Below are 50,643 nucleotides of genomic sequence, written 5' to 3' on the forward strand. Positions count from 1 at the left end.
GAGGAACTTCGGGCCCGCCATCACAGCCCTGCCATCGTGCGCAGCTCGGCGAGCATCTCGTCGTACAGCTCGGCGCCCTCGGCAATGGTGACCCGTGGTCCGAGGACGTAGAGCCGGGCGCGGAACGCCTGTCGGTGGGTGACGGTGTAGGTGAGGTCGACTGCGCCATCGCGCTCGACCTGGGAGTCGGGCGCGTCGAGCCAACGGACGACGTCGGGGACGAAGTCAGCCGTCGTGCGGAGTGTGATGTGCGTGGGCGCGTCGACCTGCCACCTGAGCGGATGCAGGGGGATGCGTCTGACCGAGGGCACCTCGGCGGCAGTCCCCGGCCGGTCCAGCGCGATGTGGCTCATCTCGCTGACGACGAAGTGCTTGACGAGGTCGGCCCCGTCCTCGACGCCGCTGAGATACCACTTGTAGTTCTGGAAGCGGACCGTCCCGGGGTGCACCAGTCGCGGAGTCCCCTTGTAGGTGAACCGGATCCGGCTGCGCAGCTGCACCGACTGCAGCGCCAGGGACAGCTTGTCGCCCTTCGGCTTGCGGATCTGGATGCTGCCGATCCCCTCGGAGAGGGTGGCAGGACTGACGCCGAGGCGCTTGGCGAGGTCGTCCCGCTCCGCAAGAAGGACCGCACGCTGGAGGGCGGCCAGTTGGGTCGGTGACAGTTTCACGTGGAGGCGGTTGTCGCCGCTAACCATCCGGTAGCGGCCTGACTCGCCCTTGGGATTCAGGTTCTCGATCTGCCAGCCCTGTGTCTTCAGGTTGCGGAGGTCCAGGCTCAGCTGGTCCTGCGGTGCGGCCTGTCCGCCGTACCCGGCAACCTCGAGCAGTCGGTCCGTGGTCGCGCCGACGACACCAGCATCGTCGAGGACCGCCAGGATGCGAGCCAGTCGCTGCATCGCCTTGACCGGACTCGGTCCTGGTGGCATGGCGTCTCCCCCGCTCGGCTGCCTGTACGCCGACCATCGTGCCCCGAATCGGTCGGGCGCGGGTGAATTCGGTCGGGTACGCCGTCAGCGGCCGTCCTGATCGGGGTCGACTCTCCGGCCGCGCTTGCGGTTCATCCGGTGGTAGGAGTCGCGGGACATCTTGGACATCATCGGGGCGCCCGTCGGGCCGCTGTCGAGGCCGATCCGCTCCATGCGGGACACCTCGTCGAGCTCGACCCGGATCTCGGGCTTGAGGCTCTCCGGGGCGACCTCGAAGGAGCGCGCCAGCCGCTCCTTGGTCTCGCCGATCAGCCGTTGGCCCACGTCGAACATGCCGTGCTCGAACGCCTCGGACGCCCGGCGCTTGACGTCCTGCGCCTCCTGGAAGAGCACCTCGGAGTGCACGCTGGGGTGGGGCACCCGGCCGGCGGCCTCGTCGCCGGGCACCACGTTGACTGTGATGGGCAGGGACACGACCTGCTCGACCAGGCCGGGCAGCTCGACGTACGCCAGCTCCAGGGTGGCTACCCGGGCCAGGCCGAGCTGGCTGAGCGCGGGAACCTTCAGCTTGAGCAGGACCTTGCGGGTCTCCTCGCTGAAGAGGTCGCCGAGCTCGATCATCACCTGGCCGTCGCCGATCTGCTGGGCGGGCAAATCGTTGTAGAGCCGCAGGAACTCCACGGCCGGCTCGAAACGCACCGTCAACGACAGCGCCTGCACGACCTTGTTGAGCAGACCGTCGACCTCGCCGGCGATGGCGGCACCGGCCGCATCGGGGTCGTCGGCGAAGACGTGGTTGCCGCAGCCGGACCGTGCGAGCGCGGTGAGCAGGGTCTCGTCATACCCGCGTCCGTAGCCCAGGGTCGAGGTGACGATGTTGTCGGCGTAGGCCTTGGAGGTCACGGAGGCGAACTCGTCGACGTCCTTGATGCCTGCGTTGACGTGGCCGTCGGAGATGACGAGGACAGTGCCGCTGCTCCGCTTGCCGCCCGCGACGGGCATCACGCGCCGGATCTCGCGCAGGCCCCGGAGGAAGCCGGCCGAGAGGTCGGTCGAGCCACCGGCGCGCACGCCCTGGATCTGCGCGATCACGGCCTCCTTGTCCGTGAGTGGACCTGCGGGGACGACTACCTGGGCGGAGTCGTCGAAGGTGACCAGCCCGAAGTTGTCGGTCGGCTCGAGCCGACGGACCAGTGCGACGAGGGCCTTCTTGGCGCCCTCGAGAGGCGCTCCGTGCATCGACCCGGAGCGGTCGAGGACCACCTGCAGCGAGGCCTGCGGGCGAGTGGCGTCGGCGAGCGCCGCCGGGGCCTCGAGCTCGAGGAGCACGGCGACCTCGTCCTCGGCCTCGTGGGCCACGACGTTGACGTCGAGCAGTGCGTTGATCTTCATGGGATCCTCCAGGGATCGTCAGGGAGCTCAGGCCGCGGTGGGGGACTGAGTGGTCTGGTGTGCGGTGGTGAAGGCGCCGGCGATCTCGCGGGCCCGTTGGGGTACGTCGGCGGCGGTGAACCCCCAGGTGCCCTCGGCGGCGCGGCGGGCGAGCTTGGCCAGGGAGTCGGCTCCCTCGTTGAGCGGGTCGCCGGCGTGGCCGCGCACCCAGCCGATGTCGAGTCGGGGCGCCTGCGTGCGGACCTGCTCCTGCATCCACAGCAGCCCGCCGCGCTTGACCGCGGTGTGGTGGGTCGCGACGTAGCCGTCGGGCACTCGGTCACCGCCGCCCATCCACTCCTCGACCAGTGAGATCGCCGGCCGGCAGTCGGTGCGGATCACGAGGTCCCGGTGGGGCAGCGCTGTGATGGCCTCGGAGATGGCGCGGAGCTCGGCGAGCACCGGGTGCTTGCGCCGGACGCACAGCCTGGTCGACGGTGCCTCGGTGCCGTGGCCGTGCCGTCCGTCCTCGGCCAGCCAGCCCCAGCCGATGCGGCCACGGGTCGCCGAGCCGTCGGTGGCAACGGTGAGAGCGTCCGCCGGCGGGGCCACGAAGGGCGGCGACGGGTTGAGTGCCCGCATGGCGGCGGAGCGCAGCGTCGAGTCCGTCTCGGTGTAGGGCATCAGCGTCACGCCGGCGAAGAGCGCCGAGACCTCGGCGGCGCACGACCACAGCTGTGCGGTCGGCGGCAAGGAGACGACGACCTCGACCGGGACTGCCCGCTGCAGGGCGGGGTAGGCAGCCGCCAGGGCGCACACGACGGCGTCCTCCCGGCCGTGCGCCCGGACCGACCCGGTGGACCCGAAGCTCTCCCCCATGAGGCTCCAGGCCCACCGGCCCGACGCGAAGTCGGGATTGAGTGACAGTGCGATCCGCTCGGCCATCTCTCCTCCTTCGTCGGCGTCGGGTATCCGTACTGTGCGACGGGGGTCCGAATCAATCGCTAGAGAGAAGAGCCGATAGATGATCGACTCGACTGCACACGGACCTAGGTGGTGACCATGGCTACTCCATACTTCGCCTCGCTCGTCGAGCCCTTCACAGCTGGGCTACTGCACAAGTGCCACGCATTGCACGATCTAGACCTGAATGGCCACCAGCGAAGCAGGCTGCGGGAGTCGACCAGCATCGAGCTCCGCAAGCTGTGCGACATCTTGGTGCCCGCTGCGCGCCTGCCACGCATCAGCGAGGCTGCCTCCGAGATCGCAAGATCGATGGACGTCGACCTATTGGCTGCGACCTGGCACTCCCAGAAGAAGATCGACGCTTACAAGATCTTCACCTACGAGCACATGACGCCGATCTCGTGGTTCGTCCACAGGCTCGGTTCAGCGCAATCGACTGCCGAGGTGCTCGAAGTGATCGACGACCACATGTGGATCGCGTGGGTCACGAAGGAGGAGGATGCGGAGCTGAGGGTGAAGGGGTATGCACACAAGCGACCCGACCCCGCCGCGGCATACGAGGACGCGGGTATCGCCCTGCTTCCCGCCCAGTCAGACCCTGATCTTCCGTCAGCCCTGCTCACGGCGACCGACGACACTGTCGTATCCAGTCGTCATCTCGATAGGAGGCAGCCATGATCGAGCCACTTCTCTTCGACGCGAGGCATCACCGTCCCGGAACGGTTGCGCAGTCCGGGCGATGCTCCTGGCACGGTCTCTCCACCTGCGGCGAAACGCCGACAGTCTCGTTCCAGGACGGGCAAGGTCACTGGCAATCCGGCTGCCAGCGAGCGGTCGAGGAGTTGACCAGCCGAGGTGAGATGACACCTCCCTGAGGGACACGCGGGGTCGACAACTGCCACGGAGATCTACTGAACTTGCCGCCCGGTCTAAACACTCACGCTCCTCAACATGGAGGCGAAGGTGGAAAGCCCCACGGTGGCGTGTTCGCCCAGTTCGAACCACACGACCACGTCCGGGCTGTCGACGTCTTCCGGGGCACCTGTGGGCGCAAAGACATGAACGTACTGGTCGTCGATACCGACCACGAGCCGGGCGTCCCATAGGAGATACCGGTCCGGCTTGCTCTCTGACCCCATCCCCTCGGAACGAACCGCCTGCCAGTCATCCCCGAGTTCAGACACGACCTCATTCGCGGTAGACCCGAACAAGAGCGCCAGAATCTCGACGGGCGGTTGCGGCGGCTCGTCAATGCAAGGTTCGGTCGCCTCCTCTGGGGGCGGCAGTTCGAGGATGAGTCGCTTGCGAGCGACCCGGAGGTCCAGCTCGTCGAGGTACTTGTGGAACTCATGGACGGAAACAGGCGTCTCGAGGACCCACATGTCCACAGTATCTTCGGTGTAGAAGGACAGCTTGGCCCGTAGTGACAGCTCATCCCAGCCATCGCCTTCGGTGAGGTTCACAAACAAGCCCATGCCCAGGTCTTCCTCGAGGTAACCGAGCACGTAGTCCTCGATGATGTCGGCGACATCTTCTTCGTCGTTGACTGTGTATCCGAGAGCTCTCATCACTTCTCGAAACGATGCCAAGCCCTCATCGGCGGTCACGACTGGGCCTGGCCCTCTGCGAGCGCAAGAACCTTGTCCCGGTCGTTTGTCAGGTTTGCGCTCGCCCAGTCGATGACCTCCTGCTCCTGGGTGAAGACCACGACCTGACAGTCAGCACTCAGTTCGCGCAGCATCTCCATGATCGCAACGGTGCGTTCCTGGTCCGACTGCACAGTGACGTCATCGAGGATCAGCGGCGCAGTCTCATGGCCACTGGCGAGGACTTGTGCCAAAGCGATGCGGAGCAGCAGGAAGATCTGTTCCATCGTCCCTTGCGACAGCAGTCGCGCCTCACGCACGGCTCCGGAGGCTTCGGTGACCTTCACAGTGAGGTCAGAAGGGTCAACCATGACGTCGAGGTAGCGACCCTGTGTAACGCGGGGCAAAAGCGGACGAACCTTCGCTTCGAGAGCAGGAGCGATGTTCGCGTGGGCCCGGTCCTTGGCCAGATTGAGCTGCGCCGCTGCAGCATCGATGCATGTCCGAAGCGTCCGCACTTCGGCCAGGGCACGCTCGGCCGCCGCCTCTTCCTCGACAGCCTCGGCCACAGAGCCCAAACTGCGGCTCAGTTGCTCCTGCTGGCCGGCCAGGGCCCCGGCCCGACTGAGCACGAGCTCGTGTCGCGCCGCGACCTGGGACCGGAGCCCTTCAACGTCGGCGGGAATGTCGTCGGGTTCAGGACCGGCGCCTTCGATGAGCGTGTCTAGCTCTCGTTGCCAGTCCCCAAGGTCTCGCCCGTCCAACAACTGGTCGAGTCGCGCGATGATTTCGGCACGAGCCGCATGCTCAGTGCGACCCACCTGCTGCTGCGCGAGCCACTCCCGAAGTCGCAGCGCTGCTTGGTCCACAGGGAGCTCCTCGGCTCCCTCTCCGAGGCTCCTCACGAACTCCACGACCGCCCGGACCTGACGCGACCGCTCCGCGGCGGCTGCGGCTCGGTCGTGCTCCAGCTGTTTGCGCTGTTCCAGCGCAGCGGCCAGGTCGGCGCGACGATGGGCCCTCTGGGCGGTGACCGCCCGCCCGCGGCATGCCTGCACGTAGTCGTCGACAGCCCGGTGCAGCCGTTGGACGTCTTCGTCAGTGATCTCCTCACCCACGTCGTGCCCCATCGAGTGAGCGAGCTCACGCGCGGCACCGTCGCGCTGGGATCGCATCGACTGTCCCAGCTGTTCGTGATGGCGTCGACGGGCCAGCGCTGCAGCAGCGTCGTCCATCAACCGGGCGAGCCGACGCAGTTGACCTGGATCTGCCGCCAGCGATCGTTCGCGTAGTTGGGATCGCGCTCGCTCGACCTGCTCTTCGTGCTGGCGCAAGGCGTTCTCCTGCGCCCTCAGCGCCACCTGCAGTTCCATGACGCGAGGGTTGGTCACTGGCGCCACCGGTGGGCTGATCTGCTCGAGCTGGGGGAGCTCAGGCTGACGTGGCGGCACCGGTAAATGTTCTTCCGGACTGCCCGAGGTGTCATCAGGCGTTGTACGTCGACCGGCCAGCAGACCTACGACCAGCACCGCGCCGCCGAGCAGTGCCACGACACCACCGACGCCAAGCTGGCCGGACACGACGAGCACGATGCCGGCGAGGAGGAGCACGACCCCGCCGCCAGCGATGAGCATGCCCCGCCTCTTGACAGCCCCGGTTTGACTTGCGGCGGCTTCCCTCGCAGCTGCCTGTCGCTGCGCGTTCTCACTCTGGGCCCGCTCGAACTCCGCAACCAATGCCGCGTGTTGCTCGACCGCTTGGGTGTGGGCGAGGCGGAGCTGCTCGTTTCGCTGGATGCCTGCCTCGTACTCCGCTTGGGCGTCCCGATAGAGCGCCGCCGCGCTCTCGTCCTGAGCGCGAAGCGCCGCCAGCTCATCCGTCAACTCGGGCTCGACAACAGGGGACGGCAACTCAAGAACATCAGCCATGGAGCGGAGCTCGTCGGCACTGAGATCGAGATCGGGAGCAGTAGTGTCGGTCTCCTGAGCCGCGCCAGCGTGGGTCTGGAGCGCAGTTGTTGCTCGGGCTAGTGCGTCGCGTGCATCGAGCACCTCCCTGCGGGGCTCGAGATCTCCCTCAGGGTGATCCGGCAGCGCAGCGATCTCTGCTTCCAGGTCCGTCGCGCTCGGCCCCTCGGGGAGCGGCTGCGCGTCCACGCCGGAGTCGAAGGCGCCCAGGATCATCGTCGCAGCGCGGATCCGGTCCTCGTCGATGTCTGAGGCCGAGCTCCCCGACAGGTCGAGCTGGGCAGAGAGCTGCTCCGCCTGGGCGAGTCGTTGCTTGAGCGAATGGATGTCGGTCCAACGTTTCATTCGGTCGGCGCGATCGACATCGTCCTTCGCCTGCTTGAGTACCTCACCGATCGCCTGACGCTCGCCGATGATCCCGAGGAGCCGGATCAGCTGGTCGCGATGCTCGCCGCTGAGCGCGCGCGCCTGCTCGAGTCTCTCGGCGCGGCTGCGCAACGGCTTCTTGCCGACGTGTTCGGAGCCCACGAGCTCGCTACGCAACTCGCTCAGCCAGGTCAACGCTCCTTCGGCAGTCGCATCAGCGACTTCGCTAGTTGCTGCTCGCTCGAGAAACTCCTGGAGCTGACCGGCGTCCTCCAGGACCCGCAACACGTCTGCCTGACCGGTGAAGATGGTGGCGCGGGCGGAGTCGCGGTTGAGGCCCAGGAGTCGAGTGCCGTCGAGGGTCGACTCGGTCGTCAGGTCGACGCCTAGGCGCTTGGCCAGTTCGCTCACGGGGACTACCCGTCCGGTCTGGGAGTCGACGATGCGGGACTCCCCCTTGTTGAGATCGTGCTCGAGTGCCAGGACCAGCCCGTCGTCGAGTGTCACCGTCACCCCCGCACTCCACTGCGACCCGGACCACGGCTTGTGCCTGTTGCGGAACTCCGCCTGGCCCAGCGTGCCTCGTCCCCTGGCCTTGCGGCGTCCCGCCAGGCCGGCGTACGTCGCTGCGAACCAGCTGGACTTTCCGGCCTCATTCGGCCCGTGTACGACGTTCAACCCTGGGCCGAGCCTCAGCGAAGCTCCGCGGAACGGACCGAAAGCGGCCCCCCGCACTTCATCGATACGCATGTCAGGACCCTGTCGCCGAGGCACTCAAGGCCACCAGGCCCAGCGCCGTGGTCTGGTGACGTTCTCGCTCATCTCCGCGCGTCAGCGCCATCGCGCGGAGGAACTCGGCACGCGTGCTGCGGTCGGCTGCTTCTGGCACCTCGACGGCGTAGCGCAATCCGCTCAGGTCGACGCTCACGTCGGGTGGGACGTCGGGCCCTCCGAAACCCGGCAGCAGTATCGGCGCGGCCAACTCACCCGCCAGACGAAGAAGCACCGGTCCCTCGCCGACGCATGCGGCCTTGAAATCCGCCTCGAACTCCTCCTGCGTCACCCGGCCCGAGACGTCGAGCTCCACGAGCGCGCCGGGCTGCCCCGGCAGCCCGATGGTGTCGACGTCGACCAAGCCCTCCTCCACGTCGATGAGGAGCACCGCACCTCCTGCCTCGCCGGGCTGGTGCACCAGGTCCGGCACAACCACCAGCCGATCACGACCAGGAACGCCGCTCGAGACGATCCGGTCCTGGTCCCGCCCCAGGAGGTCGCCCTCAGGCAGCGATGCGCGCACCCAGATGCGGAGCTCTCCGTCCCGCTCGTCATCAGCGGGTCGGGGCGCGCGGCTGGCAGGCCCGGTCCATGCGCTGCCCCACACGTTGGGCAGCGAGGGCGCAGGGTCGAAGGCGGCCTTGGTCCAGATGTGGACATTGGGCGGCCAGCCCCCGAGCTCGTAGGGCCCGCCGTCTCCGATCCAATCGGTTGGTCCCGGCGCCACGACGACGGGGCCAGGAAAGGATCCCAACACGGTGGCGGCGAACTCCACGGTGTCCGGGAGCACCGTCGAGCGGTCCATCAAGCCGCCCACTACGACGAGGGCGCTCGCCTGATGCTCTCGCGCCTGCTCGACGGATCTGACGAGAGCCTCTCGCGACCAGTCACGCAGGACTCGGCCAAATTCGCTGCCCAGGTCCGGCCAGGCTCGGTCCAGGTGCACCCCCGACAGGAGCATGATCCGACTCATTCGACCCCCTACTCTCCTCACCGTTTATATCCTCTTGAGCAGACAGCCGCGGATGAACGGAGCAGGCTCAGGTGAGCAACCTCTTCTCGCGACTTCCTGTGGGGTCCCGCGTTCAAGGTCTGACGCCGGGAGAAGCCGTCGAGATCCTCGACATCACTCCGGTGGGATCCGGGGCCTACCTGCGCTTCCGCGGAGACCTCGGTTTCGTGGAGACGCGGATGCTGTCGGAGGAGGACCTGAGTCGGCTGGTGCCGGTGACGAGTTCCGTCACCCTCGACGCTGACGTCGACCAGTTCAACCTGGCGATCGAAGCCCTACGGATCAGGCACGCACACGCGCTTAACCCCCTCCTCGCGGTTTCGACCTCGAACGTCGAACCCCTGCCTCACCAGGTTCAGGCCGTTTACGACCACCTACTGCGTGCGCATCCGCAGAGGTTCCTTCTTGCGGACGACCCTGGCGCTGGAAAAACCGTGATGGCGGGGCTCTACATCAAGGAGGCGATGGCCCGCGGATGGGTAAGACGTTGCCTGGTCGTCGTGCCGGGGAGCCTGGCCGACCAGTGGCAGGACGAGCTGAGCCAAAAGTTCGGACTGCACTTCGAGGTCTTCGACGCCTCACTGCTTAACAACCGCTCCCAAGATGAGGATCCCCTGCTCCAGCTCCCGTTCCTGATCGTGAGGCTGGACCAGTTCGCCCGCAATCCGCGGCTCACGGACCTCGTCGCCGGCTCGACGTATGACCTGGCGGTGGTCGACGAGGCCCACAAGCTCACGGCTCGTTCGTGGGGCAGCAAGCTGATCAAGTCCAAGCGCTTCGAGTTCGGCGAGTTGCTGCGCGATGCCTGTCCCAACCTGCTGCTGATGACGGCCACGCCACACAACGGTAAGGAGGAGGAGTTCCAGCTGTTCCTTTCCCTCCTTCGTGACGCCAATCGCGAGGAGGACGTCGCAGACGCGACCCAAGCCGGTCTGATGCGACGGCTTGTGAAGGAGCAGCTGGTCCACCTCGACGGGTCGCGGCTCTTTCCCGAACGCCGCGCGAGCACCGTCGCGTACCGCCTCTCGGGCCTCGAGCACGACCTCTACGAGGACGTCAGCGAGTACGTGCGAGAGGAGATGAACAAGGTCTCGGGCGACGACACGAAGCGAACGGTGGGTTTCGCGCTGCTCGTCCTCCAGCGCCGCCTGGCCTCCTCGCCTGAGGCAATCCTGCGATCTCTGACCCGGCGGCGCGAACGGTTGCACGCGGAGGCCCAACGAGTGCGGGACTCGGATGAGCGGCTCGCAGGAGCGTTGGCGGCGAGTCTCGGATTGCAGGTCCCCGACGTCGACGAGCTGAGTCCCGCCGATGCCGAGTCCTATGAGGACAACACCGCGTCCGTGGCGACAGCAGCGCGGACCATCGAGGAGCTCGAGACCGAGATCGCGATCCTCGAGCGTCTGGTGCACAAGGCCGAGGCCGTGCGGGCTGCACGCGTGGACGCCAAGTGGGAAGCTCTCGCTGGGCTGCTGACCAGTGCCGAGATGTACGACGAGACCGGCGCGCGGCGCAAGATCATTATCTTCACCGAACACCGCGACACCCTCGAATACCTCGAACAACGGCTGTTCGAGCTGTTGCCTCCATCGACGGGCGTCGAGGTCATTCACGGAGCGATCAGCAGGGGCGATCGGCGGCTCGCCCAAGTCAACTTCACGCAAGATCCCCACAGCTCGATCCTGCTGGCCACGGATGCGGCAGGTGAGGGTGTGAACCTGCAGGTTGCTCACCTCATGGTCAACTACGACATCCCCTGGAATCCCAATCGCCTCGAGCAGCGTTTCGGTCGCATCCACCGCATCGGCCAGCGGCACGTTTGCCACCTCTGGAACCTCGTGGCGGTAGACACTCGCGAAGGCAACGTCTTCCAAACGCTCCTCACCAAGCTCGAGGTGCAGCGCGATGCATTGGGCGACCAGGTCTTCGACGTCCTCGGCCAGGTGCTGACAGACGCGAGCCTCGGACAACTCCTCGCGCGGGCACTGGAAGGGGCGCCGGACGCCGAGATCGACTCCGCCCTGGGAAGGGTCTCCACCGACTTGGAGTCAGCCGTCCGAGAGCGCGCTGCTTCCGTCAGCACGCTGACCGCCGAGGAACTCACGGCTCTCCGCCGCGAAATGGAGCTGGCTCGCGCTGCAAGCTTTCAGCCGGACGTGGTCCGCGACTTCACGCTCACCGCGCTCTCGCGAATGCACGGAGACATCGTTCCTCGCGGCGACATGTGGCAGGTCCGTCATGTGCCCGAACGCGTGCGCGCCTCATCGGGCAGCGGCGTACGTCACCGCTACGACGTGATCACCTTCGAGCCCCTGACCGGTCCAGCGGCTTCCTTCGTGCCGCCAGAGCTGCTGGCGCCAGGCCACCCGCTCTTGGCTGCCCTCGTCGAGACCGTCGAAGCCGAGTACGGCGGCGCGCTCGCCCAAGGCGTGCTCCTCGAGGACGACCGTGAGAGCGAGGACTACACGCTCGTCACGCTCGAGGTGGCGCCCGACGATAACCAGCCCGCATCTCTGGTGACGGTACGAATGCGGCCTGGGCGGGAGCCGGAAGCAGTCGACCCTGCCCTTTACACCAGTCTGGCGGAGAACGACACCGGTGGCACGCCGGCCGATGTCTTGATCGCAGGCCAAGCTGCGAGTCTTGCCATGGAATGGATATCGCCACGGTCAGGGGAGGTCATCGCTGTTGCTCAGGTTCGAGGGACCGTTTCACCCGAGGAAGCCATGAAGTGGCACGCCGCGCGCGAAGCCCTTCGCGACGAGCTGACGGCTGATGGATCCGCCGCGAGCGCGCTGATGGAGGCCCTGCCCGGAGCGGGTTGGGACTTCATCGTGGGGACCGACGACGTGGCCTTCGTGTCGGTGCTGCCCGCCGGCTCTCCTCATGCGCGACGCCGCGCGGAGCTGCATGCCGCGCGGACCGTCGGCACGCAGTATCAAGTCCGCTCGATGCCGTCGCCGTGAGGTCCGCTACGCCACAGTCACTGCCTCGAACCGTGCGCCGCGCAAGCCGGCGAAAGCCGCCCTCATGCGTTCAGCGGAGGTTCCACACCCAGGATCAAGTCGTGGATCTGCTGCTCACGACGCGCCCTGTAGCCCTCAGCGATCGAACCGATGTCCGCCCCAGAGGCGAACTTGATGGCAGCACCAAGTGCTTCGATCGCCTCCTGGACGTCCAATGTCAGGTCGGCACCCACCAAGCGGAGCGCTTGTGCCATTTTGTCGGCCGGCGGCTCAGGCAGCCGCTCAACATCGAACGACCCGTCACTCTTGAACACGCAGAAAATCTCGTCGCCGATGCCAAGATCCATGTCTTCCAGGAACCGTCTGATGCTGCCGTAGGACGGCTGGTGAGTCTTGTAGGAGAACGCTTGTGGCCCCAGCCGCGACGGGGCTTCCACCTTCTCTCCGTGCGACATGCCCAAAATGGTGGCCAACGCAGTCGAGGCCGGCCATCCACTTCCCCGGAGGTGGTCGAACGTGACAGTCGTGCGGTAGAGCCAGTCATCTCCTCGGCGGTAGTAACCCTGCACCTTTGCTGGGTTCTTCCCACTGCCGGCCAGTTGCCCGCTGTAGTTCCTGACCGTGCCGTTCACCAGTTGGTACGGCGGACCCGCAGCGTAGGCCGCGACCGAGTTGGGCGACACCGCAAACCTGTCGACTAAGGAATCGACCACTGAAGCGAGGGGGAGTTCACCGCCCGCCTGATCAAGCAGCTTGCCAATCTCACCGCGGATGTTGGTGTAGCCATCCAGTCCCCACTCCGCGAGCGCTACGTGTTCACGGTCTACCTTCGTGAAGGTCGGATCTGTGCTGATCTGGTTTCGTAGGCTGCCTGGTGCACCTCGTCCCACTCTCTGGTGGAGGTCGTCGAAGGTCAAAGGGGAGCCCTCCATCGAGAGGATCGCCGCGGCCAGGTCGTTCAGGGACGCCGACCTCAGAAGAACAAACTCGTCTCGCACCTCATAACCCAGATAGGACAACCAGTCCTTCAGCCACGGCAGGCTGCCGGCCTCATCGTCCGCGAGTGTGACCTCACCGAGCCGCACCACACCATGGTTGTCTGCGATCTCGTCGAGGAAGACCGCCGTGTCTCGGCGTGCAGCATCGAAGCCTGGCTCGGCACACCAACCGTCAGCAATCTCATAAGCGTCGTCCAAGACGTCGATGACCCTCCACGTTGGCTGACCCACGGTGACCACTTCGTGGGCCAGCGCGGGTGCCTGATCGAGCAGCTCTTGGAGCGGGCGGACGCCGCGAATCTGCGTGCGAACGAAGTCCGCGGCACACCCGACGGAGTTGGCCTCGGTGACGAGATCGTTGAGCTTGGCGCGAGCCTTTACCTCGAGTTGTCTCACACGCTCGCGAGTCACCCCGAATTCCTGACCAAGCTCCTCGAGGGTCAGGGGATCCCAGGCAAACACACGATCCCGCAGGATCTTCTGGTACCGCTGATCCAACCCGTAGATCGCGGCTTCAAGCGCGTCGGCCACGTTGACCTCATGCGATGGGAGGACATCGCCGGCGCTCAGTGCGAGCAGTCTCTTGCGCGCGGCGATCGCATCCGCCGGAGCTCCTAGTGGGAGCTCCCCCAGGATGCCACTGTCAGCGCGTCCGAGGCTGAGGTTCCACTCTGCGAGGGTCTCGAGGTCCCGGATGAGATCGCCCAGCCACGCGTTCGAAGGAGCTGCGGTCTCGATCTCACCGGAAGACTGCAGCGGAGCGGAGGCCTGCGGAAGAGAGGTGGACAGCTCAGCGAGCTGTCGCAGAATCGACCTGACGGTCCCGATGCCAGCATTGCGGAAGGCGAGCAGCTCTTCGACCGACAGATCAGCCAGATCCGCCGTGAGCAGCAGCTGCTCTCGATGGAGAACGTTCTTGGCGCGCACCGGGAGCTCGAGCATCGCAAGAACGATGTCCGGTGCGAGTCCAGGAAATACTTCGCCGATCGTCCACTTTCCAAGGTGGTCGATGGCGAGTTCGACGACCTTGCCTATGAGTGTTCCGCGCGCCGCCGCATCAACATCGTCGATGGAACCGTTCCACCACGCATCTTGGGTGGCCCCCTCACTCGACGCCTTCCCCGCGATCCAAGGAAAGGCATCGCCCCAAACGCGGGGGCGCAACTCCAGGAAGTCGATATTCGCCATCGTGTCCATCGGTCACCCGGCCTTGGGCGCGTCCACGGCCACAGCTTCCGCCTGGTTCGCAATCACAACGCCGTACTGAATGAGCTCTCGTTTGCTCCGGACCGACTTGTCGGGCACGCGCAGCGAGATCATTCCCACAACCTCCTCACGACTGACCGCATCAGCCTCAGAGGTTTCAACTCGGTCGGCCACCAGAGAGATCACCAGGACACCGCGGGTGTCACTCTTCCCGAGGCCGGGCAGGTTCTTGCCTGACGGCACTGCCTCCGCCGCGAGGATGTTGCGCTTGTTCTCACCTGTGAAGTCGAAGCGGGGCGGCTGGCGGCGGGCGCGCCTGAAAATCGGAGCAGGATCCGCTAGCCCGTCGAGCGTCAACTCACGGCCGGCTGTCGCGCGCTGCGGCCAGATGATGGCCCAGTCCTTGATCCGGCCTCCTTCGGTTGCCGTCGAGATGAACGCCCGAAGGGGATCGATCACACTCTGGAAATTCGGATGCCAAGCGAGCTGGTCGAAGAAGGCGAGAAAGTCCTCCGCGTCGATGAGGCCGACTCGGGCGTGCTGCTGCCTGGGCGTTCCATCCGAGTCGACGTACGGAAGGACCTCTGCCTTGTCGGCCAGCTTGAGCAGCGGGAGGACCACCTTGTCGAGGTTCGCCTTGTGCTGAGCCTCGACGGTGCCCCTCGCCTTCGGTGGCACCTCGGAAGGTCGCGGAGGAATGGATGACAGCTGGTGAAACGCCCCGATCGAAGCGCGCGCCTTCACCACCGCGTTGAACATCTTGTTTCGAGCGGTTGGCTTCAGCCACGGCAGGTGCTGACTGACGAGCGGCGGGATCTGCCGCGGCTCAACGATGGGCTTCCCGTCCTCATCGAGACCGGCGTACTTACCGAGCTCGTCGCGGAATGCCTCTTCATCGAGAAGGAGCGCCTCGAACGCTTCGTAGAGATCGGCTCGGTGATCTCGTCGGATGTACAAGCGGACCAGGTCGCGGTAGCCCTCGCGGAAGCCGAACCATCTGCCGGCCTGCATCAGCGTGTCTGCTTGGCCGGCCTTGCGTCGGAAGTACGAGACGGTGAGGCCTTCGATGGTGAACCCACGGCTGAGCTTGGCACCCCCCACAAGCACCCTCCACACCCGGCCCTTGTCAAAATCGAGCGCCTCCTGCTGTGACTGGATGTTGGTGTCCGAATTGACGATGAGCACCGGGTCAGCGCCACCGCTTGTCATCTCGGAGACCGCGTCCGCGACGTACTTCTTGATTTCGTCGAATGATGTCGGGACTGGCTCGCCGTCTGCACGCGCAGCCATCACCTTGGAGTAGTCGTTGTCGAACAGCTTGCGGAGCCGGGCCAAGCCCTCCCCGGATGTAAATTTGCCGTTGTTCCAGATACTGCGTACGACGACAGCCGAGTCCAGGTGCGCGGTGTTACGAACCTCTTCATGAACCAGCATGGTGTGGTGGCGGTAGACGCGACCGGTCTTCGCCTCCCGGTACTTCTTGATGGCGCCGCTGAGCACCCAGGCGTCGAGCGCCTCGCTGAGCTCAGCCCTCCAGAGGTCGGGATCGTGGTCCGGATTCCCTTGGACTGCTCGCACGAAGGCGAGCTCGTTCGATGTTTCCACTATCTTTGGCGTGGTTTCCCAGTCAGGATCGATGTCGTGAAAGTCCTGGACGCCCATGTAGTCAGACGGGCGCGGCAGTGACAGCACGAAGTCCGAGGGAAACAGGTTTGTGTCGTCATCGGGATCGATGAACACGTTGGCGAAGGGCGTTGCCGTGTAACCCACGTACTGTGCGCGCGGGACGATCTCCATGATCTCGGTGATCAGCTTGTTGATGATCGTACGGTCGTTGGACTTCTTCGGGTCCTTGGTGTTGACCGAGGCAAGGTCTGACTCATCGTCGATGATGAGGGCGGGGAGCTCGCTGAGCATCGACTGCATCGGCTTGAGATCCTTGATGAGCTTCTTCAGCGGAGCTGCGTTCTTCTTGACGATCACGACGTAGGCGTCGGTGTGGAACAGGTTCTCCGCGGCGTTAAGGGGCTTGGTCTTGTCCAGGCGGTCGTAGCGGAGCTGTGACATACCCTGCGGGAGGCTCTTGTAGTCGCCCTTGTGGGTGGTCACGCGCCGGATTCGGGCGGCACCGGGCTGATCGAGTGCGGCCTGAGTGTGCGTGACGAATCTGCCTGCCAGCCATGCCTCGTCTTGCTGATAGTCCAGCCCCTTGGCGACTTCGGGGTCGTTGGGGTCCTGCCCCGCCAGGACGTTCTCCACGCCCATCAGCTCCATGTCGATGCGACGCTGTGTCTGGGCGCGCAGGATCTCGATGGTCCCGGTCATGACGATCACGAGCCGGTAGCCCGAGTCGATTGCTTTCGCAATGACCCCAGTGAAATTGGCGGTCTTGCCGCTCTGAACGTAGCCGACCACTAGCCCTCTGGTCGGCTTGATGTCTGTACGCGTGGGATCAGTCAGGCGTTCCACGACTGCGTCCGTGCTCTGGTCCAGAGTGGTGATGGATGAGGCCGGCCACTTCGAGACTTGGGTTAAGTACTTCTCGTAGTCGTCCCAGTAGAGCGTGCTGCGCTTGTGGCGTGCCTCTTCATACCAGGGCTCGAACTCTTTGGTGATGACGATGATGTCCTGGACGTGGACGGGGATCTTTGCGCGGAGAACTGCCTCGGCTTCCTCGCTGAGCCCAAGCTCCTTCACCACCGCGACGCGACGCGCAACGCTGCCGGATCCAGTCTCGTTGCCCTGGAAGTCGTCCAGCCGAAGATCCTCGCTGGCGTCCCACTTGGCCAACGCGAGCCGCAACTGGATCATGCCTGGGTCGTTGGGCTCAGCAGCGTCGATGAACGCAAGCAGCTCCTGTTCGCTGACCTCGTGCTTTGCGAAGAGCGACAGCATGGGCAACACGGGAGATGGAGCCTGCTCGCCAAGCCCCTGCATCAGGTTCTTGAGCGGTTGCGAGAGCGGGGCGACGGTCATTTTGAGTACTCCGGGGCATCGACGAGGCCGGCCAAGGGGCCCGGCAGCGTGTGGTTCTGGAAGTGGGTGACGTCCACTCTGTACGACAGGTCCGACACAACCTTGAGGTTCGGGATGACTTGGGAGAGGCGATCCAGCGTGAGTGCCGGGAAGCGGTCATCGACGTCGTAGGCGCGTGGCTCGTTCCGCTTGGTCCAGAAGGTCGTGTACAACTCCGCGTCTTCGTCCTTCCAACCCCAGGCTTCAAGCGCAGCGTCAACCTTGGGACGGTGGCCGCCCGACCTGGCACGAAGTTGAGCCACCATCTGCGAGAGCGTCCGGCCTCCGTCGTGGTTGCTTCGCGTCAGCTGGACTGAGACCAGGCTTAGCGGGATGCCTCGCAGCGGCACCAGCTGCATGAAGCCGTGCATCATGTGCCGTCGTTGCTCGCTCGAGGTCGTCTTGACCTCCAGGTGCACGTCACCGAAGACGAAGTCGTGCTCCTCATTCAGCGGTCCTTGCCATGACTGGACTGCGGGGCCGGCTCCGATCTTGCCGATCAGATACTCGAGGACCAGGAGCTCGCCGAACATCCCCACCTCCTTGTCCTGACTGAGTGCCGCCTTGCCTGCGAACATGCCGCGATGCTTGGCAATGGCGGAAGCAACCGCTGCGGCCAGTGGCTCGTGCTCGAGTTGCACTTGATCGGCGATGCTGGTCAGCAAGCCGTACGCGCCGTGCAGATTGTCATCGACGAAGACCGTCAACTCGGCCATGTCGCCGTCGTCCGATGCCACCGGCTTGAAGGTGATGTTGCGCCACTTCGCGACGTCCGGCTCGGGTGGGGTGAAGGGTGTCGTGAGTCTGATCGCCCCGCCGACCGGGTTGACGTCGAGAGTGCAGGACGGCGTACCGCTGATCGGCAGCACGACAGGGTTGCCCGCGGCCCAGAAGGCGTCGACGTTCGCCAACGAGTAATGACGTGCGTCGTTCAATGGCTCACTCATAGCGCATCTCCTCTTCCGCCTCGACCGCAGCACCGAGGATGGCGCGCCAAAGAGCGAGGTTGTCCTTGTCCTTCGGCCCCAGGTTGGTGCCCTCGAAGATTTGGTGGGTCAGCAGGAACATCAGCGCCTTGACGAGCGGTGCGTCGTTCAGACTGCCTCCCTGGGGAGCAAACAACCAGCGGTATCGCTGGTTGAGCAGCAACGTGCTGTTGCCGAAGTCGACGTCGAAGAACTCGCCCTCCGCCATACGGGTCCAACGGATCTCCAGGGCATCGGACTTGATCAAGCCGAGCTCCGCCTCGATCTGCTTCCGCACTGCCGGCGCGAATCCGCGATCAGGTGCGATGACCGGGTGGCGCTTCATGGTTCGCTTGTTGGCGGTCTTGTATGTGTCTTCAGCATCCAGCAGGTACTGGTCGAATGTCGTTCCGTCTGACGCCTTTGCGTGGGAAAGCGCGTCCTTGAAGTTGGCTTCGACGCGCAGACCGGACTTCTCCGGGTTCATCGTCAGCAGACTGCCGATAGCCGATGCATCGTCGATGACAACGCGCGCCAACTGGCGCTGTACGGAAGGGTTCGCTGCTGCAGACCAGCCGCCCAACTGCAGGAGCCGATCATTCCTGTAGATGTAGAAGCCCTGGAACTTCTCGCCAGACTTGCCTTGAATCCGGAAGCCCGGGATGTCCGTCTTGGCGGGCCAAATGTGGCAGTCGAGCCGGACCTCATGGCTGCCGGACTTCGCCACGATGGTCTTTGGATATCCGGGACGGCCCGACGTGGCGTAGCCGAAGGGGTCGATCGCCTTGACGGGCGTACCGATTGCTTCATCGGCGTACTCGGCTTCATCGACCAAGATGTCGATGGCGATTGCATTCTTCTCGATCAGGCGGTGGAACGTGAGGCCGAGGTGTTGACGCACGGCCCGCTCCGTCTTGGAGAGCCACTCGCGAGCCTCGGATGCGTTGGCGCCGTGGTAAGTGCTACGGAGCCCAGACCAGACAACAGTGGTTCCCCAGGTGAAGTCGATCTGCTTCATGCGCTGCTCTTCGACGGCTGCCGCAGCATCCGGGGAGAGCACCTCACACGAGAAGTCCTTGGAAAAGTTGGCACGCCGGATCCGCCGACCCACAGGGACCGAGCCGTACCTGCTCGACCAGACGGTGAGCACGTCGCCTTGGCCGAATGACGCGGCCTTGAGACCGACCCCGAAGTGCCCAAGGTCGTTGTCGCCGTATTCCCGTTGATGCCCGAGAGTCATTGCCTTGTCGGCAGCATCGGAGTCCATGCCCTTGCCGTTGTCGACAACTTCCACCTGGATGAGGCGGTCGTCCTTGGTCAGCAGACGCACCGAGATGCGGGTCGCTTCAGCGTCGATGCAGTTGTCGACGAGATCGGCAATCGCTGACTCGAAGGTGTGATTGGATCCGAGGCTCTTGACCAGGCCGGCGTCCGGCTTGAGTTTGATCGTTTCGACGACCTCGACTTCGGTCACCACTCGACGTCCTCGAACTCGCTGACGTCGAAGCCCAGGACCCGGCTGTTCTCCTTGACCGTGCGTGCGACGCTTTCGCTGAAGCCGAGCGAGTTCTCGGCTCGTACGTCGAGGACGATCTCAACATTCTCGGCACCCTCGGCCGCCGCCACGTGCCGCAGAACCTCCTCGACGGCCTGCTTGACGCTCGCGGCCATCGCCTCGGGCTTCGACGCGTCGACCTCGAACCGGGCGCGGTACTTCGCGTTCCTGACGAGGCGCACGTCGGGCGTAGGGCTCGGTTGAGGATGCGGTCGCGGACCTGGTGGTTCCGGGATGTCAGGTGAAGGCGTCGGGTCAGGGATCTCACGTCGACGCTGCGCCTGCGCGACGAGGGGCGCGACAAGGTAGGTGTTGTCGTCCACCTTGCCGAAGACGTCCTCATTGGGGATCGCGAGGCCTGCAAAGTCGCCGGAAGCTGCGTCGTAGCCGGTCGCCAGCGCGAATCCGGTCTGCACCCAAGAGATGTCGGTCATGACATCGGCGATCGCCTCGGTCAGGACGCCCTTGTCACGCAGCCGGGGGAGGTAGGGGTACTTCGTGTAGTAGTCCCACAGGTCGCCCACCCGGATCGAGCCCTGATTCCAGACGCGGTGAAGCTTGGAGTCGAGGTCGTAGCGCACGGTCGAGGCCGCGATCTGGACGCGAAGGATGTCCTCCCGGACAAGCTTCTTGCCTGTGCGAACGGCTAGACGGGACTCGTCACCGTCGGCTTTCACCACGCCGATGACGAAAGGCTCGTCGTCTGCCCTGTTGCGGGGGTGAAGAGCCCAGATCCAACTGGTGGCGATGCGCTGGTCGACGATCTTGTTCGTCTCGTCGACCTTGGACGTAGCGAGCGCGACCCGATGTTGGGTCAGGTCCAGGCGGTCCTTGTCCCGTACGACGCTGCGCCACGCCAGGTGCTGACGGATCGCCGACTCGAGCTCGGCGTACCGCTGATCGTCGGGAGCTAGGAACACGAGCGTGTTGCGTCGATCACGGTTGCCGCTCCCCCGTGATTGGACGACGTCATGGGCGAATCGGATCGCGGCGGAGTCGGTGTCCTTGTTCTTGTGCTGGTACTTGGGGTGGGCCAGCACCAGACGCACGGACTCGGCTTCGGGCACATCCGAGGAGTCCTCAGGAGCAACCATGGTCGAGGCAATGTCCGCGCCGGAATTCGAGCCCGACTGCTTCAGCCGTGCGACCACCTCGGCCCAGATGTCCTCGTCATGGAGGTTCGCTGCACGTTCATTCACGGTGCGGTTGAGCGACGGCTGGAGGTCGTACCAGAAACGCTCTCCCTCGGAGAACAGGTATGACGCCCGGTCGCTGAGCATCTGGAGCGACGATCCGAAGTTGCCGACGGTGTCGCCGGGCATCGCCACACCGAGGAAGATGTGCTTCCGCTCGACGCCTTTGTGGGCACTCTGAAGTGTGGCAGCAGAGCCTAGGAAGGTGGCGCGTGCGATTCGACGGGTCAACCCCCGGGCACCGAAGAGCGGACGCTCCTTGTCGATCTGGAACGGGAGGCTGTCCGTGCCGTCGACATCTGTGTCGATCACGGACTTCCAGTGCACGTCGACGTACTGCGTGAGCTCGCCGACAACTGGTGGAGCCGAGATCGGCACAGAGCCCGGCATGATCAGGGCGGAGTCGTCGCCATCCTCGTAGAGCTCGTGGACAACGGCACTCATGAGTCGCAGGACCCCTCGCGTGCGCTGGAACCGCTCGAGGGTCGACCAATCCTCGTACAACCGAGCAAAGAGTTCAGGGTGGATGGGGTAGGCCGACCTGATCCGAGCCTCATACGACACCTCGGTCGTGTCGCGCGGAAACTCACCGATGTGGTCGCGATAGAACGTGACGAACTTGCGAGCAGTTGCATTGATGGCGCGCAGGGCTGCAGCGTCGGGCTGCTCGAAGAGCCGGCGGCGCACGATCTCGAAGGACTCCTGCGCGGATGCCGGGTGCCACTGGTGAGCGACACGGCCGACGACGTGCTCAAGCCGCTTCAAGGCGGCCTTGCCGTGCTCGCCGCCCGTCTCCAGGTCCGAGGCGAGTGGAGCGTCGGCATCGCCGTCCTCGCGGCGGACGTCGCTGGCCGGGATCGACACAAGAAGCAGCGCGCCTGGGGTGGCTGCGACTGCCTCGGTGAGCACCTGGGCGAAGGTGAACTGCGTTTCGAACGTGCCACCGGGCAGCGCGTCCTGGCTGAGCTGGCGCGCGTAGGCGACCCACTCGTCGATAAGGATCACGCAGGGCGAGTACTTCGCCAGGAGTTCACGGAGGAGGTCACCCGGACTGGTGCTGTTGGCATCCGAGGCCGCCACCATGTCGTAGGCCTCGCGGCCGCCGAGCTGACGAGCAAGTTCGCCCCACAGCGTGCGAATCAGCATCCCATCGCCCCGGTCACGCGCCTGTCCGGCCGCGATCTCGTTGCCGACGATGGCAACCCGTGCGATCGAACGCGCATCGTCACCGAGACCCGCCGAGTGGAGGATCTCCTGAACCTCCTGCGGGAGCGATGCTGCCGGCACGCCTGAGAACAAGTGCCACACAGCCAACATGGAGTGCGTCTTGCCGCCGCCGAAAGTGGTCTGCAGATTGATCACGGGCGATCCGGCTCCGCCAGCGATGCGGCTGGCAGCCTGGGTCAGGAGGTCCTTGAGACCGTTCGTCAGAAAAGTACGGCGGAAGAACTCGACCGGATCGCCGTACTCCGGCGAGGTCGTCCCAGTCTCGTGAGCGACGGAGTGGAGGTTGGCCGCGAACTCTGACTCCTTGAACCGTCCAGACAGGACGTCGGGGTGCGGCTGAAGGACGTCACGCCACTGGGTGAGCTCGACATCACCGAGGCCACCGATGACCAGGCTTTCACGCACATCCTTGCGAGTCTCAGACTCGATCTGAGTGCGCTGAAGATCGACGCGATCAGCCTTGATCTTGTCCGCGGGACCCGGCTGCCCGGCGGCACGCAGCAGGCGCTCCATCGTGTCGAGTGCGCGGTAGGTGTCATCGAAGTTGAACGGGCTCTGGTGCGCCGACTTGTTGCGAATCTCCCGCAGCTCTCCGGCAAGGTTCTGCTCTGCACGCGACAACGCCTCATTGAACGGGAACCCGAGGTCACCGATCCGCTCCGTCATGACGCGCAGTTGGCACTGCAGGTCTCCAGCCGAGTACTGCATGTCGCCGCGCGGGTTGCCGCGCGACTCGTCAAGCACCTTCAGGATGGTCGGCCACGTCATGCCCGTTGGAACATGCTGCGTCAGAGTCTTTGCAACGAACGGCTCGAGGCCCCCCGCAGTGACGTCGAGGCTGCGCGCGACGCGCTCCCGATTGCTCACCATCTTCGGCTTCCCCCGAGTCAGTCTTGATCTTCTAGGTCAAGCATCCCCTGCGCCAAACCTGCCTGGGACCGATTCGCATGAGAACGTGCCGCGGCTGTCACCTCGGGCCACGACGTGACGAGTGCGTTGTACATCCCCGCCACCTGCGTCGCTGATCGCTTCTCCGCGAGCGAGAACACCAGGTATGCCAGCTCCTTCACCATCTCCGGCTCTACGCGGCTCGAGGCGCCGTGCAAGATCCGGCCCGCTTCGTCCAGACCCTTCTCGTCCAGTGCCTTCACGAGATGCAGCGCGACTTCCCAGAGCGAAATGCGATCGTCCCGCTCCGGGCGGTAGTTGTCAGAAAGTTCAGCGGCCGTCAGAAGCTTCACCTGACCGCCCTTGGCGGACACCGCACCAGACCGGTCGAGGCCCGCCACGGACGTGCCGAACGCCGTCGCGAGTGTTTCGGCTTCGCCGTACACCGCCTTGTCAAAGCCGTGGCTTTCGTACCACTTGAGACACCACCGCGTGTCGGTGTCGAAGTCGCCTTCCTGCTCGGTCAACACCTCCGCCAGAACGGAGTTGATCAAGCGAAGGGCCTCGCGGACAGAGACATTCGTGCCGTTTGGCTCGACCACCTTGGCGTACCGACTAAAGACGGCCATACCTGGTCCGATGGCGGCCTGCGCCAGGTCGACCGGTGCGATGGTGCCCTCTTGGAGTTCGCGAAGGCTCCGTGGCAATTCATCGCGGAGCTCCTCTAAATAGCCGCGACGATCAATCGTCGGCGCGTCCTCTGGCCGGGGACGCAGGGACAGGACAATCGATGACGCGAGAGCGTTGGTGCCGAGGCTGATCATCCGCCCGCCCCGTTCGCTACGCATCGGCCAAGTCGAGGTGATCTCCCAACCAGCGCGGATCATCCCCTCAAGAAGGGTCTCCCAGCCGGTCGATGCCTCACCACCCGAGTCGACCTCACTCTGCTTAAACGCGTACCACACCGTAGTCGGAACATCTGCTCGGGCGCTATGCCGAGCATGGGCGAAAACAGATCTGAATCCGTCCTCAAAGAATCGCTGGGCCCCATCCTTTCCTCCGTGCCGATACGGATTGGCAACCAGCTCCTCCATCTTCGGCACGAGCAGGGTGGAGAGCAGATCGGAGTGAACCTTCCCCAAGCTCCGGCGCAGCCAGACGTAGAAGTAATCAGAGAGGTCGGAGTACCCGATGTTGTCGTAGTAAGGCGGATCGGTGGAGATCACCGCACCACGCGCATCTACCCGAGAGGCGTCGGCCTGCACAGCGACCCCTTCCGTCATAGGAACAAGGGCGTCAAGCACACGGACAATCCCTCGCAGCATGAACCCAAAGTTTCCAGATGCCTCCGAGAAGGGATTCGCTTCAGCGAAGTCCCATGTCATGGGAATCGCCTGGCGCGCGAAAGTGTTGCGGATCCCTTCGTTCTTGGGATCGGGCATCCACGTCGAGATGGTGGAGCCGTAGTCGGCCAGCCGGCTCACGGCGAACCCAAGGTACGTCGCTACCGCGTCGGCGTAGTCAGACGCGCCGCCATCAGCAACTACACGCTCACGGGTCTCCCACACCAGGTCGCTGAACGTCGACAGAGTCAAGAGCTGCCGATTGGTGAAGAGGTCAGCGAAGCTGGTCAGGCCGTAAGCCGGCGGCGAGAACCATCTCGGATTCTCGGCGATCAAGCCTGAGACCGGCTCGGTCCCACGCGGGATCGCTGCGGCGGCAACCTGCTCATCGGAGGAAGCCACGTAGTTCCGCTGCCTGTCGCCTTCTACAACCACCGCCATCAGCGTCTGTCCGAGTCGCCCCTGGCGCCCCTCATCGCGGATGTACGTGATAGGCACAGTGCCTTCGCACGACACACAAGTAGCCCCCGTCCGCCCGGTGACCGTGCCGTCCGAATCTTTCGTCGGAGAGCCGGCCTTGCCGTGGCCAATCTCGAACGAGACTCGACGACCGGACGCGGCGGCTGAATCGGCCACGACCGAGGGTCTGATGTATGCCTCCTTCCCCGGCTTCTTGCCAAGCCACCAAGACCGGACGAGCGGCATCTCGATGCCACACGCTGGGTTGGGACACGCCACCGTCCGTGCCCAGATCCACGCAATCACTGCGCGGCCGCCGACGCGCGGATACAGATGCCCGAGGCGCGCCGACGCGGTGTCGCGCAACCATGTCCCGTAAGCGTTCACGTCCGCGGCCAGGCCAGCGGCTCGCCGCCACTCTCGGATCTCCGAATCTCGCACACCCGGGAACACCGGGGGTCGATCACGGAACTTCGCGGGGATCTCGATCTGCGCTTTGTTAATAAGGACGGCGACCGGATTGAGGTCGGATGCATGCGCCTCCAAGCCCAGCCGCTGGGCCTCAAGCGGAATGGTGCCGCCCCCAGCAAACGGATCCAGAATCGCCGGAGGCTTACCATCGGTGGACTTCAGGATCTCCTCGTGCGCCTCGAGCAACAGCTTCTCGTCGCGAACGTTCTCCCATTGGACGAGGCGCTCGATGATCCCGTGCAGCCGAGCACGCTCAAGTTTTTGCTCGTCGTCGGTTGGGAACTTGTCGGGGTGGCTCGAAGGGTCGTCGACGAGCTGGGCGAAGAGGACTGCGCGAGCGGCAGCGAGCGGGCGCCTGGCCCACCACAGGTGGAGCGTCGAGGGATGCCCGTGCCGGATGCTCTTCTCGCGGGCTGACTCGCGGTTGATCACCTCCAGCGGCAACGAGACCTCGATCAGTTTGCGCTTCGCCGGCACTTGCACTCCTCGCCCTCCATACCCACGGGCAGTGATCCCCGATGACTAGACCAACCTAAACGAGAACCTCGGGCAACACCCTCGAAGGTCTGATCTCGGCCTGCGTTGGCGAAGCGGATCGCGAATCTCGCACTTGCTGACGGGAGTCAGCGACCTGCTCTACGGTCGAGGGCATGGGACCTGGCACCACGGAAGCGCTTCTCGAGCCCAGGCTCGTGGGCGACATCTCCGGCAAGTTCTTCATCCCGGCCTACCAACGTGGATACCGCTGGGGGGAGCACGAGGTAGGCAAATTGCTGGACGACATCTGGCAGAGCCTCGGGAAGCCCTACTACCTGCAGCCGGTTGTCGTGAAGTCGCACGGCGACGAGTGGGAGCTCGTCGACGGTCAGCAGCGCCTCACCACCCTGTTCCTCGTCTTCCAGTACATGCAGACGCATGGGCTGCAGAGCGCGGGCGCAAGCTACGAGCTCCGCTATGAGACGCGATCGAGCAGCGCCGACTACCTTCGCGCGCCGGTCGTCGAACGCAGCCAGGAGAACATCGACTTCTTCCACATCCACCAGGCCTATGAGTGCATCCGTGAGTGGTTCTCCAAGCACGGACATCGTGAGCAGTTCGTCGCCAACGAGTTCTATGGCGCGCTCTTCAGGGACGTTCGGGTCATCTGGTACGAGGCGCCGGTGGAGGTGGATGCGACCACTCTCTTCACTCGGCTGAACGTGGGGAGGATCCCGCTGACCGACGCCGAGCTCGTCAAGGCACAGCTCCTGTCCGAGAGCCGCGATCAGATCACTTCGACCAACCGAGCACACGAGATCGCGGCCCAATGGGACAGCTTCGAACGCGACCTTCGGAACCCTGAACTCTGGGCCTTCATCACGGGGAGCGCGACCCCGGACCCCACCCACATCAGTCTGCTGTTCGACACCCTCGCAGGTGGGCCTGTCGGACGCGACCGGCCGCCTTTCCACACCTTCGAGACACTCCGCGAGCAGATCGATGAGCGACCTCTCGAATTCTGGACGCGCGTTGTCCAGCTTCATGCCCTGGTGCTCGGTTGGTACTCCAACCGAGACCTGTTCCACAAGATCGGTTTCCTCATCAACCGGCGGGCCGCGACGTTCGGCGGCCTGCTCGCCGTCGCGGAAGACAAGACGAAAAGCGAGTTCAGTGACGTTCTGGACGGCCTGATCCGGAGTCACCTCAACCTGTCGGAGTCCGGGCTGCGAGAGCTCAGCTACACGTCAGACAAGACGAGCGGAGCTCTCCTGCTCATGAACGTGGAGACCATCCGCCGCAGAGTGCACTCGACAGAACGCTATTCGTTCAAGGAGCACGCCACTGGGCGCTGGTCTCTGGAACACATCCATGCACAGAGCGCCGAAGGAATTCGCAACACCGAGAGCAACTGGGGCACGTGGCTGCGGTTGCAGCGCGATGCCCTCTCAGGCGTCGACGCCATCGACCCGGCGACCAAGCGCGACCTGATTGACCGCACCGACGCTCTCCTCAGCGCCGAGAAGATGACACGCGGAGACTTTCAGGACCTGGAACGGGAGTACAACGCCCTGCTCTCGACCGACGAGGGGACGACGGAGGACGCGATGCATTCGATCAGCAACCTCGCCCTGCTCCACGGGGGCGACAACAGCGCCCTCAGCAACTCCACATTCGCCGCCAAGCGCGAGGAGATCATTTGCAGGGACAGGGCAGGCTCCTACATCCCTGTGTGCACCCGCGACGTCTTCCTCAAGTACTACTCGCCTGCAGGCGAGCACCAGATGCACCTGTGGAGCAACAAGGATCGGGAGCACTACCTGCTGGCCCTCATTTCGACGCTCTCCCCCTACCTGCTCCCCGAGGAGGCTCAGTCATGAAGGGCTACCTGACCGCATACGCGAACCTCTTCGAGGGCAGCGACGGACCCCGCATCTCCAGCATCGAGATCCCGCTCATCCAGCGTGACTACGCCCAGGGCAGGACTTCGAAGGACGTCGAAGACGTCCGCAACACGTTCGTCGAAGTTCTTATCGATGCACTCGCCGGCGGAGACCCCCTCAGCCTGGACTTCATCTACGGCAAGGTCACGAAGGAAACGGGGGTGTTCCACCCCCTCGACGGGCAGCAGCGTCTCACCACCCTCTTCCTCATCCACTGGTACCTCGCCTCCACAGCCGGCACCCTCGACGCAAGCCAGCCGTGGACCCGGCTGACCTACGCGACACGACCCAGCGCGCGACTCTTCTGTGAGTCCTTGGTGCACCACGCGATGCCGAAGGGTGAGGAAGTCCCGTCCGATTGGATCAAGGACCAGCCCTGGTTCCTCCACACCTGGCAGAACGACCCGACCATCGACTCGATGCTGGTGATGGTCGATGCCATTCATACCCGCGCAACGACCCTGCCCACTCCACTCGATGCCAGTGTGGCTTGGGCTCGGCTGCGGGACATCGAAGATCCTGCGATCTCCTTCTACCTCCTGCCCTTGGAGGACATGGACTCTGCGGAGGACCTGTACATCAAGATGAACTCGCGCGGAAAGCCGCTCACCGAGTTCGAGCACTTCAAGGCTCGCTTCGAGCAGGACATCAGTCATTCAGCTCGGGCTGACGATTTCGCTCACCTCATCGACGGACGCTGGTCCGATCTGATGTGGCCCATCCACGGCGGCGACAACATTGTGGACGACGAACTCATCCGCTACATCGACTACCTGACGGAGATCTGTGAGCTTCGGCAAGATCTCGTCACCCAAGACCGCATCGGGCCGCGCGCTCGCGCCATGTTCGGTCCGGACAACCCTCGTGCCGACGAGCACTTGGGCTTCCTGTTCTCAGCATTCAATGTCTGGCTCGAGCTCCCTGACATTGGCCAGTGGTTCGCTGACCACTTCTCGTCGATCCCGCCCGGCGGCGAAGGGTACGACCCGGGCAAGGCCCTCCTGTTCGGGACCGACAGCGTCAACCTGTTCGAGCAGTGCTGTCACCAGTTCGACAGCCAGAAGGGCGGAACGCGAACCTTCACCCTTCAGCAGAGCCTCTTGCTCTACGCCGTGCTGCTGCATCTGATCGAGCACACGGAGGACTTCCCCCGGCGTCTCCGCATGCTCCGTAACCTGCTCGCTGCCTCCGTAGCCGACGAGATTCGTCGCCAGAACATGCCTGGGCTCCTCGCCGACGTCGAGTCCATCGTTCGCCACGGAGACCTGGATGGCGTGGGCAAGCTGAGCCGCAAGCAGGTGGACAACGAGAAACGGAAAGCTGAGTTCCTCGACGAGCACCCGGACCTCGCTCCGGCACTATTGCGGCTCGAGGACCACCCGCTTCTTCGCGGTACCTTGAGTGCCTTCGAGCTGGACGCCGAAAGGCTCCCCGCTCGCGCGAAGGCTTTCGCAGACTCGTTCAGTGACCCCCGTCAGTGGCTCGACCTCACTGGAGCGCTGTTGGCTACGGGCGACTATCAGCGCCGCCGCCCACAGACGGAGCAGTGGCAGTTCGGCACCGCCGCCCCCAACAACGCCGGCGTGTGGCGCTACCTCCTGACGGACGCCACCCACCAAGCCCTCGCCCCGACCCGCGCAGTCCTAGGCGCCTTCCTCGACGGCGCGGCGGAACGTCAAGATCCCTTCGCCGATCATCTCCAAGAGATCACAAGCACATGGCTGCGGGAACGCGAGGAGAAGAAGTGGTTCGACTGGCGGTACTACCTCGTCAAGTACCCCGCCCTGCGCGGCGAGAGAGATGATCGGCAACAGGGCAGGACGGGCATCTACACCGGGATCGCGACCGGCAACGGCTACTCGATGTGCATGATGCGGACCGTCCAGTTCAACGGCCTCTACCGTGACCCGATTCTTCTCCAGATATGGATCAACTCGCAGGTGGGCGACGCCGTCAAGAATCCGTGGTTCACCGGCTACCCCTCATCCCATCGGTGGATGCGACTCGAACGCAGCAGCGTGGGATTGCGCAGCGTGGATGTCGGTTTCGAGATCGACGGCCCGGAGGACGAAACCCTCTCACCTACATTCAACAAGGTCTGCGATGGTCGACCCGACGTGACAACGCGCGGAGATGGCCGCTTGGTCCTCCGCATCCCGCAGCAGGAGGTCGACGGCCTGCAGGTGGACACGGTGAATCGCGTCGACGTCGGTGCCGACTTCCTGAAGGAACTAGTGGCTGCTGGGTTGTAGCACTCGACGGCCCGAGTCAGGGTATTGAGGGAGCTACATCTTCCAGGTGCGGTCAGGTTGCTTCAGCTCGTTGACGACGAACTCAACGTTCCTGAGGTCCTTGAACGGGCTCGACTTGGCGAGCTCCGTGATCGAGTCAAGCAGCTTCGCGGCTGTCGCGGCATCGTCGCTGCGCATCGCGACGTCGAGGTTGTCGAACAGGCGCCGGAAGTTGTCACGGCGCTCGTCGTGAGTCAGCTCCAAGCCGCGGACTAGCACGTCACGCTGCGCCACGATTCGTTCCCGCTCGGTTGCTTCCCAACCACGGATCTCTTCGCGCCGCGTCGATTCTTCCTGGATGACCTTCACCCACTGATCGGCGGCATCGACCATCTGCGATACCACTTGGCCAAGGTTGATCGCCTGCACGGCCTTGCCGGCCGGCGTCTTGCCCAGAGAGGTGATGTCAGGGACGTCGCTCATGAGTACTTCTCCACAATCTTGATCGACACCTCGGTGAGCTGCCCTGTATCCGCATCGAGAACTGGCGTCTCGATCACTTCTCCGATCGCCGTAACGAGCTGCAGCGCTCGAACGAAATCCGCTCCGTGGACGTCCGGGTCGAAGTCGAGCGATTCGAGCTGGTCCATCGCGCTCTCCGTCCGAGTGACCAAACCTGAGAGGACATCCTGCAATTCGCCGATTCGTGTGTCGACCCCCTCCAACAGCATCTTCGCGGTCTCCATGTTCTCGATCGAGACCGCGATCTTCGCTGCGTACTCCTGCGCCTTTGTTCGTTGCCTGGCACCGACGATGCCGACGGTGAAGCCCGTGATGAACGCTGCTGGAGCGATCATGATCAGGTTGAGAACGATCGCACCCGCAGCCATGCCGCCACCACCTGCCGCCAGCGATCCTCCTCCGAGCCAGGCAAGGGTGGCGTTTGTGGCGGCCGCGCCAGTGAGACCACTGATTGCAGTGCCCGTGCTTGCGGCTGCGAAGGTCGTGACACCCCAGAGCGCCGCGCCCTGTGCGCTAGCCGCCGCACCCAGCGCCCCGAACCCGCCGACGAGGCCAGATCGCGCTTGCTCAACGTCGAACTTCAACCTCGGCAACGAGGGAACCACCACGTTGACCCCCGAGACGACTTTGCGGTCGAGTCGCTCGACAAGGTGCTCGTTCCTTTCGAGCCACTCGGCGAAGCGGCCGATCGTCTCGGCTTGAGCGCGGAGCTGATCCCTGCCGTAGTCCTCCGCGATCGCGTGCGTACGGCCTTGGCAGACCTCAACAGCGGCAATGGCCGACTCATGATCCTGTTGCGCAGACCGCACGGTCCGATTGGCCCGAACGAGATCGTTGACGCCCTTGCCGGCGGCAGTGACACCTGCAGCCACCACTGCAACGAGCGGAATGACGAGTGGTGCGACCAACGTGGTCTCCGATCCAAGATTGTGGAATCGAAGATAGCTGCAGGGGATCACTCGGAGGGACAAAACGGCCTAGGTCCACCCCGGACGAGCAGACTGACGTACGACGAAAGCGTGCTTGGTCGTTCGGACAAGTATGCCTGGACCTGATCAGCGGAGGCCCATCAATCGCACGCCTACGAGGGTTTCCGACGGATTTGTTGAACGGCCCGCGTCGCACACTGATCTGAGGTTTGATCAGGGCGTGGGCATCCAACCTTCGCTCGAACCGGACGACGCCCGACGTAGGCTGCGCGAAGCGGCCGCACAGCACGGCTTGAGGATCTTCGACGCCGTGCCTGCGCAAAACGCAGCGGCATCGGTCTGGTGGCCAGAGCCTCTCGACCCCGAGGGCTTCGTCGGCACCGCCGCGGAGCTGGGGATGCGCATCTTGCACATTGAGGAACCTCACTCGGAGATGATCGAGGACTGGGGTCTCGCGATGTTTGCGCTCGACGGAGTCCTGCATTGGTACGAGTGCGGCAGGTCTGCGGGCGATCCTGAGGACGAGGACGAGGACGAGGACGACGATCCTAAGGACGAGGACGTGGAGAGCGAGGTCGTCGAGCCGGCAAGCAGCGCGAGCGGGCGCTCCAAACGGGACCTTCTGGCGATCGTCAAGGCCATCGTCGACGACCCTGAGTACGACCCCTACCACCTCGACGTAGAGGCCGTGCTCGACAGGCACGCCGGATCGCTGACCACGGGCGACCGGGAGAAGGTCGACTACGAGACGCGTGTGCGGTTCATGCACCTCGGCGACAAGCTGCGACAGCGTGCCCGTCCGATCGCAGACGAGCTGCTGGCCGAGCACGACCCCAGCCCCTTCCTTTCTCACGATGTCAAGCTGGACGATTGGGTCAGGGAGCGTGCTCCAGACGTCGAGCCTCGACTGGTCCACGACGTGGCGCAGTGGATCAGCGAGAAGCTCGACGCAGACAGACAGACTGCCTACCGGCGAGCCGAGGACGCAGCGCGCGGCGTGTTGGCTTCGCTGAACCTTGAGATTCGCGATCGCTTCGGCTTCGCGAGCCGCAACGTCATCCGAGACGAGCTGGTCGCGGACGCGGTCGATGAGCTCTCGGAGACCCTCGAACACTTCGACCGCCTCCGCGACCAGCTGCTCTACAAGATGCGCGGCCTGGAGGAGGAGCTGTACGGATTGTCCCGCGAAAGGCGCTACGCCACCGTGGCGCGAGCGCTCGCGCTGCGCATGCCCAGCAAGGCGGCGGTAGCCCGCGAGCTGGGAGTCACTCCCAACACCCTCAACCGCCTGCTCACGGCGCACCCCCGCGACGTGGAGATCGACGAGTCGGATCATCTGAGGCGACTCCTGGAGTCCGAGTGAAGAGGACACGCCCATGACCTCGCCGCCGACACCCAACGACATCGCCGACGCGCTTCGCGACACCGCCGCGGAGGTCGGTCTGCGCATCTGGCAGGACCTTCCAGGCGACTTCTGGCACGGGACCGTGAGCTGGCCCGACGACGAGGACCCGGCGGGCTTCGTGCGTGAAGCGGCCGCTCTAGGAGCCAAGCTTCTCTACCTGGCGAGTGCTGGTGAGGGTCCTGAGGCGGTCAGTCACGTCGGTGCGGCGTTCGCCCATCAAGGGGTCATCTATCGGTTCGCCCATGGGTCTCGCCACGAGGTCCCGGAGGCCGACACCGTCGTGGTCGATGAGAGCTGGGAGGACGACGACTCCGATGCCGAACTGACCGACGACTCCCTCGACTTCGTGCCATTCCTGAAGCGGCATGACGATGGGCCAGAAGGAGAGACGTGGCCAGAGGCTCTGAGGAGGATCATGGGCAGCAAGAGGCGGGCCGACCGCTTGGGGCCAGTCGTCGACGCCATCGTCGAGGATCCCAACTTCGCCGCCGGCAACTACTTCGAGCGCACGCAGGTTCGGCAGTCCCACGACGCCGGCCTCCCCTCTCGCGACACGCAGCTCATCAGGAAGGCGGTCGACCATCGGTGGGAGGTCTTCACCGAGCCGGAACTGAAGGCCGAGGCAGCCCCCATCGCCGCCCGACTCCTAGAGAGCGAGGACCTGGACCCATTCGTCTCGGGGCGTCACCAGGTGCGGGAAACCGTGCGAGCCGCGATACCAGAGCTGGACCCGCGGCTCGTGCCGTACGTAGCGGATGCGCTCGAGCCCGGGCTTGACGAGTTGCGTCACCGTTTCAACTCCACCGTCAAGAGGCTCTCCCAGGCGATCTACGACTCGCTCGATCCAGCTACCAAGGACAGGATGGGTTTCGCCAGAGGGGCGCGCCTGCAGGCGGCCGTCATCGCTGATGTCATCGAGGACGTCCCCGACCGCATGCGGGAACGTGTGGTCGACAAGGTGACTGGCTACGAGCAGGAGCACAACTTGGTCTCGCGCGAACGTCGGTTCGCGACCTTGGGCCGGGCCCTGCTGAACCGTGGGATGACCAAGACGGCCGCCGGGCGCGCCCTCGGGATCTCGCCGGCGGTCCTCGACCGGCTGCTGACCACGCACCGCGACGACGTGACGATCGACGATGACGACTACCTCAGCGACCTGTTGAGGCCTTGAGGGCCGGGTTCCCGCTCATCTCGTCACGTCGGACTTCAGTCCGTCGATGAACCTCGCGTAGTGCCCCTGGTGGACGACGCCGACACTGCGCATCGGCCCCCAGCGGTTGCGCAGCAGGTGGAACTCCGCTTCGCCCGGCCGAAGCGAGGCGTGGTCGAGGAGGTCCGGCCGATCGATGTCGATGATGACGTCTGCGACGCGTGACCACGCTGGGTCCACTCCCTCGGAAGACACGACGAGGTTTCGGGGCAGAGTGATCACGACCAGGATCTCGGAGGCGGCGAGAGAGGCGACCCTCGACGGGCACAATCCACCAGCCAAATCGGCGTCATCCACCACGAGCACCTCTGGTCTCGCGACTTCCTCCATGTCGGTGTCCGCGATGGAGAAACCGTCCAGGTCGACGATCAGGAGAGGCATCGCAGCGAGGATCCGTTTGGCATGGCTAAGCCTCACTCCGTCATGGACGGACATGCGGCCATGCCAAAGGTGGAGCTCCGGCACCTTCGCCGCGCTCGCGACCAAGCGAGTTGTGACCTTGCGGGCGGGGTCGCGCTTGCTGACCAGTTTGCGTGTCTGGCCAGACCTTTCCGTCATCTCATCCCAGCCCAATCGATGTTTACTGACATCAGTGTATATGTTGTCAGCTGCAACGCAACGTCATTGCGCCCAGAAAGCGCGTTCCGCGGTTTGCTCGCGTCGTCGATGACTTCGCCTTCGCGTGCTCGGAAGAAGGAGCCCAACCCGCCCACGCAAGTCACCGGGATGAATGCTGCAAGCTGGTTCCTGAATCCGGTCCCTCGACCGATGCCGCCGATGCAGGCTTGTACCGTGCCCGCCTACCGACGAGTGAACACTCCTGAAGGTGCCCGAGCTCTGGCAACGCGCCTGAACGGGAACGCCAGGGACCGACCCGTCATCGTGGTGACGACGCCGCACGGCCGGACGGAGCCGTGGATCGACATCGGGGAGATCGTCGACCAGGTCGGCGATATCGCCGAGATCTATCTCGTACCCACTGGCCCACACTCGTGGGACCTGTCCAACAATCTCCCGGCCATGACACAGGTCTATGGCGGCGCCGGACGGGTCTATCCAGTTGGCCACGAATGGGCGGGCGAGCCGCGACGGTCCCCGTTGCGGTTCGCCTACAGCGCCGCGGAGGGCCCGAAGGCGACCACCGCTCTCATCGGTGACGCACTCCACATGGCGACCCAGGCCGGCCTCTTCGACAACGTGCAGACAACGGCGCGCGTACGCCTCACGGGTGTCGTCGTCGGCATCGTGGCCGACCGTGCGGTGGTGAAGTTGGACGGGCGCGTCGGCATCGTCCCGGACGCACTGGCCTTCCCCGGTCTGCCGCTGGAACGGTCGCTCCAGCCCGGCCAGGAGGTGACGGGGTTGTACGACGCTGACAGCCGCTGGTTCGACGTACGCGAGTCCCGCCTCGAACCGGACGTCGCACTCTCGTCGTACGCGGCCGGCGACGTCGTCCTGGTCCAGGTCGAATCCGTCGAAGCCGACCGTGCGTCGGTCTTCCTGCACCCGCTCGTCACCGTGGACGTGACGCACACCGCCGTCACCTCCAACCCGCTCGACGACCTGTCCGACCTCCTGACTGCCGGCGAGGTGCTGCCGGCACGCGTCCTCGGGACCGAGGGCGGATGGCAGCTCGGCCTGCTCGACATCGACGACGAGGAGCCGGTCGCGGCAGCCGCCCTCTTCGCGGGCGGCCCATCCTGGCTGGTCGCGGCGACCCCGACCGATGTCTCGGAGCTGGCCCCACCTGCCACGGCACCCATCGAGGTCGTGTCGTTCGACGTCGCGATCGACGTGGCAGACCCGCACGCCGAGCCGCATGTCCCCGACGCGCCAGCGACCGCGCCAGCACCAACAGGTCCGAGTCCAGCGATGTTCGATCGCAGCCGCGCCGTCCGACCGGTCCCGGCGCCGGGACCGGCAGAAGCCCCGGCAGGGCCACCGGCCGCAGCGGCCGACAGCGCCAGCACGAAGGCGATGTCCCTGACCATCGCATCCCTCCAGGCGGAGGTGCGCACCGCAAGGAGACAACGTGACGAGGTGCACGCACAGGCGCAGGGATTCGCAACCGAGCTGGAGCACCTGCGCACGGAGCTGCGCCAGGTCGAGGACCAAATACGCCGCCTCACGCAGCAGCTTGAGCAGTCCCGGACGAAGCTGCGGAAGTCACGATCGACCTCCAGTCCGACCGATGCGCCGGCCTTCGCGGACCCGGAGCGGGGTTTTCGCTTCCTCGTGGAGCGGGCGTGGGCCACGCGCATCCCAGCCGCGGAGCAGCCGACCTGCCCGTTGGGCGACTACTCATTGGGTCCGGACTTCTTGCGGAGCCTCAACGCCCTGCACGGTCTCCCCACGGATCGTGTCGCCGACGTGGTGATGGAAGTTGTCACCGGGAAGGCAGCGCTGTCGGGGGGCCGCGAGCTCCACCAGCTCCGCACGGACGACGCCGGCGGTTCGCCCCAGAGGGTGCGCGAGGACGGGGCACGGGCCTGGCGGGTCAGCCTCCAGTCCAACACCCCGGCCGCGCGCCGGCTCCACTACTGGGTACTGCCTGCCGGTTCGATCGAGCTCGCCAAGGTCGGCGTGCACGACGACATGAGCATCTGATCCGGCAAGACGAGACGAAATTGATGCCTCGCACGATGGGCTCCTGCGAGGATGCGCGCGTGACCTCGATCTCGGACATCCCGATGCCGCCGCACACCGTCCACCTGAGCGACGGATCGAGCGGCGAGGTCGAGTTCGGGTACACCGAGGGCCTCCTCGACGTCCTCGGTCACGAGCTGCTGGTGTGGACGCGTCCCACGGACGGCATGGACCCCGGACTCGACTGGCCGGGCCCGAAGGCGGGACGGCGCGCAGTGCAGAACACGTGCTTCCGCATCTTCACGGCGGTGGATCAGGGGACCTTCGGGTACGACAAGCCGATGGAGTTCGACCTGCCCAACGGCACCACGGTCCTCACCGTCCGCGAGCCGCAGACCGCCGACGCCGTGCACGCGACCGCGCTCGCTCCGCACACTCCTGTCGCAGCAGTGGGCTGGGAGCTCCGGCGCAACGACTTCGGCCCCCTCCTGCCCGTCAGCCAAGCGGAGCTCCCGGGGCTCGTGCGCAAGGTCCGGGAGGTCGTGGAGAGTCTGCCGTGGGACGCCGCCTTGCGCGACGACCTCGCCGTCGACGCCGACTCCCTCACGGAGGACAGCTTCTCCGTGTCGGACGCCTACGGACCGGCCAGCCCGCTGGTGCGCGCGGTGGCCGCAGCCCTCATCTCGGCCGACGAGATCGTCATCGAGGGCCTGCTCGACAACGCCTACCTCCTGCGCGACGCAGGCGAGTCCCAGCTCCGGTTCGACCGCCGCCTGTCCACCGTCGCTCGTGGCGCTGGCAGGTCCACCGCCGTCTCCCGATGCGAGGAGCTCGCGAAGACGCTCCCGGTCGCGACGCCGGCCGACGCGAACGCCGAGCAGCTCGAGACGGCCTTGCGGGTGACGTTGAAGACCGCTGCGCTCCACGACCGGCTCGACGACGCCGACCGCATGCGGGGCTACGGCCCCTGGGAGACCAGCCTCTACGTCCCGGAGCGCCCGCCGGCCCAGTCCGCGACCGAGGAGACCATCGCCTCGGTCGAGGCCGCACTCTCGGCGTTGTCCCCGGCCGTCCTCGCGGAGCTGCTGGACAGGCACGGCGACGAGCGTGGATTCGAAGACCTCGACATCTACGCCGTCACGCACCGCACCGGCCTGCCTCCTGGCCACCGTCTGCTTGAGGAGCTCTCGGACCGGACGGGCCGACACGTCGAGGAGGTTCGTCCACTCACCACGACGCTGCTCTCGGCCACGGCATGGCGCATGGAGGACGGTGAAAGCGACGACGACACGTCGGCGTACGCCGGGTGGGGACTGGTCGACGAGTGCGGCGACCTGCTGCCCAGCCTTGAGCTTCTTCTGCGACTCGGGCCAAGGCCTGAGGACTACTGAGCTCCTGCACCTGGACACATGCCGGCCCGCAGGATGCGAGACACCTTTTATGGTTCCTCTCTGCCTCCGTCAGGCCTCGCTCAAGAGTAGAGACCTCATCACAGGGCCGCGGTGTGGAGCGGAAGGCCGGGCGCGAAGCTCGACGACAACATTCATTGGCTCGTCCCGGACCAGCGACCCCCCATCAATCAGATAATGGTCACGGCGTCCTCGCGTTCAGGTGTGGCGTCTCCGCGCGGATGCGTGCGGCGTGACACGATCAGCCGGTGACGACTCACGCGTCGCCCGAGGACTCCCGTCGCAGCGGCCAGTTGATTGGAGAGGTCAGCAACGCCGCCCGCAGTCTTCGCGAGGCGGAGGACATGCACCGACGCTCCGCGACCCTCCTGGCGGAGGCCCTCCTCGCCGCTCACGAGGGTGGGTTCACCTGGGCGGAGATCGCGCGGGCAGCAGACCTGGGCAGCGCAGAGACCGCCCGAATCAGGGCCTACCGCGCCAGAGACGACGAGGAAGTCCCACCTTCGCTTCGATGGCGACGCCAGCGGGGCAGCGCCCCACGCTCCACGCCGGAGGTCCCGGGTGTCTCGATCACCGAAGCGGCCAAGCGATTGGGGATCAGTCGCCAGACCGTCTATGTGTGGCTACGCAGCGGAAAGCTCAACGCGACCACCGACGAGGCCGGGCGGACCAGAGTTCTACTCGCCGATGAGTAGGGCCTACGTGCGAGCGCTGCAAGCCGGCACAGGCGCATGCCAGCCTGCCGAGACACAGCCATGAAGGTTTCCCCCGGCGTTGACGGTCACCGGCCACTGAGTCATTCAGAGATGATGCCACCGGGCTTGCGACCCGGGTGCTGGAGGACCGCGACCCACTCCTCCATCGTGGGACGCGTGCCCCATGGCCCAGCAGCCCGCCGCCACAGCGTCCTCAGCCTCTCGGTGCGCTGCGGGTCCAATCCGGGAATCTGGGACGGAACGGCTTCAGGCGTGATCGGTCCGTCCTGAGTCCGTGACACCAACAGCCTGAACGCCACCTGGGCGAAGAGGAAGCGGTCGGAGTCGTAGGACGACTCGCCCACTGGGGAGAGGGGGTCGCCGTCGCCCTCAGGATCGGGGGGAAGCAACGGGCCACGGCCGATCGGACGTGCTGTGTCATAGTCAAGGACCCGGATACGTACCGGACGTGTCGCGTACGCAATTGATCGCATGCMGAAGTCCCCAAAAACGACCCCTGCTTCGTGGAGCGCCGCCAACCACACGGCGACGAGTCTCAGGAGCTCGAGTAGCTCCTCGGGCGCCAGTGCTTCCAGTTGAGCGTCGCTCAGACCAATCGCTGTACCCAAGGTGCGCACGGCACGACCTCGACGTGGCACGTCGACCACGAAGGCCCCGTCGAGGGCCGGTGCGAAGTAGCCGTTGACTCCCCCGTCGTAGTCGAGCAGGGGCTCGTTCGGCCATGCCAACTCGATCACCTCGACGTCAGTGCCCACCCCTGCCCGCACGTCAGCTTCTCGTTGGACAAGTGACCCGAAACCAGCCTCTGCCGAGGTCCGACGGATGGCACTGTCGAATAGGAGTGCCTCACCTCCGTCGACCGACTCGCGCACGCGCGCTCGTGACGTACGGCGCCAGTCAAGCTCCGTGTCCGAGATCCGCGCCCGCTGCGCGACGGCGACCGTCTCGCGTGGATCCATCCGCCGACGTGGTTCTTCACTCTGCGGTGAACGAAAGAGGCTGTCAAAGGCAATCCCCACGGTGACCGCGGGCATCGTGGACTGTGCGTCGACTCGAGGGGCCACCTCGGCGGCGATGCGCGGTTGCGTCTGCCCCCCCTGGGTCGAGGGCCAAACCGAGCCGACCCTCTCCGGTGCTGGATGGTTTTCGAAGACGACGTCGGGCACGGGCGCGACACCTTGCGTCTCCGCACCTCTTGCCCGAAGCCGCCGTCGCCTGACCAGCATGGCCACCATCACGCTGCCGATTAACACGGTGACAAGCGCGCCCGCCAGCACGAGTTGCCAGCTCATCGGCTGGCCTCCGCCGCCTTCGTGGTGAACACGTAGATTTCGAGCTGGGCTTCGCCGTAGGGCAACCGGCCGTTCCAGAACGGGCGAACGACACCTCCGATCTCGCTGCCACTGGTGACATCCGCTGGTGTGGCGATCTTGCCTGGACCGAACCCGTCCTTCGGGAAGAGGCCCGGGGAGGCGCAGTTCAGTTGTTGACCCACGGCAGCAGCCACGCGCTGGGCCTGCGATGCCTCGTTCGGGTGCCCCGCAAAGATCATGACGAGTGCCGCTTCAGCCTTGTCAGCGGTCAACTTGGCGGTGGCCTGGCGAACGCTCCGACATGCCGCGCTTCGGGCCTTGTCAGCGGCCGGCCCCGTGCTGAGTAGCTCATCGGCGCTCACCCGAACAGTGACCTTGGTCGACTTCGTCTCCATCCCGATGATCTGGGGCTTGGGCGGCTCTGGGGGCTCAGGTGGCTCGATGATCTTCGGGATCGCCGTGCCAAGCCCGACGATGAAGAGAACGAGTAGCACGTCGGCAAAGACCCAGCCGGCGACTGCTTCAGCTGAGCGGAGCCTTCCCCGACGGCCATCAGTGTGTGAAGCCCGCAGCGCCATGCTCAGCCCGAGACCGGCTCGGACAGCGGAGCCTGATCACGCAGCTCGGCCAGGATCTGCCCCGCGAGGTCAGTGGCCCGACTGAGCTCACTCTTCTGCCCCACAACGGCACCGCCATGGGCCTCAAGCAGGTTGGCCAGCTGCTGGACGGCAGCGGTGAGCTCATCGAGCGAGGACGCCGTGCCGCCGGCCAGCTCGGCGAGTGACGCCCTGTTGGCGTCGGCGAGGTGGGCGATGGACGCCTTGCTGGCATCCGCGAGGGCGTGCGTCGCAGCCTTGTTCACTTCCGCGGCATGAGCGGTGGCGGCATTGTTCGCCTTGGTCGCGTCAGCGACCTCTTGGGCCAGCTGACCATTCACCGAGGCAACTTGCGCAACCTTGTCCGTCAGCTCAGCTACCGCAGCCGTGGTCTTCTCGCTGAGTTGAGACGTGTTTCCAGTCACCGAGCGCTCGAACTGCTCCAAGGCCGCAGAAAGTTGGACCTTGACACTCTCGACAGACGCGGAAATTTGATGCTCCGCCTTCGTCGCGGAGGCGGCCGAAGCCGCGAGTTCACTCCCAGCCGCTGTCGCCGAGGCGAGCAGCGGAGCCATCGAGCCGGTGAGCTGTTGACTAGCCTCATTGATTCTGTCGACCCCCACCTGGGTAGCTTGCTGCAGCGCCGCGATCCCCTTACGGGTCTCCTCGTGGGCCTTGTTGAGCTCGCTCACGGATCGCTCGACGGCAGCCTCGAGGAAGCGTGGGTCATCAGAACGACGCTGGTTGAGGTGCCGTTGTGCTGTCACCAGGGCCGAGACCAACTCTGTGTGTGCGTCACCAGCGGAAGCCTCCTCGCGGTGGACGTTGAGCTCCGCCGCGACACGGTGGGCCACTATGAAGCCCACCGCGATGAGAATCAGGATGAACGACGTCATCGCCATCGGTACCAAGCGGTGCAAGCCCCAGAAGGGCTCATCGAGCCGCCCGTCGAACCCTTGGACCCACATGCCGAGGAACGTGCGTCCCTCTTCGTCCCCAGCTGCCAACAGCTCGCGATACGCCCCGGTCGCGCTGTGCAGGCTGAACCACGTCCACGCGACGGGGACAAAGACAGAGACGCCGGCGAGGACCCCCAGGACACGCTCGCCCCACTGCTTTTGCTCGATCGAGATGGTCCCTTGAGGAGGGAAGGCTGCCAGGAGGTCGATTCCGGTCCACGACGAAATCGACTCATCGACGAGGGCCGCCCCCAGAGAATTCAGTTCATCGCGCCGAGTAGCAAACCGAGGGTCATCGGCCAACTCAGCGATCCGCTTGGCGGCGTCCGCACGCGTCTGATCCACGACTACTCCTTCAATTCCGACAGGGCGACGGTAAATGACGCGAGTGCCCGCGGACTTCCAAACTCGCAAAGTGGTCGACTCTCCACGCGTGCCGCCGAACGAACGTAGGCTCGCCGCAGCGCCGGCTGGAGATGAAATGAGGACCGATGCCGTCTGTATGGTCCCGAGGTGCGGGCGTCGTGGTCATCGTGGGGGTCATTGCAGCGGGCCTCGCCTTGGTGACGGGCCAGCAGTTCGTGGCGGGCTACCTCGAGGCAGCCCGCCACCTCGAGACACCCGAGACGTCTTCGCAGCCGGCCGAGCCGCGCAGCGCGACGCCTGCTCAAAGCACGACCGTGAGCCCCGCCCCTGCCCTGTCGGAGACGCCTTCCCCGGAGGCTGCGGAGACCCCGGCCACCGCGTCGCCCCAGGGGTCCCCCAGCCCGACACCGCTCACTCTTGGCGACAAGCTCTCACAACTACTCGGTGAAGTGACCGTCATTCCTGAGCGCCCGAACCCACCCGGGTACGACCGGGACTGTAGCCCCGGCAGCGGGTGTGTTTTCGGCACCGAGTGGAACGACGCCACCGATGCGCCCGACAGCCGGAACGGCTGTGACACGCGCAACGACGTACTCAGGCGTGACCTGGTGGACACCACGATCGATCCAGGTACGAACGGTTGCGTGGTCCGGCGCGGGGTGCTGAATGACCCCTACACGGGACGGCGCATCCAGTTCGAGAGAGGTTGGGGGTCATCACTGGCGGTGCAGATCGACCATCTGATCCCCCTGGCGGCTGCCTGGGACCTCGGCGCCTGGCAGTGGAGCCCGGCCCGGCGAGCCACGTTTGCGAACGACACCACGTACGAGCTGCTGGCCGTCGACGGCCCGACGAACATGGCAAAGGTGGACGGGACACCTGCCTCCTGGTTGCCTCCCAACAAGGCCTTCCGGTGTGAGTACGGCGTGCGGTACATCGAGGCCAGCCTGCATTGGCAACTGCCGATCACCGCAGCAGACGCCGAGGTGCTCACCCATATCGCCCGCAAGTGCCGCTAGGAAACAGGCACCCCGAAGTCACGCACAAGCGAAGCGTGGTCCTTCTCGTAGTGCTCACCCTTTGACCGGAACAGCCACTGGCCGTCTCGGCGGCGCATGCCTGCGATGATCACGGCGTCGCAGGGCATACTTGGGCGGCCGAATTCATAGGTGGCCAAGACGAGTCCGTCTACCGCGCTCCAAACCTGGCAGTTGATGTCGCTGACCGGCTCAAGGGTCTGTCCGAGCTGGGTTGCAACCAGAGCTATCTCGAGCGCCGTGGCTTCTTCAGGGAGCGTGGTCACGTCCACCATCAATTGACCGCCGCGACTGACGCCCGCGGCTCGGTCCTCTAACAAGAACACTGATCGCTCGGGCGTAACCGGGTTGCCGTGGTAGATGAAGTACTGAGGAGAGATGGCTGAACCCGAGTCGTCGCACACGAAGGCGTAGAGGTCCACCGCGATCGGACCGCTTGTGAACGTGACCTCGGCAACCAAGCCGGTCGGTGCCCGGTCACCCAGAGGTACTTCGTCACCACGCGCAGTCACGGCGCCACTTCCAGGATCCAGCGCAGAGGGTCCAATACCCGGAAGGGAGCAATGCCTGCCTTCGGAACAGCGTCACCTTCCGGCTGTGCCCCAAGGGCGGACACCGCGAAGTATTGGTAGTGCTCGGCGCGCTCATCCAGGAGGTTAAGCAATCTGCGTAGGTCCAAGGACAAGAAGAGCGCTCGCATCTCGGCGTCGAGCAGATCCAGATCATCACGCTTCAGATCGGGACTACCCATCGACGGATCCCGACGAAGCGGGGATCCGGGTCGCACCATCACGCGATGCAAGGCAGAACCGTCGACCTCGCGCAGCCTTTGGAGAACGTCGAACTTTGACAGTGTCACCGCGAACGGCACCTGCACCTTAGGCCCGAACTGGCCGCCGCTGAGGTGTGACAGCAGGTGCTCGATCACCCGGACACCATCAGCGCCGAGTTCGCCCCCCGGGCCGGCGAAATCGGCAACCACATTTCGGATCCTGTCGACCTTGTAGGGATCCAGCAATGCGATCACCCCGTCCGCCCGGGTGAGGAACTGCAACTTGTGGCCGCGTTGAGCGACCTCTTGGAGGTCCTCCCCCGCCACATCTCGAAGCACGATGACTCGCCTGCGCCCGTCGAGTTGCACGAAGCTGTACATGAGCGGGAGCTGTGCCGTCTCGTCGTCCTGGATCGCTGCAGTCGGTGGCAGCAGGCGCCGCTCCTGATACAGCGGCCCGCCGTAGCGCTCGTCATAAACTCGTTCGGTTTCCTCCAGCGGGGTCAGAGTCGAGCGCTGCTGAGTCGTCACCCACAAACGAAGCTGCCCGACGAGCGCTCCCAAGTACAGGCTCTTGCCCGTCGTCCGTGCGCCCGCCATCGCGATGCTGGTGACGACGACAGCTTCATCGCGCCAGATTGCGGGGATAGGGCCGCGACACGACGGGCACGCCTCCTGGCGCGTGGCTACCTTGCATTTGGGACAAGTCCCTGACGTTTGGCCGGGAGTGGCTGCGAAGGTCGGTCTGACATAGGCATCCCATCCGCGGTTCTCGTTAGCCTGCGTGAGGCTCTCTGTGGGGCAGGTTCCCACGCAGGCGAGGTACTCAATGACCTGTGGGATCTGACGGAAGCAGGTCGGGCACTTTGGTCGCATCATCAGGCAATCCTCAGCAGGGCGCCAGCCAACGCCACGCCCTGGGGCCCGTCAGGATCAGTCGCGGGGTCCACCGCCACGACGGTCACATTTGGCGCCTGCGCCAGATCCACTAGCGCGCCAAGTTCCTCGGGCTCGGTCGATCCGGGTCGGCCTACGAGGTTGAATCTGGACTGGCCGGCAGCAACGACGACCAACTGCGTGTCAGGGTGCTCCGAGGCGAACCGACCAAGATCACGGACGTCGCCAGGGACGCCATCGGTCACCAAGGCCACCAGTTGAGCGCCGGACTGCACGGCGGTCACCACGACCGGGGTCACGATGCTCCACGACGGTGGCCGGCCGGATTGAAGGGCGAACTCGACCAAGGCAGCGGGTTGCTGGACCGCATCATCCACCCGAATTGGTGCTGTGACCCCGGTGGAGTACATCGCCACCGGTAGCCGACCCGTGGCCTCGCCCAGGATTCCGCCCACCAACTCCACCAACTGCGAAAGGCCCCCAGCAGGGAAGACACGATGCATCGAAACCGAGGCGTCGAGCACCATCGCCCACGGCGACCCGCTTGGGTGGACGCCAGCGCCTCCGCGCGCACGACGCACGGCATACCTGCCGGCGGCCAACCACGGGTAGCGTCGCTCATCGAGGCTGGTGCGAAGTTGTGCCGCTGCCGCCGGGGCTCGCTCGCCGGCCGGGGCGGGCGCAGCCACTATCAGCCACTCATCACCGCCCAACGGCTCAAGCCGCGCCACCTCGTACTTGACCAGAGCGCCGACGTCTGCCTGACTCACGATGACCTGTCGACCCTCGGACGAACCCTCGCCTTGCACGTCGATGCCTACCCGTGATGCTGGCCCAAAGGCCTCCCCCGACGAGGGGGTCACCAGGATTGACGCGCCACCCCTCGCTGGGTGAACGAGAATGGTGCTGCTGTCGATGCGACGAAATGTGATCTCGACACCCTGCTCGTCCTGCGCGCTAAGGACTGCTCCGTGGGCTGATCCGACCAACCGGAGCCGCAACACGTCCGCAGCAAGTCTGGTCTCGTGACCGGCCGTCAGCTCAACTATCCGTGCCATGGTTCACTCCGTCGTTCACATCGATGCGTTGGGGCGTGGGCCGAGGATCGAACTGATTCGCGTGTATCCAGGCTGCGATCTGCTGACGGGCTTGGGTATCTGGCAGCACATCAGGAAGGTGCAACAGCAGTTCAGCCAGTCGACGATGGCTGGTTGTCGTGTGGGCCGGAGACGGGAAGGACACCCTGACCTCAACTGCAGCTCCCTCGGGTGGACCTGCGGATGGCTCTCGCACTTCGCCTTGGTCTGGTTCGGAATGTCGGGCTGGCTCCTTGACGCCAGCCACGTTCTCTGGCGCGACGCACATCATCGTCTCCAGCTCAGGGACTCCCACGCCCAGCCGGAGAGCCCACTGGTCGAGCATCTGGCTGCGGACGCTGTCGTCGTCGCAGCTGTACAGCAAGGCAGCAGCCAAGGGCGAGCCGCAGTCCGGATAGTTGTCGTCGTGGCCAGCCAGAACGTCCATCCGATCAAGGATGGCGTCAACTCCAGCACGGTCGTATCGAGTCTCGTCCGTGATTTCGAAGAAGGCTTCGAGCCAGAGGCCCTGCGACCTCCAGCGCTGACCGGAGTACTCCCAATCCCCCGTGGCGCTCACGCCAGGCAGCGCGTCCAGGTCGAGCACCAGCAGCTTGTTGGGTTGCGTTGGGTCAAGCGCCATCCTGATTGCGAGCTCGAGATCCTCGGGCGCGATCCTCACCATCGTGCTGTGCTCGAGCACCGCCGACAGTCGACTTGCTCTGTCGAAAGTGCTGAAAGCCAACCATCCGGCAGCCACCGAGCCGGACGTCAGATGTGAAACCACCCCAATCCAGGTCGCATAGACATCCTGAGAGCGCGACGCCAGGATCAGGGCTCGCCCCTCATCTCGGCACATGGCCACCGCTGCCAGCAGCGCTTCAGTCTCCTCCGGATGAGCCAGCGCGTGATCGATCGCTGAGCTGCGCGATATCGGCCCCTGAGTTACGAGTTCTTCGGGGGTGGCCCGAACGACCTCGTTGAGGCCGAACGGCATCAGCCAGGAGGGTGAGCGCCAGTAGTCGATCGGCCGTAACCCAATCGGCACTTGGAGGGCTGCCAGAACATGGGTAAACACATTGCCAGGACGACCTGTCGCATCCCGTCCGGCGTCTGCCGCGTGCCACCAGACGTAACAGCCGCCGTCGTCGTCGAAATAGCGGAAAGAGAAGCGTCGCGTTCGTGAACTCAGCTCTGCTTCGCCGGAAAACTCGTCAAGCCTGTCGAGGGTTTCCAAACGAGTCGTGACTCCGGCCCGCATCTTCTCCAGCAACGGGTCAGGGATCCCAGGAGAGACGTATTGCACGTCCCAACCACCCGCGCGGCCCGACGAGGCATCTGTCGAGGCGTAGGTGAGCTGATACCACCTCACTCGGTCCACCTCAGTTGTGCGAGCGGCGGGTCCAGAACGGCGTACTTCTCCTGCTGATTGGGCGGAAGGTCCACGAACAGACGCACGTACTCGTAGTCCGCATCGAGGTCAAAGGTGGCCAGCACCTTTCTGACACCGCGCCGCAACTGGACGGTCTCCGCAGCCAGCCGCTCGCCGCCCTCGTGGTGCAGGGGCATGTGCTCATTGGCCCCAACAAGGACCAAGGGAACGTGTACGTCTGAGTGGGCAGTCACACTCACCTCTCGGCCGGTGTCCTGCACGACCTTTCGGAATCCGCGCCTGACAGGACTCTGGATCGGCCGGACTTCATAGGCGATCCGACTCAAACCCGGGTAGATCACCGTGGCCGGTGGCCCGTGCGTCGGCTTCGAACCGCTGAAGGAAACTCCGACCACATGGACCTTGGCACCATCTGCGGGCAGCGGCTTGAGGTGCACACCACCGACGGTGCTGTGCATCTCCGGCGCCACCTCTGCCAGCTCGAGCAGAGTGGACAGGTCAGACGGGTCGACTTCACCTTCAGCACTACCGAGGTAGACCTTCACCACCCCAGCACCAGGTGGCCAGGCAAAGGACAAGAACTGCTCATCGACCCTCTCGACGATCTGCGCGTGGCTGACCCCTGTGGCCCGGTTGCAGGGCACGGTGGTGCCGATGCCGTAGAGCTCGAGCCCCGGAGGGGGACTCTTCGGAACGGTGACTGCGGTGAAGTAGACCCGGTATTCATCCGGGTCCCACGCAGCGAGGAGCCCCGTGCGTTCCCCAAACGGACGCTCCTGAGCGGTCAGCCAATCGGTGAAGCCGAGGCGCTGCAGGCTGCTCCCATCCACGGTTCGCACGGCGTGGCCGTCAGTGACGGGCTTGTCACCCTTGTAAATGCGCACCGAGAAGTCGTCGTCGTCGAGAGGTGTCCACGTGATCTCGAACTGGTCCTGTGACACGAGGTCGACGCGTAGGTCCGTCACCATAGGCATCTCCGCCTGCAACGAGTGGACCGAAACGGCAGGAGACGAACGATACGTCCGCCCATTGGTCGTCGCGCACGCGTAGACGCGGTACTCCCAAGTGCCCCAGGGGACGTCCTCCTCCAAGAACCCCGTGAGGTTGGCACCGACAGCCTCGCCGCTCACCAGAGAGTCTGGGTCGTAGATGTCATCGGCCACCTGATCCGGCCGCATGCGCAGCACCTCAACACGATCACAGCCAGTCGGAGCCACCCAGCGAGCTGACACCCGTCGCCCCGACGACGTGACGTGAATATCTCGAACAGGGGCGATCGTGGATCCTTCAGCAAACAGGACCGGCGGCGCCGAGCGCGCCTCGGCTTCGGTGGAGCCTTCGTTCATGAACACGGCGTAGTGGCGCATGCCGCCTGCGACAGGCTCGCGATCCATGGCGCTCGAGTCGAAGGTCGTCGCAACAAGTCGTTCATGTGGACCGAGTTCGAGGCGCCACGGGATCATCTGGCTGCTCGCCACGACCCGGAAGATGCGCACCCCTTCGGCACTCTGCACCGAGGCCCAATCGAGTCGCACTTCAGTTTCCGTCGCAGTGAAAGAGACGGGGTGTCCGAGTCCACTGGTGTCAACCGGCTCCATGCCTCCAGTGAATCCGTCGGAGGAGGTCGCCCCGCGTAGGTCTCCTGATCCCGATCCTGTGGGGCGTTGCACCACCGTAGATCGCTCCAGCCCGAGAATATTGGCCAACGTCGAGCCGTGCACCTGTAGGAAGGTCCGCCACTGCCTACGGAGGCGTGGGTTCCCTACGACCTGCTGCAGGCCATCCTCAGACGTGACCTCAAGGAGAAGCGCCACCGTGGCGTTATCGATGGGTACGTCCGTTCCCTGCTCTCGCAGCGAGGCGATCCAACGCTCCAGAGCATCCGAGGTCTTCTCATCAGGCAATTCTGCTTGCTCCTCTGGAACTTCAACGTGACCCTGCATAACAGCCATCTCTGGTATCGGAGTCTCATCCGATCTCACGATGGCCGCGAGTTCTGCGAAGTAGCGACCGAGCGAGGCTTGATCCTGCCAAAGCATTCGGACCATGACGCTCACATCCACGACGCCGAGGCGCGCGGCCACCTCCGCGTCTTGACGGGTGGGACGTCCGGCGTCGGGGAGCGCACCCCACCATGCGAGGACGCGGGCTGCGCGCAGCTCGGAAGTCCTCACCACTCGTCCCCCGCCTCATGACCGACCGGCGCCTGGACAACGCCCCACTCATCGACGGAGCTTGACGTTGGCGGCTGCGTTGGCTTCGACAAGCGGCGTGGTGGCCTGCTCCATTCAGCCCTGGCTGCGCCAGCAAGCACGGCTGCGAGGCCGCCGGCCCCACACAGCCACAGGGCTGGGCCAGCGGCGATCGAGGCTGCTTCAGTGACCTGGCGGTTGACGCCCGCTGCCACGACAAGGCTGCTGAGGGCGACGATCGCCCAAGCACCCCCGACAATCACGAGAACGGCGCCGCTGACTTGAGCCCGTCCCGATCTCCGCTCGCCCACCAGAGCCGCCACCATCGTTACCACCGCGAAGAGCACGGCCGCGAGCGCAGGTGGTGAGGAGGCCATGGGCGACGTGAGCCCTGCCGCAGCAAGATCTCCGTTCCATGGAGCCCACTCGAACGGGAGCGAACACAGGAAGAGTACAGCCGCCACTACCGCAGCCAACGTGCCCCGGTTGGCCGGCTTGCTGGGCTCGGCACTCAGGAGTCGCATAACCAGCCAGATAGCCCCGGCGACAAGCGCCAGATCCACCATGACCAATGCCACCACGTATCGCGAGGCCATGTCACACCTGTGGTGGACGGTGGTGCGAGTCAGCCGCCAGAGCATGTTCAGCAGTAGCCGTGGGTTGGTGGCAGAACACCAGGTCGAGAGGCTCAAAGCCTGCAGACAACTCGGTGACGACAAGGCTGCCGGGAATTCCCTCTCCAACATGGTTGGTGATCGCCTCGGCTACGTTCCAGGGCTCAGAACCGTAGGGCGTCAAGGAGAATGTCTTCCGCGTGAAGCGTCGACCAGTGACGGACCCCGTGTCCACATCCTGCAGACCCTCGACAAAGTCGTCGTAGCTCTCTTCGCGTACGGCCCCGTTTCGGTGCGTCGTGCGAACCCTGCCAAGCAGGCGCTGCTGATGTGCGGCGTCGGCCGCGACCGCGACGCTGATCTCTTGTCTGATCCGCTCCGCTCCGCCGGTCCATCTACGCACGACGACGGCTCGGCTCCATTGCTCAAGAATGGAGGACCCCGACACGGAGCGATCGTTGTAGATGAGGTCTGGATCCAGCTCGAGGAGATGCCGGTCAGCACCGATCTCGGGAAGGTCGGCCCGGAAGGTATCCCAGGCGCGATTCAGCCACCCGACGGGGTGCAACTGCGGTCGCAGTCGGTTTGCGATGTCCTCGATGGCGGACTCATCCGGGGCGGCTACACCAAAGCGGTGGTTGTGGGGATAGCCCTCGCCTAGATCTACCCGGAGTTTCGATCGAGCATCGGAGAAACCCCAAGGTGCCTCGATGAAGGACCCGAGAGCCCGAGCCCACGAGAGG

General features: G+C 65.0%; 35 protein-coding genes (1 of these 35 running past the window's edge). 10 read left to right on the forward strand and 25 right to left on the reverse strand.

What is annotated here, in order from left to right; translation table 11 throughout:
- The 4 genes from ACXJKB_RS12130 to ACXJKB_RS12145 form a co-directional block, all read right to left on the reverse strand.
- Positions 1-21: the beginning of a helix-turn-helix transcriptional regulator gene (locus ACXJKB_RS12130; RefSeq protein WP_457188643.1), read on the reverse strand. 981 nt of this gene lie to the left of the window's left edge; only the first 21 of its 1,002 coding nucleotides appear in the window; its start codon is at positions 19-21; its stop codon lies beyond the left edge, outside the window.
- Positions 21-899 carry a helix-turn-helix transcriptional regulator gene (locus ACXJKB_RS12135; RefSeq protein WP_457188645.1) on the reverse strand — a complete coding sequence of 293 codons (879 nt, stop codon included), beginning with the start codon at positions 897-899 and terminating at the stop codon, positions 21-23. Before ACXJKB_RS12135 ends, ACXJKB_RS12130 begins: the two co-directional genes overlap by 1 nt.
- Positions 900-1,013: 114 nt before the next feature.
- The gene (locus ACXJKB_RS12140; RefSeq protein ID WP_457188647.1) at positions 1,014-2,321 is read right to left on the reverse strand and encodes a vWA domain-containing protein; all 1,308 of its coding nucleotides are present in this window, start codon (positions 2,319-2,321) and stop codon (positions 1,014-1,016) included.
- A gap of 27 nt (positions 2,322-2,348) precedes the next feature.
- Complete coding sequence (locus tag ACXJKB_RS12145) at positions 2,349-3,245, reverse strand: RNase H family protein (RefSeq protein ID WP_457188649.1); 897 nt, start codon at positions 3,243-3,245, stop codon at positions 2,349-2,351.
- Between the two features lie 117 nt (positions 3,246-3,362).
- Here ACXJKB_RS12145 and ACXJKB_RS12150 point away from each other — a divergent pair, with 117 nt between their 5' ends.
- Positions 3,363-3,944 (forward strand): hypothetical protein, encoded by a 582-nt coding sequence (locus ACXJKB_RS12150; RefSeq protein WP_457188651.1) that lies wholly within the window; start codon positions 3,363-3,365, stop codon positions 3,942-3,944.
- A gap of 251 nt (positions 3,945-4,195) precedes the next feature.
- On the opposite strand, the gene ACXJKB_RS12155 is transcribed toward ACXJKB_RS12150, so the two are convergent.
- The 3 genes from ACXJKB_RS12155 to ACXJKB_RS12165 are packed head-to-tail and all read right to left on the reverse strand — an operon-like array spanning position 4,196 to position 8,932.
- On the reverse strand, positions 4,196-4,873 hold the full coding sequence (locus ACXJKB_RS12155) for a hypothetical protein (RefSeq protein WP_457188653.1): 678 nt from the start codon (positions 4,871-4,873) through the stop codon (positions 4,196-4,198).
- Positions 4,870-7,935, reverse strand: a complete 3,066-nt coding sequence (locus ACXJKB_RS12160) for an AAA family ATPase (RefSeq protein WP_457188655.1) — start codon at positions 7,933-7,935, stop codon at positions 4,870-4,872. The genes ACXJKB_RS12155 and ACXJKB_RS12160 overlap by 4 nt, the downstream gene beginning before the upstream one ends.
- A 1-nt stretch (position 7,936) precedes the next feature.
- The gene (locus ACXJKB_RS12165) at positions 7,937-8,932 is read right to left on the reverse strand and encodes a hypothetical protein (RefSeq protein WP_457188657.1); all 996 of its coding nucleotides are present in this window, start codon (positions 8,930-8,932) and stop codon (positions 7,937-7,939) included.
- A 71-nt stretch (positions 8,933-9,003) separates the two neighbouring features.
- On the opposite strand from ACXJKB_RS12165, the gene ACXJKB_RS12170 reads away from it, so the two are divergent.
- The gene (locus ACXJKB_RS12170; RefSeq protein WP_457188659.1) at positions 9,004-11,937 is read left to right on the forward strand and encodes a helicase-related protein; all 2,934 of its coding nucleotides are present in this window, start codon (positions 9,004-9,006) and stop codon (positions 11,935-11,937) included.
- Between the two features lie 62 nt (positions 11,938-11,999).
- On the opposite strand, the gene ACXJKB_RS12175 is transcribed toward ACXJKB_RS12170, so the two are convergent.
- From ACXJKB_RS12175 to ACXJKB_RS12200, 6 genes are read right to left on the reverse strand one after another with little or no spacing between them, the layout of a single operon-like run.
- Complete coding sequence (locus tag ACXJKB_RS12175; RefSeq protein ID WP_457188661.1) at positions 12,000-14,132, reverse strand: sigma factor-like helix-turn-helix DNA-binding protein; 2,133 nt, start codon at positions 14,130-14,132, stop codon at positions 12,000-12,002.
- A 3-nt stretch (positions 14,133-14,135) separates the two neighbouring features.
- Positions 14,136-17,117 (reverse strand): Z1 domain-containing protein, encoded by a 2,982-nt coding sequence (locus ACXJKB_RS12180; RefSeq protein ID WP_457188663.1) that lies wholly within the window; start codon positions 17,115-17,117, stop codon positions 14,136-14,138.
- Complete coding sequence (locus tag ACXJKB_RS12185; RefSeq protein WP_457188665.1) at positions 17,114-18,103, reverse strand: PD-(D/E)XK motif protein; 990 nt, start codon at positions 18,101-18,103, stop codon at positions 17,114-17,116. Before ACXJKB_RS12185 ends, ACXJKB_RS12180 begins: the two co-directional genes overlap by 4 nt.
- Positions 18,096-19,595, reverse strand: a complete 1,500-nt coding sequence (locus ACXJKB_RS12190) for an ATP-binding protein (RefSeq protein ID WP_457188667.1) — start codon at positions 19,593-19,595, stop codon at positions 18,096-18,098. Before ACXJKB_RS12190 ends, ACXJKB_RS12185 begins: the two co-directional genes overlap by 8 nt.
- Positions 19,592-22,963, reverse strand: coding sequence for a Swt1 family HEPN domain-containing protein (locus tag ACXJKB_RS12195; RefSeq protein ID WP_457188669.1), 3,372 nt, complete (start codon positions 22,961-22,963; stop codon positions 19,592-19,594). Before ACXJKB_RS12195 ends, ACXJKB_RS12190 begins: the two co-directional genes overlap by 4 nt.
- A 20-nt stretch (positions 22,964-22,983) precedes the next feature.
- Positions 22,984-25,734 (reverse strand): DUF1156 domain-containing protein, encoded by a 2,751-nt coding sequence (locus tag ACXJKB_RS12200; RefSeq protein WP_457188671.1) that lies wholly within the window; start codon positions 25,732-25,734, stop codon positions 22,984-22,986.
- Positions 25,735-25,907: 173 nt separating this feature from the next.
- Here ACXJKB_RS12200 and ACXJKB_RS12205 point away from each other — a divergent pair, with 173 nt between their 5' ends.
- Positions 25,908-27,614, forward strand: a complete 1,707-nt coding sequence (locus ACXJKB_RS12205) for a DUF262 domain-containing protein (RefSeq protein ID WP_457188673.1) — start codon at positions 25,908-25,910, stop codon at positions 27,612-27,614.
- Positions 27,611-29,929: a DUF262 domain-containing protein gene (locus ACXJKB_RS12210; protein WP_457188675.1), complete on the forward strand. Its 2,319-nt coding sequence runs from the start codon at positions 27,611-27,613 to the stop codon at positions 29,927-29,929. Before ACXJKB_RS12205 ends, ACXJKB_RS12210 begins: the two co-directional genes overlap by 4 nt.
- A 33-nt stretch (positions 29,930-29,962) precedes the next feature.
- On the opposite strand, the gene ACXJKB_RS12215 is transcribed toward ACXJKB_RS12210, so the two are convergent.
- Both ACXJKB_RS12215 and ACXJKB_RS12220 read right to left on the reverse strand, forming a co-directional pair.
- Entirely contained in the window at positions 29,963-30,391 is a 429-nt protein-coding gene (locus tag ACXJKB_RS12215; RefSeq protein WP_457188677.1) for a hypothetical protein, read from the reverse strand.
- Positions 30,388-31,338 (reverse strand): hypothetical protein, encoded by a 951-nt coding sequence (locus tag ACXJKB_RS12220; RefSeq protein WP_457188679.1) that lies wholly within the window; start codon positions 31,336-31,338, stop codon positions 30,388-30,390. Before ACXJKB_RS12220 ends, ACXJKB_RS12215 begins: the two co-directional genes overlap by 4 nt.
- A gap of 241 nt (positions 31,339-31,579) precedes the next feature.
- Here ACXJKB_RS12220 and ACXJKB_RS12225 point away from each other — a divergent pair, with 241 nt between their 5' ends.
- Together ACXJKB_RS12225 and ACXJKB_RS12230 are read left to right on the forward strand one after the other, a co-directional pair.
- Entirely contained in the window at positions 31,580-32,722 is a 1,143-nt protein-coding gene (locus tag ACXJKB_RS12225) for a hypothetical protein (RefSeq protein WP_457188680.1), read from the forward strand.
- 13 nt (positions 32,723-32,735) lie between these two features.
- On the forward strand, positions 32,736-33,935 hold the full coding sequence (locus ACXJKB_RS12230) for a hypothetical protein (protein WP_457188682.1): 1,200 nt from the start codon (positions 32,736-32,738) through the stop codon (positions 33,933-33,935).
- Between the two features lie 15 nt (positions 33,936-33,950).
- Here the strand turns inward: ACXJKB_RS12230 and ACXJKB_RS12235 are convergent, their stop codons facing one another.
- On the reverse strand, positions 33,951-34,355 hold the full coding sequence (locus ACXJKB_RS12235) for a hypothetical protein (protein WP_457188684.1): 405 nt from the start codon (positions 34,353-34,355) through the stop codon (positions 33,951-33,953).
- Positions 34,356-34,550: 195 nt separating this feature from the next.
- On the opposite strand from ACXJKB_RS12235, the gene ACXJKB_RS12240 reads away from it, so the two are divergent.
- From ACXJKB_RS12240 to ACXJKB_RS12250, 3 genes are all read left to right on the forward strand, one after another.
- On the forward strand, positions 34,551-36,581 hold the full coding sequence (locus tag ACXJKB_RS12240) for a hypothetical protein (protein WP_457188686.1): 2,031 nt from the start codon (positions 34,551-34,553) through the stop codon (positions 36,579-36,581).
- Between the two features lie 59 nt (positions 36,582-36,640).
- Entirely contained in the window at positions 36,641-37,951 is a 1,311-nt protein-coding gene (locus ACXJKB_RS12245; protein WP_457188688.1) for a hypothetical protein, read from the forward strand.
- Between the two features lie 266 nt (positions 37,952-38,217).
- A complete protein-coding gene (locus ACXJKB_RS12250) occupies positions 38,218-38,664 on the forward strand; it encodes a helix-turn-helix domain-containing protein (protein WP_457188690.1) in 447 nt (148 codons plus the stop codon).
- Positions 38,665-38,765: 101 nt separating this feature from the next.
- Here ACXJKB_RS12250 and ACXJKB_RS12255 read toward each other — a convergent pair whose 3' ends face one another.
- From ACXJKB_RS12255 to ACXJKB_RS12265, 3 genes are read right to left on the reverse strand one after another with little or no spacing between them, the layout of a single operon-like run.
- Positions 38,766-39,977 (reverse strand): hypothetical protein, encoded by a 1,212-nt coding sequence (locus ACXJKB_RS12255; RefSeq protein WP_457188692.1) that lies wholly within the window; start codon positions 39,975-39,977, stop codon positions 38,766-38,768.
- Positions 39,974-40,576 carry a hypothetical protein gene (locus ACXJKB_RS12260; protein WP_457188693.1) on the reverse strand — a complete coding sequence of 201 codons (603 nt, stop codon included), beginning with the start codon at positions 40,574-40,576 and terminating at the stop codon, positions 39,974-39,976. Before ACXJKB_RS12260 ends, ACXJKB_RS12255 begins: the two co-directional genes overlap by 4 nt.
- 2 nt (positions 40,577-40,578) lie before the next feature.
- Entirely contained in the window at positions 40,579-41,898 is a 1,320-nt protein-coding gene (locus tag ACXJKB_RS12265; RefSeq protein ID WP_457188695.1) for a hypothetical protein, read from the reverse strand.
- Positions 41,899-42,077: 179 nt separating this feature from the next.
- Between ACXJKB_RS12265 and ACXJKB_RS12270 the strand changes: the two genes are divergently transcribed.
- Positions 42,078-42,938 (forward strand): GmrSD restriction endonuclease domain-containing protein, encoded by an 861-nt coding sequence (locus ACXJKB_RS12270; protein WP_457188697.1) that lies wholly within the window; start codon positions 42,078-42,080, stop codon positions 42,936-42,938.
- On the opposite strand, the gene ACXJKB_RS12275 is transcribed toward ACXJKB_RS12270, so the two are convergent.
- The 6 genes from ACXJKB_RS12275 to ACXJKB_RS12300 all read right to left on the reverse strand — a co-directional run.
- Positions 42,935-43,468 (reverse strand): TerD family protein, encoded by a 534-nt coding sequence (locus ACXJKB_RS12275; protein ID WP_457188699.1) that lies wholly within the window; start codon positions 43,466-43,468, stop codon positions 42,935-42,937. The two genes, ACXJKB_RS12270 and ACXJKB_RS12275, sit on opposite strands and share 4 nt — an antisense overlap.
- On the reverse strand, positions 43,465-44,259 hold the full coding sequence (locus tag ACXJKB_RS12280; protein WP_457188701.1) for a hypothetical protein: 795 nt from the start codon (positions 44,257-44,259) through the stop codon (positions 43,465-43,467). Before ACXJKB_RS12280 ends, ACXJKB_RS12275 begins: the two co-directional genes overlap by 4 nt.
- A gap of 347 nt (positions 44,260-44,606) precedes the next feature.
- Complete coding sequence (locus ACXJKB_RS12285) at positions 44,607-45,683, reverse strand: hypothetical protein (RefSeq protein WP_457188703.1); 1,077 nt, start codon at positions 45,681-45,683, stop codon at positions 44,607-44,609.
- On the reverse strand, positions 45,667-47,073 hold the full coding sequence (locus tag ACXJKB_RS12290) for a GAP1-N2 domain-containing protein (protein ID WP_457188705.1): 1,407 nt from the start codon (positions 47,071-47,073) through the stop codon (positions 45,667-45,669). Before ACXJKB_RS12290 ends, ACXJKB_RS12285 begins: the two co-directional genes overlap by 17 nt.
- Positions 47,070-49,178, reverse strand: coding sequence for a hypothetical protein (locus tag ACXJKB_RS12295; RefSeq protein WP_457188707.1), 2,109 nt, complete (start codon positions 49,176-49,178; stop codon positions 47,070-47,072). Before ACXJKB_RS12295 ends, ACXJKB_RS12290 begins: the two co-directional genes overlap by 4 nt.
- A gap of 705 nt (positions 49,179-49,883) precedes the next feature.
- Positions 49,884-50,643, reverse strand: a 760-nt coding sequence (locus ACXJKB_RS12300) for a hypothetical protein (protein WP_457188709.1), incomplete at its 5' end; no start/stop codon positions are given.

Source organism: Nocardioides sp. P5_E3 (assembly GCF_054049275.1).

Bases quoted from the DNA above. Each gene is read 5' to 3' on its own strand.
- ACXJKB_RS12185 (WP_457188665.1), bottom strand. From the start codon at position 18,103: ATGAGTGAGCCATTGAACGACGCACGTCATTACTCGTTGGCGAACGTC.
- ACXJKB_RS12205 (WP_457188673.1), top strand. From the start codon at position 25,908: ATGGGACCTGGCACCACGGAAGCGCTTCTCGAGCCCAGGCTCGTGGGC.
- ACXJKB_RS12180 (WP_457188663.1), bottom strand. From the start codon at position 17,117: ATGACCGTCGCCCCGCTCTCGCAACCGCTCAAGAACCTGATGCAGGGG.
- ACXJKB_RS12210 (WP_457188675.1), top strand. From the start codon at position 27,611: ATGAAGGGCTACCTGACCGCATACGCGAACCTCTTCGAGGGCAGCGAC.
- ACXJKB_RS12285 (WP_457188703.1), bottom strand. From the start codon at position 45,683: ATGGCACGGATAGTTGAGCTGACGGCCGGTCACGAGACCAGACTTGCT.
- ACXJKB_RS12235 (WP_457188684.1), bottom strand. From the start codon at position 34,355: ATGCCTCTCCTGATCGTCGACCTGGACGGTTTCTCCATCGCGGACACC.
- ACXJKB_RS12260 (WP_457188693.1), bottom strand. From the start codon at position 40,576: ATGGCGCTGCGGGCTTCACACACTGATGGCCGTCGGGGAAGGCTCCGC.
- ACXJKB_RS12165 (WP_457188657.1), bottom strand. From the start codon at position 8,932: ATGAGTCGGATCATGCTCCTGTCGGGGGTGCACCTGGACCGAGCCTGG.
- ACXJKB_RS12240 (WP_457188686.1), top strand. From the start codon at position 34,551: ATGTTTACTGACATCAGTGTATATGTTGTCAGCTGCAACGCAACGTCA.
- ACXJKB_RS12215 (WP_457188677.1), bottom strand. From the start codon at position 30,391: ATGAGCGACGTCCCTGACATCACCTCTCTGGGCAAGACGCCGGCCGGC.
- ACXJKB_RS12145 (WP_457188649.1), bottom strand. From the start codon at position 3,245: ATGGCCGAGCGGATCGCACTGTCACTCAATCCCGACTTCGCGTCGGGC.
- ACXJKB_RS12135 (WP_457188645.1), bottom strand. From the start codon at position 899: ATGCAGCGACTGGCTCGCATCCTGGCGGTCCTCGACGATGCTGGTGTC.
- ACXJKB_RS12175 (WP_457188661.1), bottom strand. From the start codon at position 14,132: ATGGACACGATGGCGAATATCGACTTCCTGGAGTTGCGCCCCCGCGTT.
- ACXJKB_RS12140 (WP_457188647.1), bottom strand. From the start codon at position 2,321: ATGAAGATCAACGCACTGCTCGACGTCAACGTCGTGGCCCACGAGGCC.
- ACXJKB_RS12160 (WP_457188655.1), bottom strand. From the start codon at position 7,935: ATGCGTATCGATGAAGTGCGGGGGGCCGCTTTCGGTCCGTTCCGCGGA.
- ACXJKB_RS12230 (WP_457188682.1), top strand. From the start codon at position 32,736: ATGACCTCGCCGCCGACACCCAACGACATCGCCGACGCGCTTCGCGAC.
- ACXJKB_RS12150 (WP_457188651.1), top strand. From the start codon at position 3,363: ATGGCTACTCCATACTTCGCCTCGCTCGTCGAGCCCTTCACAGCTGGG.